A 57,671-nucleotide genomic window follows, 5' to 3' on the forward strand; every position below is an offset into this window, starting at 1 on the left:
TAGAAAAAATAGCGTTTTATAATGAATTTGAGCTTAGACAACACATTAAATTTAATCAGTCCTTTATTGTGAGTCGTAAATCAAATATAAATATTTGAACAGAACAATGTAAGCTATTTAGATGTACTTTTAGTACCTAAAATTATAAGAAGGAAACGTTTGTGTTCAATGTCATTGTGCAGTTGATGGGTGGAATCGGTTTATTTCTTTTAGGCATGTCTCTGATGACAGATAGCCTAAAAGCAATCGCGGGTGAAGCACTGCGACAATGGCTGGTCAAATTCACAAATTCGCCGATCAAAGCTGTACTATCGGGGATTGGTTTGACAGTTGTGGTCCAATCCTCGACAGCTACCACTTTGGCAACGATCGGCTTTGTCAGTGCAGGGATATTAAGTTTTAGTCATGCGATTGGTGTGATTATTGGTGCAAATATAGGCACCACAAGCACTGGTTGGATGGTTGCATTACTCGGTTTAAAGTTTTCTATTGCCAGTTTTGCCTTGCCCTTGATTGGTGTAGGCGCGGCGCTCAAATTATTTGGTAAAGAGAAAATTACTTTTATTGGACTCACTTTGGCAGGCTTTGGGCTGCTATTTTTAGGAATTCAATTTTTACAAGATGCCATGAGTGGTATGGCTCTATTGATTGATTTATCACGGTGGGCTGAACCAACTTTGATGATGAAGCTTATTTTGGTGTTCGTTGGTGTCCTCATGACGATCTTGTTGCAGTCCTCTAGTGCAGCCATTACAACAACATTAGCAGCATTGTCTACTTCAACAATTAATTTAGAACAAGCTTTAGCCTTAGTGATTGGTCAAAATGTCGGAACGGTTGCAACTGCTATTCTCGCGGCGATAGGGGCGACCACCAGCGCTAAACGAACAGCCGCAGTTCATGTCATGTTTAATATTGTGACTGCCATTTTTGCATTTATTTTATTATCTCCAGTATTTATATGGGCATATCATCATATTGAAAGTATTCATCAATTGGATTCTGTGATCTTAGTTGCGGGATTTCACACGACTTTTAGTTTATTGGGTGCATGTATTTTTATGCCTTTTTTGTCTCAATTTGAGCAATTGATTATTCGTTTATTGCCCGAAAAACAACCACTGATTACACGGTATTTAGACGAGTCACTTTATAGTGTTCCAGCTTTGGCGATTGCAGCAGCAGAACGTGCACTTTTGCAATCGATAGCTGATATGTATGGGATTTTTATACGTTGTATTCGTGGAGGCGTCGTTACCTCATTGGTTAAAACGGATGAGTTCGATCAAACGTTGCTTAAAGTTGAGCATTATTTAGATAAAATGACCGTTTCACAATCTTTAGAAGATCAACATCGTTTAATCATTTTATTGAGATTGGCGGTATATGTCCGTGTTCTTAAAAATGATTTAAGCAGCGTGGCGCATATTGAAAGCATTCAAAATCAAAGAAATATTCATGAATTGGCCAATCAGTTTGCAACGATTCTTGAGCAATTTATTCCGTATTTAATGCATGAACCATTTGCGCGAATTCCAAAAAAACTTGTAGATGAGTTAGCTGATTTCTCCGCAGAGATGCAAGCACATCAAGATTTGGTTCGGCAGAAAATTATTGAGGACTCTTCATCAAGAACTGTATCGGTCACTTATACTTTGGACCAACTCGCTGCACAACGTTGGTTAGAACATTTAGTAATTCATTGTAGTCGTGTGGCGATTTTACTGGGTGATACCGAGCAAGTATTATTGAATGAGGAATTGGGATCAACTCAATTACCATCATGACAGTGTGGTGTGATTGGGTTTTCAAATGATAAAAATATGAATCGCAGGTTTTATGGGCTTATGTTTGCTATGCAGTGATAAGTTGTAGGGTTGTCATGGTTTGTGCCTAAGGCGTAATGCATTTTTATTAAGAATCTTAGATCTCATACTCTAAAAATATTGTTTTTCATAAAAGCTAAAGTTTTCTACTTTTCTCATAGGCTGACATGCCTATAATGATTGGGAATCATTCCAAATCTAATAAGGAAATAACATGTCTACTGATCAACAATTTCCAACACCTGCCAATCTTGGTATCGCAGTTTATGAAAATAATGCAGAGGCAATTGGTAATACACCCTTAGTACGTATTAATCGTATTATCAAAACAGGTGCAACGGTACTGGCAAAAATCGAAAGCCGAAATCCTGCGTTTTCAGTAAAATGTCGTATTGGTGCAGCTTTGATTGCCGATGCGGAAAAACGTGGTGTACTCAAAGCAGGGATGCATATTGTTGAACCAACCAGTGGCAATACAGGTATTGCCTTGGCTTTCGTGGCAGCAGCAAAAGGTTATCCCATTACTTTAACCATGCCATCGAGTATGAGTTTAGAGCGTCGGAAAGTGCTTAAAGCTTTGGGTGCAAACTTAGTCTTGACTGATCCAGCCAAAGGTATGAAAGGTGCGGTAGATGAAGCGGTACGCTTGGCTACTGAAAATCCAGAACTGTATTTTTTACCACAACAATTTGAAAATCCAGCAAACCCGCAGATCCATGTTGAAACAACGGGTCCTGAGATTTGGCAGGCGACCAATGGTCAAGTGGATATTTTGGTTGCAGGTGTCGGTACAGGCGGTACCATTACAGGTATCTCACGTTATTTTGAGCAAATAAAAAATCAGTCTTTGTATTCTGTTGCAGTTGAACCTGCTGAATCGGCAATCATCACCCAAACGAAACGCGGTGAAAGCATTACACCTGCGCCACATAAGATTCAGGGCATTGGGGCGAACTTTATTCCGAAAAATTTAGATCTAGATTTGGTCGATGAGGTTGTACCAGTGAATAGTGCCGATGCAATTGAATGGGCGAGAAAATGTGCGATGCAAGAAGGAATTTTAGTCGGTATTTCTAGTGGTGCGGCATTAGCAGCGGCAGCTCAAATCGCAGAACGTCCTGAAAATTCAGGTAAAACTATTGTGGTTATTTTACCTGATAGTGGCGAGCGTTATTTATCTTCAGTATTGTTTGAAGGTTTATTTGATGAGGCTTAGTTATAAGTTTAGCAAAAAAAGCCATGCTTAAAGCATGGCTTTTTTATACTTGCTGCAATGATTTATAACGCAGCTTTCAGCATCTTTTTATGATGTTTAACCGACTTCGCATATTTCTTACCTTGGCGTTTCATTTTCCAATTGCGCTGATAACCCGTTGGTCCCACATTATAATAAGCCAGTGCTTTTTCCCAGCTACCCGCAGATTGATTATATTTTGCAAGAATATAAGTACCACAATTGACGTTGGTATATTCATCAAACAAGTTGCCGCCACAGGTACTTTGCCAATAACGTGGGATGATTTGTGTGAGTCCAACTGCACCGGCTGACGAGGTCACATAAGGTCTGTAGCTTGACTCTTGTCGAATCATCGCGGCAATAAGCAGTGGATCAACATCGTGTTGTTTAGCACTTTGAATGATCATCGGAGCAACACGATTGGCTGTATCTGGTTGTACTGAATAGGCTTTTTGAATCCCAACTGATAATTTCTGAGCGCGTGTTGCGCTTGAACCACTTAAATGGCTACAAGCCGTTAAGTAAACAGCAGCAAACATCATGCTGAGTTTAAAAAGTAATATCGCGATATTACTGATATGGCGTTTTGCACTGTTTTTTGGAGTGATCATCGTGAAAATAAAAACTTAATCGCATATTCGAAAGTAGGGTGATGGTATGAAGTTAAATTCATGCCGTCAAGTGTGGTTATTTTACTGAGTAAAAACAAAAAAGCCCCGACATCCTGTCGAGACTTCTTTATATTCAGTTTATTGCCGTTAACTCCTGTCAACGACCACGTCCTGTGCATCTTGTTATTCTGAATGAGACTTCCTGTCTCTCTATGATTTATATATTACGAAATAAACTTGTACGGGTATATTCGCCATTCACTGCAAGTGATGTAGGCTTTAACTTACAACGCTGTTATCGAAGATAAATATGCTTAGCGGTTTTTAAGAATGAGACCGACAAGTTTCTGAGCGATAGGTGCGCAGACCAGTACACTTGGAAAAGCAAACATCCATGCAATCATCCAAGCTGACATCCACATGGAAAAGAAATTTTCAACGAAGCCCAATGCTTTTAAAGTGGTGATTCCAGAAATTAGAAATGACATCATACAAGATAGAATTAATGGAAATAAAAGCGTAGCTGCCTTCATCGGTTAGCCTCTTGAGTGGTTCGGATAAAAAGGTATGGCCAATCGCTATCATACCGTGTTCGTTCGAAAAGGTGAAAAGTGAATTAGAGGAGCTTAAGGGATGAGGATAATCATTGTTGGGGAATATCAACAGATTAAACTCAAATATGTTACTGTGAAAATTTAAGTGAAAAGTCACCAATATTGTCATTGATTATTTTGGTGAAAACGCGCGTATACTGATCAGGCAAAAGGAGTGGTCATGTCTGAATCAGTTATACGCCCAAGCCATATTGAGTATGGTTCTAAATCGTTTACTTCAATTTTATGGTCATTGTTTTTTGCAGGTTTTGCTTCATTTTCATCGCTCTATTGTGTTCAGCCAATGATGCCGATTTTTGCAAAATTCTTTCAGGTTAGCCCGACGCATAGTAGTTTTCCTTTGTCTTTTTCCACCATTGCATTGGCAACTGGTCTGTTGTTTACAGGCTTTATTTCAGATCGGTTTGGACGTAAACCGATTATGGTCTTTGCCTTATTTCTGGTTTCGATTTTATTGTTGATTAGTGCCTCTTTCCCGATTTGGGAAGTGTTTTTAGGTACCCGTATTTTTATTGGTTTAGCGGTTAGTGGCGTGGCAGCCGTAGCCATGACCTACATCGGGGAAGAAATTGCACAAAAAGATATTGGTTTCGCGATGGGACTTTATATATCTGGAACCGCGATTGGGGGCATGGGTGGTCGCTTGATTGCAGGGGTGTTGGTCGATTTTATTTCTTGGCAATCTGCTACTTATATTATTGGATTTCTCAACCTTATAATCGCCTGTTTATTCTATCTGTTATTACCAAAATCTCAGCATTTCCAACCCTATCCGTTCCGTTTTTCTCGCTTTAAAGCTGCTTTTGAACAGAATCTCAAAGATCCGAAATTACGGATTTTATTTGCTCAAGGTTTTATCCTGATGGGGTGTTTGGTGACGGTGTTTAATTACATCAGTTATCACTTGTTAGAAGCGCCTTTTCATTTATCACAAACATGGATTGGGGTGATTTCGATTGCCTATTTGGCAGGAATTTATAGTTCACCTAAAGCGGCACAATGGGGCTTTAAATACGGACGGGATAAAGTTCTGCCATTTTTATTGTTGAGTATGATCATTGGATTATTGATTACCTTGATCCCATCGCTTTGGGCCATCTTAATTGGTTTAACTGTTTTTACCTTTTCATTTTTTGCTGCCCATTCAACCGCAAGTAGTTGGGTCTCGGTACAAGCCGTGCAATATCGAGCAGTGGCTTCATCACTGTATTTATTTTGCTATTACCTAGGATCTAGTGTGTTGGGGAGCAGCGGCGGTTTAATTTGGGAAAACTTTGGCTGGCTCGGCATTAATTTAAGTGTGGGTGTGGTCTTGGCAATCGGTTTCATGCTCACCTTTTATTTAGGTGACTCAAAAAAACAAGATAACCTCATAAAATAAAGCGACAGATATAGTCGCTGAGGGCTTGCTAAAAATCATTGGATTTTAGTAACTTAAGCAAGTGCTAATTTAAAGCATTATCATATTTTTTAGATTTTTTATCATGGGGAAATAACAATGGAATTACATAGTCGTGTTTATTATAAGCATCCAGATGCAAAAATAATGGGGCAATTAGAAGTCTTATTTAAGGAACATGAGGGAAATGCGGAACGGTTCTTACAAGCTGCTTTAGCCATCAATCCAGAAAGTGTGGAAGCCGCACAAGACTTGCTTGATCAAATTGATTCGCCTGAATATGATTTGGAACCAGAAAGTTTATATTATGAGGCAGGGTATGCCGTTTTAGATTTTGTTCATGGTTCTTCTGGCGATGAAAACATTGAAAATATCTTACTTTTTTTAAAAGCTTTGCTGCCAGAGATACATGCCCAAGCATGGGGATGTGGTGATGATGATCCTTGGGAGTTTTGGTTCAAATTTAATGGGGATGAGTTAATTCGAGAAGATGATGAGCCATTTAACGATCCTGAGGAAGATGAGAATATCAAAGCATCAATTTATGCGTGGTGGCATAAAGACTTACCAATAGAGATTAAGGAAGGTTTTTTAAACGAAGCCTAAACATTATCAGTTAGTTATCACCATATTTCCCCATTCTCTAAACGCTAAAGAATGGGGAATCTTTTTTGTATGTTTTTTAATCTATAAAAATGAATAGAATTCATGTTAAACTGATCAGCTTTCATTTTGGCATCAAAAATTCCGAGATGCCTCTCTCTTCCTTATTGCTAGCCGAGATTCGCAAGCTATGTCTACTGCCTATACCATGCAGACCGCGCCAAAAGCGTTGTTTGATTACGACAAATATTGGGCGTCGTGTTTTGAACCCGCACCATTTTTGCCGATGTCACGAGAAGAAATGGATCTCCTCGGCTGGGATGCATGTGACTTTATTTTAGTTTGTGGCGATGCATATATTGACCATCCTTCATTTGTATCAGGTGTGATTGGTCGTGTGCTTGAAGCACAAGGTTTTCGTGTTGGTATTATCGCGCAGCCTGACTGGACCAATGCTGAAAGTTTCCGTGTACTTGGTAAACCAACCATTGCGTGGGGCGTAACCGCAGGCAATATGGATTCAATGATCAACCGCTATACGGCAGATCGTAAAATCCGTTCGGATGATGCATATTCACCAAATAACGAAGCCAATAAGCGCCCTGATCGTGCGGCAACAGTCTATTGTCAGCGTTGTCGTGAGGCATTCCCTGATGTACCTGTGTTACTTGGTGGTATTGAAGGCAGTTTACGTCGTATTGCACATTATGATTATTGGTCAGACAAAGTTCGTCGTTCAATCTTGATGGACTCTAAGGCCGATTTATTGATGTACGGCAATGGTGAGCGCGCCATTATCGATGTGATGCATCGTTTAGCGAAAGGTGAAAAAGTCCACGAGATTACTGATGTTCGTGGTACTGCATTTATTATCAATAAGCATAATAAAAATTCAAAAGCAAAGTTCGTTGAAATCGCCAGTAATGATGTCGATAGCATCGGACGTGTGGATCAAATCATCAACCCTTATGTGATGACTGAAGATATTGATGGCTGTGAAGTTGAAAAAGAAAAGGGCAACTCACTGGCACAATATCAAGATTTTCAAAAAGAATTCGTAGCAAATCCAATTGTTCGTGAAGGGGATAATTTAGACCCTGACACACAGATCGTACAGCTCAAACCTGCACCATCAAAAGCAATTAAGCATAAACTGCCACCACGTGAACTTGCGGTGATCCGTTTACCTTCTTATGAGGAGGTCGCGAATGATCAAGTCCTTTATGCACATGCCAACCGTATTTTGCATCTTGAAACCAATCCCGGTAATGCGCGCGCCTTAGTTCAACGTCATGGCGAACGTGATGTTTGGATTAATCCGCCTCCGATTCCTCTAGCTACTGAGGAAATGGATTATGTCTTTGATTTACCTTATGCACGTTTACCGCACCCTGCTTATGGCAATGCGCGTTTCCCTGCCTTTGATATGATTAAATTCTCAGTCAATATCATGCGTGGTTGCTTTGGCGGTTGTACCTTCTGTTCGATTACTGAGCATGAGGGACGTATTATTCAAAACCGTTCCGAAGAGTCGATCTTACGGGAAATTGAAAAGATTCGTGATACCGCACCTCAGTTTACAGGCATTATTTCAGACCTAGGTGGTCCAACGGCAAACATGTATCGTTTGCACTGTAATGATCCTGAGATTGAAAAGAACTGTCGTAAGCCATCTTGTGTCTATCCGGGTGTTTGTCAAAACCTACATACTGATCATGCACCATTGGTTCAGCTTTATCGTAAAGCGCGTGAAATCAAAGGTGTGAAAAAGATTCTGATTGGTTCAGGTCTACGTTATGACTTGGCAGTATTGAATCCTGAATATGTCAAAGAGTTGGTACAGCACCATGTCGGTGGATATTTAAAAATTGCACCTGAGCATACCGAACAAGGTCCATTATCGAAGATGATGAAGCCGGGTATTGGCACTTATGATCGCTTTAAACAAATGTTTGAGCGTTTCAGTAAGGAAGCAGGCAAGGAACAGTATTTAATTCCTTACTTCATTGCTGCTCATCCGGGTACGACCGATTACGACATGATGAACTTGGCGATTTGGTTGAAGAAGAATGGTTTCCGTGCCGATCAGGTACAGACCTTCTATCCATCGCCAATGGCAACGGCAACCACGATGTATTACACAGGCAAAAATCCATTGTCTAAAGTGGCGCGTTATACGGAAAATGTCGATATTGTCAAAGGCGATAAGCGTCGTCGTTTGCATAAAGCATTCTTACGTTACCATGATCCAAATAACTGGCCATTGTTGCGTGAAGCGCTAAAAGAAATGGGTCGACCTGACTTGATTGGTAACTCAAAACAGCATTTGATTCCGACTTATCAGCCTCAAGGTACTGCTGAGAGTGAATATAAATCTGCGCGTAAGAAGAACTCGACCGTCGCGGGAGATTCAGCAAAACGCAATCAATCGCAACCACAATCGGGTCAAAAACGTCCGCAAAAAGGTCAAATACTGACCCAACACACGGGTTTGCCACCGCGTGAAACTGGTGAGAAAAGACCATTTTCAGGCAAGCCGAAAGCCAAAGCGAAAACACATCGCTAATTAGCATTAAAGAAGGCATGTAGACGCATGCCTTCTTTCTATATAAAAGTGATAAATGGTTCGCAGTCTAATTTCAAAACTATACTCTATGGAAACATATACTGACAATATCGACTTGAATATTTGCTATATGCTGATTATAAATAACAAGACAGCAAGCTTTTACGACTTTGGTAGGACCGATTAAGAACTTCAAGTTTGAACTGTTAAAATAACTTTACTATCGTTGTTATTGATTAAAAAATTGGCATAAAGCCAAAAATGATTATAAAAAATCTAAAGGGATTAGTTAGAAATGTATTATTTCATAACAATAGTTGGTTTGCTGTTGATTACAGCACTTGCACTTCGACATTTACATCAAAATCGGCGTCAAGATAGTCCATTAAAGCGACGTGGTATTTTAAATATTGCTGAGCAAATTACTTTAATGCGTTTACAAGCCGTTTTGCACCGTCATACGATATTGGCACATGTATCGTTTGATGCCTTGCTTACGACTAAGTTTAGCCATACACGACGTAAGTATCAGGGTTTGGTTGCTGATTTTGTAGTGCTTGATCAACAACATCAGGTGCTTGCGATTGTTGAGATTGCAGATGAATCTTATGTCAATCGTCTGAATCAAAAGCATTATCAAGACAGCCTACTTGAATTGGCTGGATATCGTGTTTTTCGTTACAGCAGTATTCCAACTGAACAAGAATTACGTGAAGACTTGATCCCTGATTTGTTTGATCCAATGAGCTCTGCTACATCAAAGATTTCAAGTCCGATGCCGCACACTGAACATATGATGAAATACAATGTGTTTGCGGCAAAGTCATTTTAGTCTGGGCGTACCGCAGTCACGGTCATTTCGACCAAGACCTCAGGTGCGTATAGTTTAGATTCTACACAGGTACGTGCTGGGGGATGACCCTCAGCAATCCATGCATCCCAAACGGCATTCATTGCTGCATAGTCTTTTTCGATATCTTTTAAGAAAATCAATACCGATAAAATATGGGTCTTATCGGTACCTGCTTCAGCAAGTAAACGATCAATATGGTCTAAGGTTTGCTGTGTCTGTGCGCTCACATCTACACTAGTATCATCTGCCAATTGACCCGCCAAATGAACAAGATTTCCTGAAATTGCGACTTCGCAAAAACGTGAAGTGACATGCAGTCGTTGCACAGACATAGAGGTGCTACCTAATTAAAAATTTATTTATAAGATTGTACTGGATGGATTTTAATTGCTGTGTAATTTTGTTTTAAATCAGCCGCTAAAAGTTTCAATTTTGATTAAATAACACTGCTGAAAAATAAAATGTTGTTGGGGGCAAACCATAATTTTCTAATTTTATAAAATGAGTTTAATTGAAGCGCTATAGAGAAAAGTAGGATGAGCGTTTTTTTATTTTTGGGCTAATAAGAAAAGGACACTTGAAGTGCCCTGTAATATTCGGATTTGATCGTCACGCCAACCACAGGAGCAGATGCTAAAAGCGAGGATTTCTTTAGCAAGAGCAAGCAACATGGATAATGCTACTGCGTTGCCTAGAGTACTGAAAACTGCATAAAAAGCAAACATAAATTTCAGGGTGAATGATATTTTTGTGTAAAAAAACGACATTACCATAAGGAAAGTTGGGATTCTTCTTGAATCGGTTGCAACTGATAGACCCCAGCACCAACTAAACGAAACTGAAAGTTAGGATCAATATGCATTTCATTCAGTAATTGCATAACCACTTGTAATAACTCTTGTGGAGACTGTAGCGGGTGTTTAAAGCTTTTACTGTGTTGTAAGACCTGAAAATTTTTGAGCTTTAGTTTGACATTCACGCCTCGTGCTGTGAGTTGTTTTTTATCTAAACTTTGCCAGATTTTTGTCGTCAATGGCTGCCATGTCGGAGCACATTGATCGAGGTTATAGTCGTCATCAAAGGTAATCTCTTTAGAAATTTGTTGACGTTCTCGTTCAGCTTTGACAGGGCGGTGGTCGATGCCCTGTGCATATAAGTAAAGCTGTTTGCCGTATTTTCCAAAATGATGGATAAGAACGTTTTCTTCGATTTTTTGTAGATCACCTAAGGTGTGCAAGTTCAGTTGATTTAATTTTTCATGGGTAACTTTTCCGACACCTGGAATTTTGCTCAATGCTAAGTCTTGAATAAATTGCATCACTTGATGGGGCTTAATCACAAATAAGCCATTCGGTTTATTCCAATCCGAAGCAATTTTTGCTAAAAACTTATTCGGTGCCACACCTGCAGAAGCCGTCAGTCCTGTCATTTTGAAAATATCCGAACGGATCTGTGTCGCAACTTCGGTGGCACTTGGGATATTTTTTAGATTTTCAGTGACATCTAAATAGGCTTCATCTAAAGACAGTGGTTCAATCAGCGTGGTGTATTGTTGAAAAATCTGATGGATTTGTGCTGAAACCTCACGATATTTTTCAAAATTTGGCTCAATCACAATCACTTGCGGGCACAGCTTTTTTGCTTGTCCCATCGACATCGCAGAACGTAAACCAAAGACTCGAGCAGGGTAAGATGCAGCCGCAACCACCGCACGAGGATGATGAGAGGAGATCACCACCGGCAAATCTTTGAGATCAGGACGCTCTCTGAGTTCGACTGAAGCAAAAAAGGCATCCATGTCGATATGGATGATTTTACGCAGTTCATTTGCCATCCTGAATGCCTTGTGCTTTTAAAAACATACGCCACTGCTGTGGTGATTCGGCATAGACATTTAAATCAACAGGCTTTGCAATACCGTCAATTTTACCTGTTTGACTATACTGCCAAAATAACCATTTTCGCCCATCTTTGAGTTCAGGTTTGCCGTCATAGTCTCTGACCCAAAGTGGTGTGTCGGTAAAACTTCCCATCAATACAATGTGATAAAAACTTTTAGAAATATAGAAAATTGGTTGTTTGCCATAATGTCGATGCAGTTGATCATGCATGAGCTGAATTTCTTTGAGTAACTGCTCTTTGGTATAGGTATTAATACAGTTACTGTCATATTCCAAATCAATCACAGGGGGAAGGGCATCTGATTTCTTTGGAACAGTCGCGATAAAATTTTCAGCTTGAACTTTGCCATCACGACACAGGCGATAGAAATGATAAGCACCGACATGCAACCCCTGTTCGCGAGCTTTGAGCCAGTTGTCCTGAAATTTTCGGTCTTTAAAATCGCCGCCTTCTGTGGCTTTGAGATAGACAAATTGATATTGGACAGGTGAAATTTGTTTCCAGTTAATCTCACCTTGATGATGAGATACATCAAAGCCACGAATGGCATAATCTTGTGCAGATGCTTTTTGCTGATAGAACACACCGAAATACGTCAAAACACCCATCAGACCCGCAAGCCCAATACTCACATAGGTATTATGGCGTAGGTATACGGGTTTCGGATTCGATTTTGGCATGTAATTTTACAGCGATTTTAAAATAATCATCATAACGTGATTTTGGAGTGGATGCTATTTCAGCTCATCCGTGGTCTCTTTTGGAATTTGCCAAAACACTATCGCGGTAATGATGTTTATACAACCCAGCGTAATCAATGAAGCATGGAATGCAGTGGTAATGGATGCTGAGGGATAATACTGACTAAACAGATTGATCAATGTTCCTGCCAAAGCCACTCCGATACTCATCGAGAGCATCATAATCATGGATAAGAAGCTATTGCCACTGCTGGCATCGTGCTGAGGTAAATCTTTTAAAGTCAGGGTATTCATTCCCACGAATTGGAGTGAGTTGAGTGTGCCAAAAATAAAGAGGTGCACAATTTTGAGCCAAAGCGGTGTTGCAGCAGTCATTAAAGCAAAACTGGCAATACACAAGCCGACTAAAATCGTATTGGTCAGCAGGAAGCGACGATAGCCAACGCGTTGAATGAGCGGGCGAACAATTGGCTTGGAAAATAATGAACCTAATACCATTGGGATCATCATTAAACCTGTAATAAAAGGTTCAAAGCCAAAAGCGACTTGTAGCATCAGCGGTAAAATAAAGGGAATAGCATTACTGCCTAAACGCGCAAAGAAATTGCCCAACACCCCGATGGAAAAAATTTTGTGTCGAAACAAACGTCCATGAAACAGTGCATTTTGGTGGCTATGTGCATGATAAGCATAACCTAACGTTGCAATACTTCCGATCACCAATAAGCTGATACTGACGATGCCTGAGTATTGTAGTGCGGCAATATTTTCAATTCCCAATGAAAGCCCGACCATAGCGATGATTAATAAGATGAAACCACTTAGGTCAAATGATTTTACGGTCGGCTCTTTGTGATTTGGCATGACTTTGAGTGCCATGATCACGCCGAGTACGCCCATGGGCAGGTTAATTAAAAAAATCCAGTGCCATGTTGCAACCTGAACCAACCAGCCCCCAAGGGTGGGGCCCATCAAAGGACCAATCAGACCTGCAAGGCTCATTAAACTCATGGCAGATAGAAATTGTGTACGTGGAATCAGCTTTAATAAAGCGAGTCGTCCGACAGGCATCAACAATGCGCCGCCCATGCCTTGAATCACACGACAGACGAGCAGTTGGTTTAGATTCTGAGATAAGCCACAACCAAGCGAAGCTAAACTAAAGATGACCATCGCGGCGAGATAGGTATTGCGGATACCGAAGCGATCTGCCAACCAGCCACTCAGTGGTATAAACGCAGCCACAGACAGTACGTAGGCCACAATCACGCCATGCATTTGTAGTGGATTTTCATTGAGTTGCAGCGCCATCATTGGAATCGCGGTATTGACGATGGTGGTATCCAATGCCTGCATAAAAAAGCCAATGGAAACCAATAACACCAGCAATCGGAATTCGGGATGTACAGCTTGATGTGTGGTTGTTGCCATGAGTCGCGATGAATAAAATAACCGTTTTAGTTTAATGCAATCGACATTGAAATAAAGACAAAAATTGTCAAAGAGTGGTCATTGAACTGACATGAAAGTGTCATCGAATTTGCATCTCAAAACACTAAATTGGCCATACAAAATAAAATGTATGGAATTTGATCATGAAATTTAAGGTTTCAGTATTACTGACTGCAATGCTATCAGTGGGGTTAGTGGGGTGTAATGATGATAATAAGCAAAACAAGACACCTAGCAAAGAAGTGATTGAGCCAACGCCAGAACGTATTCAGCTGAGCTTTTTAAGTCGTTACGAATCCGGTGTTTTTGGGAAAAGTGCTGCTGAAATCCCAGCCTATGATCCAGCAACGCAACGTATTTTTGTAGTGAATGCAGAAATTGGGGCATTGGACGTATTGGATCTTTCCGATCCTGCGAAACCCACTTATCTACAATCACTGACCGTGGATGATATCGCCGAAGGTGCAAAGGTGAATAGTGTCAGCATACAGAATGGCACTATTGCATTGGCAGTTGAATCAGCCAATAAAACTGATCATGGTTTTGTGGCGTTTTACCAAACCAGTGATCTAAAACGATTGAGCCATGTGCCAGTCGGTGCATTGCCTGATATGTTGACCTTTACACCTGATGGAAAAACAGTATTGGTGGCGAATGAAGGTGAGCCATCGGATGACTATCAAATTGATCCAGAAGGTTCGATCAGTGTGATTAATGTCAGTGATATCAGTAAACCAACAGTCAAGACGGCTGATTTTAAAGCCTTTAATAGCCAGAAAGAGGCATTGATTGCCAAAGGTGTGCGTATTTTTGGACCTAATGCCACGGTTGCTCAAGATCTAGAGCCTGAATATATTGCGGTTTCTGATGATGGCAAAACCGCTTGGGTGGCACTGCAAGAAAATAATGCCATTGCTGTTTTGGACATAGCTACGGCTACTGTGATCTCGATCGAGGCAATGGGTTATAAAGATCATGGCCTCAGCGATAGTGGCTTTAAGTCGATGCTTGATCCAACTAAAAACTCAAGTAATGGCTTGGATGTCAGTGACTTTGATGGCAAGAAAACCGTCCAAGATATTATGATCAAGACATGGAATGGGTTGAAAGGGATTTATCATCCTGATGCCATGGCTGCTTATACCGCCGCAGATAAAAAAACCTATTTAATCTCTGCCAATGAAGGCGATGCACGTGCATGGGGAGAAAATACAGTTGCATACTTTGGCTTAACTAAACTTAAAGACTTTGAAAAGAATAATTTGCAACGTTGTGACAATGATAATAGCAAGGGCTTTGTTGAAGAGTGGCGCGTCAAGCATCTGGTACACAAAGACGGTTTTGATCGCCGTTGTGCCGATGACCTACCTGCACAATTACGTGATTTAGCTGCTGGTGCACATTTGAATCCAACCGCTTTTAGTTATTGTGGTGCAAGCAAAGGTGATGCAGGCGATTGTCGTGATGATAAACAATTGGGGCGTTTAAAAATCACGTGGACACAAGGCTATCAAACTGAAAATGGCAAACCTGTGTATTACTCAAAAGCAGGCGATAAAATTGGAGTCAATGGTAATCCATTAACCGATTATTTAATGTATGACGAGTTATATCTGCTCGGCGCTCGCTCATTCTCGATTTGGGATACACAAAATCAGGTCAAAATCGCCTATGACTCAGGTGATTTTATTGAACAATACCTGAACAGTGATCAATGTAAATTAGGCAAGTCACGTAATCTTCCATGTAAAGACTGGTTTAACAGCAACCATGAAAAAGGCAATACATTGGGTGGTCGTAGTAGCAGCAAAGGTCCAGAGCCAGAAGGTCTCACCATCGGTAAGATTGGCAATAAACAATTCTTGTTCCTAGGGCTTGAGCGGATGGGTGGAGTGATGGCGTTTGATGTCAGTAATCCAAAACAGCCAATTTTCCAAGATTATTTAAATACTCGTGAAATATGGGATCAGGCTGATCCATCGACTACATTATCTGAACATGGAGATCTTGGACCAGAAGGTTTAATCTTTATTTCTGCCAAAGATTCTCCGAATGGAAAAGCATTGTTGGTGGTGGGGAATGAAGTGAGTGGCACAACCACCATTTACCAAGTCAACGCGCACTAAGTTAAACATGAAAAAAGCGGATCGAACCTGATCCGCTTTTTTTTATTGCATATTACATTGCCACATGTTCAGGTGAGTTGAGATTTTTAATCACATTTGAAATCTGCTCAGTATTTTCACAAATAATTACTTTGGCCCGATGTTGAGGGGGTAAGAAGCCTTCATCAACGGCGTGATCAAGTTGAGAAATTAAGGCATCATAAAAATGATTGACGTTGTAAACAATCATCGGCTTCTGATGTTGGTTGAGCTGTCCCCATGTGGCGATTTCTAGAATTTCTTCAAAAGTGCCGAGTCCACCTGGTAGCGCGATAAAGGCATTGGCACGTTCAGCCATCAATGCTTTACGCTCGTGCATACTAGTCACAACATGCAGTTCAGTGAGTTGGTTATGTGCAATTTCATAGTCCAACATAAACTCAGGAATAACGCCGACAACTTCGCCGCCGTGCTCAAGTACGGTATCTGCGACTTGTCCCATGAGGCCGATACTGGCACCGCCATAAACAATACCAAAATTTTGTGTAGCGAGATGTTGGGCAAGTTCAATTGCCTTTTCACGATAGATAGGATTGTTGCCGGGACGAGAACCACAATACAATGCAATTAGCGGGAGGGTTGTTTTTATGGGAGGAATGGTTTTTTTAACGGTCATTCTAAATACACTATTCATCTAATTTATTTTTACCTTATCATTTTCATTGTGCTTGTCTAGGCTAAATGAATTTTATGACAGTTTTATGCACATTTCCCATACAAAGTTCTTTCGTTATTGCTAGAACAGAATTAAAAAACACCCATATAAAAAATGATGAATTTTGTTGAAATCTTACCTATACTAAAAATCCTTTCATTAATAAATGTACCTCTATGAGTAGTGGTTGTTGTCGCTCTGCTTTGTTCTCTTTTTCTAAAAAAAATGTTTGGGCTGTTTATGCCGATCTATTCAATGATCAGTTTCAAGCTGATTATGTAGAGGAGTCAGCACTATGATTTTTGAATGGATGTCTGATCCTGCTGCATGGGTGGGTTTAGCGACACTGGTGGTGCTTGAAATTGTTCTGGGTATTGATAACCTTGTTTTTATTGCAATTTTAGCTGAAAAATTACCACCAGAACAACGTAATGCTGCGCGTAAAATTGGTTTAATTCTCGCATTGTTAATGCGTTTGGTGTTACTCGCGTCTATTGCTTGGGTGATTACCTTAACTGAACCATTGTTCCAGATTTTTGATCATGCATTTTCAGGTCGAGACTTAATTTTACTGTTTGGTGGGGCGTTCTTATTGTTTAAGGGAACGATGGAGCTGCATGAGCGGATAGAAAGCAAGCAAGTGCTCAAAGAAGAAAATCCAGTGCATGCGGTGTTCTGGATGGTGGTTGTTCAAATCGTTGTGCTTGATGCCGTGTTCTCACTGGATAGTGTGATTACCGCTGTGGGTATGGTGAAAGACTTATCTGTGATGATGATCGCGGTGACGATTGCGATCGGGATTATGCTGATAGCCTCTCGACCATTGATGGACTTTGTTAATAAACATCCAACCGTGGTGATCCTGTGTCTCGGTTTCTTGATGATGATTGGTTTCTCATTGATCGTTGAAGGTTTTGGTTTTCATATTCCAAAAGGCTATTTATACGCAGCAATTGGTTTCTCAGTTTTGGTTGAGGCCGTGAATCAGACTATGCGCCGTAACCAAGAGAAGCTGGTGACCACAACCGATTTACGTTACCGCACTGCATCCGCTGTATTGCGTATGTTAGGCAGTAAAGGCGCTGGTGAGCAGCACAAAGAAACAGAGGATGTACTCGCTACACAAGCCTATGCCAAAGAAGTCTTTGATGAAGACAATGGCGTTTATCATAGTGTCTTGGTACAGGGTGTTTTAGGGCTATCTGAGCGACCTGTGAAGTCGGTGATGACACCACGCCCTGAATTGGAATGGTTAGACTTAGATGATGATCCTACAGAATTAAAAGACCGCTTGATGGCAATGACGCATTCGCGTTTGATCATTGCACGGGGTGAGTTAGATAATATTGAAGGTGTCGTACTCACGCATAAAGTGTTGAATGAATACATTGAAACAGGTGCAATTGATTTTGCAAAACATTTACGCGAACCCGTGATTGTGCATGAGAACGCACAAGTTCTCATGGTCATGGAGCAATTACGCCAAGCACCATTACAAATGGCAATCGTATTGAATGAATATGGTTCGATTGAAGGGATTGCAACGCCGATTGATATATTGGAAGCGATCGCGGGTGAGTTCCCTGATGAAGATGAGCTTGAAGCAGCGGCAGAAACGCTCGATGACGGCTCTATGCTATTAGAAGGTTCAACCGATATTCGCCATGTGTCTTTATTATTGGGTAAAGATTTGGTGGATGAAAGTGAAGAGTACTCCACTTTATCAGGCTATATCTTATTTCATCTTGGTCGTTTACCTGAAAATGGTGAAATGGTCGAAGCAGATGGACATCGTTTTGAAGTTGTGACGATGGATGGACACAAGATTGAAAAAGTGCGCATTATTGCCAAAGATAAAACGAACGAAAAATGATTTCCTCACCAAACTGTCCATGTGGACAAGGGCAATATGCTGCGTGCTGTCAGCCCCTACATTTGAAACAACAATTTGCTGAAACTGCTGAACAACTCATGCGTTCACGCTATAGTGCTTTTGCCTTACAGCAAATTGATTACATTCTTGAAACAACGGCTCTAGGGCAGCAGGCTAGTTTAGATCGGGCTGCGATTGCCGATTGGAGTCAGTCTAATCAATGGCTCAAATTAGAAGTCATCCAACATCAACCTAAATTGGATAAAACCCATTCTTTGGTTGAGTTTAAAGCGCATTACCGCGATAAAAACAATGATGGGAAACAACCTCATATTCATCATGAAATTTCACATTTTGTGCGACATCTACAGCGTTGGTATTTCCTCGATCCGACTTTAGATATGCAGATCACGATGAAACAGTCATGCATTTGTGGTTCGGGGAAAAAATTTAAGCAATGTTGTGCACAATTCATCTAAGTTTGTCTTAAAATAGCGCACACTTTTCCGCCTTGTTTAAGGATGTCGGCAGATGTTACTTACCGTGATTTATATTATTGCCATTACTGCGGAAGCGATGACAGGTGCATTATCAGCGGGTCGACGCAGTATGGATTGGTTCGGTGTAACACTGATTGCCTGTGTAACTGCCCTCGGTGGTGGTTCAGTCCGAGATGTTTTGCTTGGACACTATCCCTTAACTTGGGTCAAACATCCTGAGTATTTGGTTTTGACTTGTTGCGCGGCTTTTGTGACGATTATTATTGCCAAATGGATGCGTCATCTACGTAATATCTTCTTAGTACTGGATGCTTTGGGTCTAATTGGCTTTACTATCATTGGTTGTCAAATCGCGTTATCTATGGGACATGGTTTCGTGGTGTCTGCGGTCGCAGGAGTCTTAACAGGCGTATCGGGTGGGATTCTGCGCGATATCTTATGTAATGATGTGCCTTTGGTGTTCCGTCGTGAGTTATATGCCAGTATTTCCTTTGTCGCGGTGATTTGTTATTGGGTCTGTTTAGAAGTTGGATTGCCACATGATTTAACGGTAATTTTCACTTTGGTATTTGGCTTTACCCTACGGTTGATCGCAATTTATTTTGGTTTGGAAATGCCGAAATTTATTTATCAAGAAGATGATGCAGAGTCTGCTTCGTCTACTGATGAGCATTGATAAGACATCATTTGACGTTTAAACAACAACTAGGGCTTGTCACAACGCTTGCATCCACATAGCATACAAAGCATTGACGATAACAATGATTTTGGATGACTTGCTGAAATGACCAGCCTTGCACATCATGCAACAGAAAACCGCTCCGTAGCCGAATTCACAGAACAAGCTTATCTCAACTATGCCATGTACGTGATTATGGATCGTGCATTGCCGCATATCAGTGATGGTTTGAAGCCTGTCCAACGGCGTATTGTCTTCGCCATGAGTGAGCTTGGCTTAAAGTCGACTGGAAAGCCAAAGAAATCGGCACGTACCGTCGGTGATGTTTTGGGTAAGTATCACCCGCATGGTGACTCGGCTTGTTATGAAGCAATGGTATTGATGGCGCAGCCCTTTAGCTATCGTTATCCGTTGGTTGAAGGTCAAGGTAACTGGGGTTCACCTGATGACCCTAAATCATTTGCGGCAATGCGTTATACCGAAGCCAAACTTTCAGCTTATAGTGAGCTATTGCTGAATGAATTGGGTCAAGGCACCAGCGAATGGCAAGATAACTTTGATGGTTCGATGAAAGAGCCGATTACTTTGCCTGCTCGTATTCCAAATATCCTGCTCAATGGTACAACGGGTATTGCAGTCGGGATGGCGACCGATATTCCGCCGCATAACTTGCGTGAAGTGGTGAAAGGGACGATTGCACTGATTCGTAATCCTGAAACCACCGATGAAAAATTGGCGGAGTATATTCCGGCACCAGATTTACCGACCAAAGCAGAAATCATTACCCCACCTGAAGAATTACTTAAAATTCAAACCACAGGTCGTGGTAGTTATCGTATGCGTGCAGTTTATACGATAGAAAAAAATGAAATTGTGATTACTGAATTGCCTTATCAGGTTTCAGGTTCAAAAGTGGTTACCCAAATCGCTGATCAAATGATTGCGAAGAAGTTGCCTTTGGTGGCTGATATTCGGGATGAATCCGATCACAGAAATCCAACGCGCTTGGTGATTGTACTGCGTTCCAATCGTGTTGATGCTGAAACGGTGATGAGCCATTTATTTGCAACCACTGATTTGGAATCAAGCTATCGTGTCAATCTGAATATGATTGGGGCAGATGGTCGTCCACAGGTAAAATCTATTCGTCGTATTTTGTTGGAATGGATCGAGATTCGTAAGCAAACTGTGACCCGCCGTTTGCAATATCATTTAACCAAGATTGAAAAGCGTTTACATATCTTGGCAGGTCTTTTGATCGCCTATCTAGATATCGATACGGTGATTCGTATTATTCGTGAAGAAGACAAACCGAAACCTGTGCTGATGCAGCATTTTGGTATTGATGAAATTCAAGCTGAAGCAATTTTAGAATTGAAACTTCGCCATTTGGCCAAGCTTGAAGAAATGGAAATTCGCCGTGAGCAAGAAGAGTTAGAAGCGAAAGCGGCAATTCTTCGCGAACAACTCGAAAATCCTGAATCACTGAAAAGTTTAATTATCAATGAACTGAAAGAAGATGCGAAAAAGTTTGGTGATGATCGCCGTTCACCACTCGTGGTACGAGCAGATGCGGTTCAAATTAAAGAGCAAGATTTGCTGCCGGCTGAAACGGTAACTGTTGTTTTATCGGAAGCGGGTTGGGTGCGTGCAGCCAAGGGCGGTGATGTAGATGCCGCAAATCTAAATTTCCGTGCAGGTGATCAATATTTAAGTCATGCAGTGGGTAAAACCAATCAACGGGTTTATTTCTTGGATAAAACAGGGCGGAGTTATGCTTTACCAATCAGCAGCTTGCCTTCAGCCAGAGGTTTAGGTGAGCCCCTGAGTTCAAAACTTGCGCCAGCAAGTGGGGTGTCCTTTCTCCAAGTTTTAGTTGAAGATGATAGCAAAGAGTTATTGGTTACCAGTTCAAATGGCTATGGTTTTAAAACCAAAGCAGGTCAATTAGATACCAATGCCAAAGCGGGGAAAACCTTTTTAACCGTTGGGGATAAAGCCACTGCATTACCGTTGCTCCCAATTCAACAGTCCACTCATGTTGCAATACTAAGTTCAGCAGGACGATTACTTATTATTGATTTGGCTGAACTCCCTATCCTAAATAAAGGTAAAGGTAACAAGTTGATACAACTTGAGGAGAAAGAACAAATTTTATCCATGACAACCTTGACGTTAGATGAAATAATCCAAGTCGCTGCAGGACAACAGCATTTAAAACTGAAAGGGGATGATCTCCAAAAATATATAGGAAAAAGAGCAACAAAGGGGCAACTTTTACCACGGGGATATCAAAAAGCAAATAGACTCCTCGTTCAGAGATAAGGCTGGTATTCTGTGATACAAATACGTTATATATGATGACGTATTCATATTATTTGGATAGGTCTACAGGGCAATTCAAGAACTTAATAAAAATGTTTTGCCATGGAAAGTAACGTTGTTACATTTTTAAGGATTACCACTCGGAGATAATGGCATTATGGAAAAGATTTGGTTTGCTGAATACCAAAAGACAGGAATCCCAGAAACAGTTGCACTGCCTGCTGAAAACACTTCACTTGTTGATATTTTTGAACGCAATTTCCAAAAATTCGGATCACGTGATGCCTTTATCTTTATGGATAAGGTTTTAACGTTTAATGAGTTAGAAGTTGCGAGTCGTAAATTTGCAGCTTATTTACAAAGTTTAGGTTTGGCAAAGGGAACACGTGTGGCGGTAATGATGCCGAACGTTTTCCAATACCCAGTGGTGGCATTAGGTGTATTCCGTGCTGGTTTGGTTCTTGTCAACGTAAACCCACTCTATACAGCACGTGAGTTAGAGCATCAACTCAATGACTCTGGTTCAGAAGTGTTGGTCATTATTGAAAACTTTGCCAGTGTATATCAAAGCATTATTGGTAAAACTCCTGTTAAGCACGTCGTTGTTGCGACTGTTGGGGATATGCTGGGAACGCTGAAAGGAACATTGGTCAACTTTGTTTTACGTAAAGTGCGTAAACAAATTCCAGCTTGGGATATTCCGGGTTATACCAAATTTAATACTGCATTAAACAAAGAAAATCCAAGTAACTATAAACGTCCAAGCTTAACTTTAAGTGATACAGCTGTCCTTCAGTATACGGGTGGTACGACAGGTGTTTCTAAAGGTGCTGAGCTGACGCATCGCAATTTAGTATCAAACCTTTTACAGTGTGATGCTATTTTCTCAAGTAAGTTTGGCGATGCTGACGGTGCAAAAGATGATCGTATCGTTTGTGCATTACCGCTTTACCATATCTTTGCATTTATGGTTTGTGCGATGTACGGCATGTACAAAGGTCAAGCGAATATTTTGATTCCTAATCCACGTGACTTACCTGCGGTGATTGGTGAATTACGTAAATACCAACCTTCATTCTTCCCTGCAGTAAACACCTTGTTTAATGCGCTAGTGAACAACGAAGAGTTTAAACAGCTCGATCATAGTAAACTTAAGATGGCGATGGGCGGTGGTATGGCTGTATTACCATCTACAGCTGAAGCTTGGAAGAAAGTAACAGGTACAATTATTATCGAAGGTTATGGTTTATCAGAAACCTCTCCAGTAGCAACAGCAAATCCACCAGCAACCACTGAATTTAGTGGCACGATTGGTGTCCCATTGCCATTAACTGAAGTTGCGATTTTGGATGATGACGGGAAAGAAGTTGCTCAAGGTGAGCAAGGTGAAATCTCAATCCGTGGCCCTCAAGTGATGAAAGGCTACTGGAATCGTCCAGATGAGACAGATAAAGTAATGACCGCTGATGGATTCTTCCGTACAGGTGATATCGGTATCATGGATACCCGTGGTTACTTCAAAATTGTTGATCGTAAGAAAGACATGATCTTGGTATCTGGCTTTAATGTTTACCCAAGTGAAATTGAAGAAGTCATTGCACAACATCCAAAAGTATTGGAAGTTGCTGCGATCGGTGTTCCTGATGAAAAATCAGGTGAAGTGCCTAAATTATTCATCGTGAAGAAAGATGCTTCATTAACGACTGAAGAAATCATTGCATATGCGAAAGAAAATTTAACAGGCTATAAATGCCCACGTTATGTTGAGTTTATCGATGAGTTGCCAAAATCTAACGTAGGTAAAATCTTACGTAAAGATTTACGTAAACCAGCTTAAAAGTTTTTTCTAGCCTCTTTTTTTAAAGAGAGCTACATAAAAAATGCCGCAAGTGCGGCATTTTTTATGACTATCGATTGTTGTTGTGCTGACTAGGCAGATTTTTTCATAAACCAGCGATCAATATAGCGTCGACTGATACCTGCAATCCCCACGAAAATGATCATGGTAATGAGTTGGAAACGTAAACGCGTTGGGTCGATGCCGTTAAAGCTAAAATAATTATCAGCAAAGACATATAGTGTAGTGATGATCAACCAGTGCCAGAGAGTGAAACGCTTAATCCCAACCGCATAAAAGGCAATGGTCAAAATAACAAAGGTTCCTAAGGTCGATTGCCAGTTTAAGTTGGCACAGATCACGCTAAGTAAAAAAGCAACAATCGGATATACAATTTTTAAAACCCGATCAACCTTAAGTTGGTTTTGGCGTTGTTGATCAAGGATATCAAACATTTCTTTTTGATCTTGCTGTTGCATAAATCGACCCTAAAACAATATAAAAACATAGCAAAGTCATTTGATCTAACTTTCTAGTGGCTCAAATGTACAAAAAGAAATGTAAGTTGAACAAGTACAAATGAAAGTTTCATAAATCATAAGTTATGATAGCATGATCAGAAGAACTTCAAATGATGGATGTCAGATGCACGGTATTAGCGGCATTATATTGATTATTATCGTCGCATGTTTATTGCCTTATGTTTTTACTTTGATTGCGAAATCAAAAGGTGGTTTTCAAGCAAAAGACAATCACAATCCTCGTGAATTTTTGGCTAGAACCACAGGATTGTCTGCACGAGCAAATGCTGTACAGCAGAATAGTTTCGAGAGTTTACCTTTATTTATTGCTGCAATTTTAATGGCGGAATATATGGTGATTCCTGAGCGATTTATCCTGACATTGGGCTGGGCATATATTGTTTTCCGCGTCATTTATGGAATTTGTTATTTAGCCAATCTTGCAACTTTACGCTCAATTATTTGGTTTTTTTCCTTACTTTGCCCAATCTTTTTGTTTGTGATCACCATTAAAATGACTTAAACCAAGTTGCTCATAAAAATTCATGACGCCTAATACTAATATACAGCATCATTTTGACTGTATTCACGTTATAATCTGACCGATTTTTTATATTTAATTTCACATACACGAGTGTTGATATGAGTTATAGCAATATTCCTGCGGGTAAAGACGCGCCAAATGACATCTATGTCATCATTGAAATTCCTGCAAATGCAGCGCCAATCAAATACGAAGTCGATAAAGATTCAGATGCGTTATTTGTAGACCGTTTCATGGGTACAGCAATGTTTTACCCTGCAAACTATGGTTATGTACCAAACACCCTATCTGAAGATGGCGATCCTTTAGACGTACTTGTTGTGACGCCTTATCCAGTTGCAGCGGGTTCAGTAATTCGTTGTCGTCCAGTGGGTAAATTAAATATGGAAGATGATGGTGGTATCGACGCGAAACTGATCGCAGTTCCACATGAAAAATTATCTCCATTGTACAAAGATGTTCAAGAATATACAGATCTTCCACAATTGTTGATCAGCCAAATTGAACATTTCTTCCTACACTACAAAGATTTAGAGCCTGGTAAGTGGGTGAAGTTGAATGGTTGGGAAAGTTCTGAAGTTGCTAAAGCAGAAATCATTAAATCAATCGAAGCTGCTCAAAAGTAAGTTTAAAGGATTAAATCAAATTTTCTAATTTTGAAAATTTGGTTTTAAAAAAAACCTCCATTCAGTTGAATGGAGGTTTTTTATAGCGAGTTAATAACTGTGAATCAGAAGAATTTCACAGGAATATCAAGCCAAAGACGCCATTCGTTGGTGTCGCCGATATAAGCATTGGTTTGATATTCATCACTTGCACGGTAATACGAGTGACGTACACGTAAGCTTGCATCTTTAGCAAAACCTGATTGAACGGTGTATTTTACTTGGTTAAAGAATTCACGTTCTTGAGCATTATCAGTTAGATTTTTAACTTTAATATCCCAACCATAAACAAATGCTGTTGTCCAAGATAAACCAGGAACACCGTAACCACCAAAGTCTACATTGTATTGTAATTGAGCTGATTTTTCGCTATTACCAATGAAGTCTGAAAGGTAAGAATTTGGTAAATAGATACTTTGAGCACCGTCAGCATTTTCACCATAGTCATAACCAGTATTACCATTGTTTTGTTGGTAAGCCAGCATCACGCTATGTGGACCTGTATTATAGGTCGTAGAAAGTGCCCAAATGGTGTTTTTACGATTAGATAAATCATTGGTCGTACTTGAATACGTACTTGCTTTTTCATCCCACTTGGTGTGATAAGCGCTTAAATCGTAAGTCAAGCCGCTATCTTGGTTTAATGGTTGCTTGTAGTTTGCATTAATATAATGGCGATCTAACTTATCTTTGCTATCTAAGCCGAAATACGAAGTCGTTAGATGATCATCGAATTTATATTTTGCACCCCAAACAACGGCACGATCAAGATGTCTGCCATCGCTATTGATCTGATCAGAGTATTGGTCTTTCGTGAATTTACCAGCTGTTAATTCTAGACCATCAATTTCACGACTTGTTGCTAATACACCTTCAAAATATTCAGGGACTAAACGTGCTGTATTACTCGCCAATACTGGAATATCTAAGATATGAGTACCATAAGAAACGGTCGTGTTTGAGTAGCGTGCTTTTACATAACCGCCACCACGTGCCCAATGGTCATATGCTGAACCGTCTGGGTGCTTAGGGATCATGCCATTACCCGCATTATTGTTCGAGCCTAATTTAAAAGACGCATCACCAATAATACCAGCACCGAAGCCTACAATACCTTGAGTAAAGCCAGAGTCTAGCTTAACCATCGCAGTTTGAGCGTAAGAGCTAGTGTCTTCGACACCATTTTTCTTATCACGATTTAAATAACCCGTGCGGAATAAAACATTTCCGTTTGCATCTTCAACAAATCCTTTTGCTTCGCTTTGTTCGCTTGCATATGTTGAAGTGATTAGTGCGGCATTAATCAATACCGCTAATGTAAGTTTCTGTGCCTTTGGCATAGCCTAGCCTCATAATAAAATTGGGAAAGAAACTGCAAATTTTGAACAATTGTATAAGTTATACATAAAAAAGATAGATTTTTATTAAAAATTTTTCATTAATTTTTCATAAAAAGTTTATACAATTTTATGATTTGTTTCTCGTTTAAAAATTAAACATAATAAATTTAAGTATATAATATATATGATTAAATATATTTATAAGGGTTGTAATTTTTTCTTGTTATTTCTATATAAGTTGTGTTTAAAAAGTGTGATTAAGACATATAAATTCTGTTTAAATTTAATGAGTTATTTATTGATTGGTTAAAAATATAGCAGTTTGGTTTGCAAAAAATTACATCCCGACGAATGGCAATCTGACAACGACGAAAAAGGAACACTTTATTCAGATTATTTTAAGGTACTTCAGATGCACTTTTATTGAGCACGAATTAAATTACATACGTATAACTGATGTTTCCAATGTTTAGACAATTTATATTGCTAAAAAATGCGTCTTTTTTGTGCAATAAATAAACTGGATATTTATTGTGCTTCTTAATAGATCAAAAAAATAAGTAAAAAATGGGCTGAGTTCCACTGAAACGCATCTAATGAATGCTAAAGGCACTTTTATGGAACAAGAGCACTTATTCTATAAGGATGTTTTAAAGTTGGCACAGCATTTGCTATCTATTCCGTGATGCAATTTAAAACATAAATCAGTCGAATATCCATCATGGGGGAGATCAATATGATGAAATTTGCATGTAAGGCACTTGCGCTTAGTATGATTGCTGGACTTTCAACAGTGAGTTTCGCTGCAGAAGATAATGCACTTGCGAAAAGTGGGTTAAGCTTTTCAGGAAGTGCTGCATTGACAACCGATTATCGTTTCCGTGGTATGACTCAAACGGAAAGTGATCCTGCGATTCAAGGTGGGTTTCAATTAGACCATGAGTCTGGTGTTTATGCTGGTGTGTGGGCTTCTAATGTTCATTTTGGTTCAGATGATCCAACGCATTTAGAGCTTGATCCATATATTGGTTATGCGACAGAGTTACCATTTGTTGGTAAACCAACTTTAGATGTAGGTTTATGGTATTACGGTTATCCAAGTTCATCTGACTTGAATTGGTTAGAAATCTACGCGAAGCTTGGTTTTGACAATGCAATTGTGACTGGCGATAACATCTTAGCTGCTATTAATTATAGCAACGATGTCGTTGGCTCAGATGAAGATGGTTGGTATCTAAACCTTGCTTATAGTGTTCCTTTTGCTGACACTGGTTTTGGCGGTGTGGCAAGTGTCGGCTATACCAAGGTTGATATTGATGATGCTTTCGGTGAGAAGGATACTAAAGATAACTACGTCGACTGGAAAGTTGGCGTGACTTATGATGTCAAGTCTATTGAAGGTTTTAGTGCGGAATTGGCTGCGATTGGTACTAATATTGATGCACAAACTCAACCATACAAACGTGGTGTGAAAACTGGTGCAGTCTTTACGCTAACCAAAAGCTTCTAAGCTATTGTTTCTCTAAAGCAGAGCATTTGCTCTGCTTTTTTTATACCTATATTTTCCCATGGAAAAACATTCTTTCTGATGAATATCATTTTTTATTTAACTGAGAAGCAACGTAAATGCATTATGAGCGAGATCATCACTGTATTTTTAAATAATGATTGAGTTGAATAAGGGGGGTAAAGTTACTTGCATTTTCATAGTTACTTTTTGAGTGCGCCATAACGATCAGGACTGCTTTGGTTTAGATGCACTATTTGCTTCTCCTTTAATTTAAAACTAGAAATAAAACCCAATCTTGATTTTGGTTTAATGTTAAATCATTGTTATTTATTGTATTTATTATATTTTCTTAAGTGCTCTAAGCTTGGCATAGCATTTGCAAATTACCCCGTGATGCAATTTAAAACTTAAATCAATTGAATATCTAAATCATGGGGGAGATCAATATGATGAAATTTGCATGCACAGCTGTTGCTTTAGGGGTAATTGCAACGGCATCAACTTTTACATTAGCGGAAGAATCGAAGCTTCCATTTCCGGGTGCAGTTTCAGGAAATATCAGTGTTGTATCCAGTTATAACTTACGCGGGATGACCAATTCACCTGAAAGTGATACACCTGCAATTCAGGGTGGACTTGATTATAGCCATGACAGTGGATTTTATTTGGGTTACTGGTTTTCAACCCTGACTGCTGCTTATGCAGATTTTAATACTTCACCCACCTATATTCCAAAAGAGAAAAAGTCATTCGAAAATGATTTCTATGCAGGATATAAAGGAAAAATCACCGATGACTTGGGTTATCAAATTGGAGGAACGATTTATTACTATTATCCGGGTTGGGAGTCTACGGGTTACGAAACGATTGTGGGCCTAAGTTATAAAGATTTCACAGTGACAGCTCAAACGCTTTTGAATAACGTGACTTTTGGTAATAAAGGTGACACCTACTTTTTGGCAACTTATGCACCCAAACTTGCAGGTGACTTTACAGGAAAAGTTCAAGTTGCAGCCTATTATTATGGCGATGATGATGAATATTTAGCCTACCAAGCTAAAGCTGGGGATGTCACCAAAACCGACTTTGCTTTCCGTCATGCAACTTTAGGTGTATCACATCCGCTGGGCGAAACAGGTGCAACTTGGAATTTAGATTATATTTTCGGTGGCTATACACGTGATGAAACTAAACAAAAGAATAAAGTAGTTCTGGGAGTGGGTTACGCTTTTTAATCATAACAACAATCAAAAGCGACCATAAGGTCGCTTTTTTTTAAGTTTGACTACCCCGATAAGACAGTGCTTCGGTGAGATGGGTACTGGAGATCATGTCGCTTTCAGCTAAATCAGCAATGGTGCGAGCAACACGTAATACCCGATGATAGGCTCGAGCGGAAAGATTGAGACGTTGTTGTGCCATTTCAATGATTCTTGCAGAGCTGTCATCTAAAAGCGCATATTGCTCTAATAACTTCGGAGAAAGCGCTTGATTTAAACACTGTTGTCGTTGAATCTGCTTTTGATACGCAGTGATGACGCGTTGGCGTACAATTTCAGAGTTTTCAGTGGGTGTTCGATCTTGCAATTCTTGTGCTTGTAATGGTGGTACATCGATATGTAGATCAATACGGTCTAATAACGGCCCTGAAATACGATTCTGATAACGTTGGATACTTTCAGGTGAACATTGACAACGACTGTCTTGATTAAAGGCATAACCACAAGGGCAGGGGTTCATTGCCGCGATAAATTGAAAGTTGGCTGGGAAGGTCATTTGTCTTGCCGCACGTGAAATTACAATTTCTTTAGACTCAAGTGGCTGGCGTAATACTTCCAATACTTTACGATCAAATTCGGGCAGTTCATCTAAAAATAATACGCCTAAATGCGCCAGTGTTATTTCACCGGGTTTTGGTTGTGAGCCACCACCGACCAATGCAATTGCGGATGCCGTGTGGTGTGGTGCTCGAAATGGACGTTGTCCAAAATGATGTTGGGCATTTGCAACCGAATAGATGCTCGCAACTTCCAAATTTTCTTGAGCATTGAGTGGCGGCAAGATCGAGGGCAACCTTGATGCAAGTAGAGTTTTCCCAGTGCCGGGTGGACCTTTAAACAGTAAAGAATGTCCGCCTGCCGCAGCGATTTCGAGCGCCCGACGTGGGCGTAACTGACCTTTAACATCTGCCAGATCAAATTGATAGCCCGATAAAGCTGCATTCGCTTGTTTAGGTGCTGCTGTTATCTGTGAATTGCCCGAAAAGTGTGCACAAACTTCTTGTAAATGATTGGCTGCATACACATCAAAATTTGGAAGTTGATTGGCTTCATCTAGATTTGCAGTGGGAAGCAACAAGCGGTGTTGGCTCTGTTGGCAGGCCATTGCGATGGTCAATGCTCCTGAGATTGGACGCAAATGTCCATCCAGTGCTAGTTCTCCAATAAATTCAAAGCCTTCAGTGCAATTTTCAGGAAGTTGACCAGAAGCGATCAGAATTCCTAGAGCAATGGGTAAGTCCAAACGTGAACCATTTTTAGGAAGATCCGCAGGTGCAAGGTTAATGGTTAAGCGTTTGGTTGGAAACAAAAATCCACTGTTAATAATTGCAGAGCGAACCCGATCTTTACTTTCTCTCACTGCGGCTTCAGGCAAGCCGACAATGGTTAAAGAGGGTAGGCCAGAACTAATGTGGACTTCAACTTCGATTTGAGGGGCGTGTAGCCCCAATAAACCCCTTGTGTAAATTTTTGCGAAAGACATTTTCTTGTTGTTCCATTGTGGTGCTTTATTTTTAGTCATTTTACGGTGCTATCTGCACCGTGTTGGTGCTTATTTTTTGTTCTGTACGATTTCTTCAAGTGATTTCATCTGTTGTTGTAGCTCAGTGAGGCGTTGGTTGGCTAGATTCAAGGCTGTTCTTTGACGGTCTAACTCTTGCTTCGAAACAAGGTCTAATTTTTCGATACTTTCATTGAGTAAAGCGCGTAAATTTTTTTCTAAGTCTTTTTTGGGTTGATCGACTTGCTGCAAAATAGCCTGTAAAAGAGTTTCAATCATAAAGTGCTCAATCGTTTATGTGTATTTGTTGCTCAGTGTATCACTGCTTGCAGCAATCCTCTAGCACTGTGCGGAACAGCTTGATCGGTGACTGCAAAATTCAGTTAAATCCGAGCAAATACAACTTATTTTCAATTGAGGATCTACATCTCTAAGCTTAAATAGGTTATAAAGAAAACTGATGTCCAGTATTTGAAACCCCCTAACCTTTCAATATTGGCATGAAAATTGAACATAAAACCTTACTGGTGAAAATAAGCCGAAGGAAAACACACATGAAGCTTGTAACTGCAATTGTAAAACCATTCAAATTAGATGATGTTCGTGAAGCACTCTCTGATATTGGTGTTCAAGGGATTACCGTAACTGAAGTCAAAGGTTTCGGGCGTCAAAAGGGACATACTGAACTGTACCGCGGTGCAGAGTATGTCGTTGATTTCTTACCAAAAGTAAAAATCGAAATTGCGATTAGCGATGAAATGGTAGATGCAGTGATTGAATCTATTACGCGTGTCGCAAGCACAGGAAAAATCGGTGACGGAAAAATCTTTGTCACGAATCTAGAACAAGTCATCCGTATTCGTACTGGTGAGACTGGACCAGATGCTGTCTAAATTGGCATAAAGTTTGCTGAGTTAGAAATTAAGAGACACAGCTCACAAAATGAGGTTGGGGGACACGAATGAAAAAAATGCTTATGGCGCTCAGTCTATCTGGCGCACTCTTAGGTGGTTCAGCTGTTGTTTGGGCAGAAGAAGCTACATCCGTACCAGTTACTGAACAAGTCGCAATAACTGAAACCGATACTGCAACGGTATCAACAACTGCTGCAGCAGAACTGCCAGCAGTGGCGGAAGTTGAGCCTGAAGCAGAAGCAACACTCGATACCGGTGATACAGCTTGGATTCTTGTTTCAACAGCATTGGTTCTGTTGATGACGATTCCTGGTTTGGCTCTATTCTACGGTGGTATGGTCCGCAAGAAAAACGTACTCAGTACCATGGCACATAGTTTTGTTGCTGCAGCAGTGGTGAGTATTGCTTGGGTTGCGATCGGTTATAGTTTGGCTTTTGGTGAAGGAAATGCCTTTATCGGTGGACTTGATAAGCTGATGCTATCAGGTATTGGTACTGATACCTTAAGTGGCTCGATTCCTGAAATTCTATTTGTCATATTCCAAATGACTTTTGCGATTATTACGGTTGCGATTATTAGTGGTTCTATCGCAGAGCGTATGAAATTCGGTGCTTTTGTTGCCTTTGTTGCGATTTGGGTTGTTGTCGTTTACGCACCAATTACTCACTGGGTATGGGGCGGCGGCTGGTTAGGTAATGACGGTGCGCTAGACTTTGCTGGTGGTACAGTTGTTCATATTAACTCAGGTGTTGCAGGTTTGGTTGCAGCTTATATGCTCGGCAAACGTATGGGACTTGGTCGTGAATCAATGGCACCGCATAACCTTGCTTTAACTGTTGTTGGTGCAAGTTTACTTTGGGTGGGCTGGTTCGGTTTCAACGGTGGTTCTGCGTTGGGTGCCAACGGTTCTGCATCGTATGCAATCATGGTTACCCAAGTTGCAGCGGCAGCAGCGGCATTGTCTTGGTTAGTGGTTGAGAAAGTTGTCCGTGGTAAAGCATCTGTTCTTGGTGGTGCATCGGGTGCGGTTGCTGGTTTAGTGGTGATTACGCCTGCGGCTGGTTTCGTAACTGTTGGTGGCGCATTAATCATGGGTCTCATCGGTGGCGTTGTATGTTTCTGGGGTATTACTGCACTTAAGCGTTTACTCAAAGCAGATGACTCTTTAGACGCATTTGGTTTACATGGTGTTGGTGGTATCGTTGGTGCGATCTTAACAGCAGTCTTTGCAAGTGAATTCATTATGGGTGATGATGTACCTGCAAATATGATGACGCAGTTATGGGTACAAGTAGAAGGTGTACTTGCAACGATTGCTTATAGTGCTGTGATGACCTTCATTATCCTTAAAGTAATTGATCTCGCGATTGGTATTCGTGTCAGCAATGATGACGAACGTATGGGTCTCGATCTGAGTCAACATGGCGAACGTGTTGAATAATCGGATGTAAAACGCAATTCGATAAAACCAAACAGCCTTGTGCATCTGCACAAGGCTGTTTTTTTATGTATGGTGATGGCTAGTTCAGCAAATGACGAAACTTTGCTACACTTAGACAAAGTGAGTAAATAATCGCACAACTATGCATTGTCCATTTTGTAACGCTGCTGATAGTAAAGTCATCGACTCCCGTTTGGCTGCCGAAGGGTGCCAAATTCGCCGACGTCGTGAGTGTGCCATTTGTGGTGAACGCTTTACCACCTTTGAAAGTTATGAAGTGGTGATGCCACGCGTGATTAAATCCGATGGCAAAAGTGAACCGTTTGATGAGGCGAAATTACGCCGCTCACTCATGCATGCTTTGCAGAAGCGTCCTGTGACGCAAGAGCAAATCGAAACGGTGCTCAGTGATATTCAGTTGCAGATTCGTCGTTTAGGCGAACGTGATGTCAAATCAAGAATGATTGGTGAAATCGTGATGCAGGCATTATTTGCATTGGATCATGTCGCTTATGTTCGATTTGCCTCGGTTTATCAAGATTTCCAAGATGTAGAAGCCTTTCGTCATCAGATTGAGCAAATGCAACAACGTGAAAATGAAGCCTAAGTTAGAGAAATCATGTCTGAGCTAAACCAAGATCAAGCTTTTCAGGATCAGTATTGGATACAACGAGCAATTGATTTAGCTCGACTTGGACAATATTCCACCAAACCAAATCCGAATGTCGGCTGTGTCATTGTAAAAAATGGTCAATTGATTGGAGAGGGCTATCATCCCAAAGCAGGACAACCCCATGCCGAGGTTTTCGCCTTAGCGCAAGCAGGTGAACAAGCCAAAGATGCAATCGCTTATGTGACTTTAGAACCTTGTGCACACTACGGTAGAACTCCGCCTTGCGCTGAAGCACTGGTCAAGGCACAAGTCAAAAAAGTTGTGGTGGCATGCTCTGATCCAAACCCACTGGTGGCAGGTAAAGGGGTGAAAATCCTACAAGATGCGGGCATTGAAGTTGAAACAGGGATCTGTACCGAAGTTGCGAAAACTTTAAATTTGGGTTTTCTAAAAGCAATGTCAACAGGTTTACCTTATGTCCGTTTGAAAATTGCCTCAAGTCTCGATGGGCGTACTGCAATGGCTTCGGGTGAGTCGAAGTGGATTACCGGAACAGCCGCACGACAGGATGTACAGCATTGGCGTGCGATTTCAGGCGCTGTGATTACTGGGATTCAAACGGTTTTGGCAGATGATTGTGAACTGAATGTTCGTGCATTAGCAGGCGTTGACCTTACAACGGTTGTTCAACCGAAACGAATTGTGCTCGATCGACAAGGACAGTTACCTCTAAGCGCCAAGATGTTACAGAATCCTGAAACAGTGATGGTAATGACCCCATTTCGTCAAGAACTTGCTGATTTAGGCGTGATACAATTGGCGCCGCAACCTTTAAATCAGTTATTGCAAACCTTATCTCAACAGTATCAAATTTATGATGTATTGGTTGAGGCAGGTGCGACTTTATCGACTGCCTTTTTACAACAAGGTTTGGTTGATGAAATGATTAGTTATGTTGCACCAACTTTACTTGGTCAATCTGCTCGATCAATGTTCAATGCTGAATTGAGCGAAATGGCAGAGCAGCTTCGTTTTGAATTGGTCGATGTAACCCAACTTGGGCAAGATATTCGCCTAAGATTGCTCCCTACTCAAGAGATGATATGAATCCTGAAGCATCGGTTTATCACAAACGTCGCCATGCGGCGCGTACCACTGACGAATATCTTTTTCATCAGCTCGTACCTTATCTGGGGAATAAGCGCCGACTCCTTCATCTGATTTTAGAAGCGCTTGAGATTACGGGAACACTGAATAGTAAAAAAAAGAATCCACCAATTTTTGCTGATTTCTTTGCGGGCAGTGGTGTGGTCTCTCGTTTGGCTCGCCAAAATGGTTATCGTGTGATTGCCAACGATTGGGAACCTTATAGCCATGCCTTAAATCACGCGATTTTGGCATGTACCGACGCACCCGCATTTAAAGAATTAGGTGGCTATCAAAAAGCGATTGATATTTTAAATCGATTGCCTGAGGTAAAGGGTTGGGTGACACATAATTTGTGTCCTCGCAATGATGATGTCTATGATCCCGCACGTGATCGACTGTTCTTTAAGCGTCGTAACGGGATGAAGATTGATGCGATTCGTCAGCAAATTGCAACGTGGCAAGCGCAAGGTGCGATTAATGATGTAGAAATGAGTGCTTTACTTGCACCATTACTATATTCAGCCAGCTTTGTCAGTAACACCAGTGGCGTATTTAAAAGTTTCCATCAAGGCTGGGGTGGTAAAACGCAGACGGCATTGGAACGGATTGAGTCTTTATTGTGGTTAACACCAAGCCGTTTTTGTGAAATTGGTGAGAGTAAACGACCTGCTGCAGAAATGTGGTGTGTCGATGCACAGCATTTAGCCAATCAAATGAGCGGCTTTGAAGTGGATGTAGCCTATCTTGATCCACCGTATAATCAACATGCCTACAGCAGTAATTATCATGTTTTAAATGCCTTAACCTTGTGGGATCAGAACGACTTACCCTCACCTGATACTAAAGGTTTTAAAAGCGGTATTGATCGAGCATGGCGTAAAGAACGTCCGAGCTCGTATAACTCGTCTAAACATGCTCAAAATGCCTATGAAAAGTTATTGGAAACCATCAATGCGCGTTATATTTTGACCAGTTATTCGACTGATGGAAATATTGAGCCTAAAGATTTATTGACCGCCAATTTAAAGCGCGGAAAAGTCACATTGCTGACACAAGACGTACCTCGCTATCGTGTTAGTAAGCAGCGACAATCTGAACGGGCAAGGGTGCTTGAATTTATTGTGATCACCGATACCCATGCAAAATCAGGTCCGCCATTGCGACAGTTACTGGGTCAGCTCTACCACTTTGCTGAATTGGGTGGTGTGGATACCTCCGGGAACAGCACTCAACTTGCACTTTGGTAAGGCCAAACAAACACCACTTTATAAACAAAGTGGTGTTTTTGCATGTAGATGTGCTGTGGTATCGGTAAATAAGATCAACTAAATCGTATTTTTAGATAAGTGACTGTTTTTGTGATTATTATCTTATGTTTTTTGAGCTGTATTTTGACGGCGCAGAATTTTCATCAGAATTGCTTTATTTCGGTTTTTATTTGAAATAACGATAAAATACATAGACCTATGAGAGAATGGCTTCAACTCTTAAACCCGATACATTGCATTTTAAAAATTAAATAAATTTTACTATTCGGTTAAAAAAACATTGACCCAATATCAAAATAAATATAATTTTCCGAGCTCATTTAGGGTCTTATCGATGAGAAGCGATAGCCAAGAGAGGTTGTTATGAGTCGCTCGGAACCCACTTTGTTGGGACAATGTATCGCTGAGTTTTTTGCCACTGCGGTTTTTTTATCATTTGGTATCGGTGTGGTTGCTGCGCTTAAGCTGACAGGTGCAGGGTTTGGTCAGTGGGAAATTAGTGTGGTCTGGGGTTTGGCAGTTGCATTAGCAGTCTATCTTTCAGCAGGCATTTCTGGTGCACATCTCAATCCAGCAGTCACCATTGCATTGGCATTATTTGCGGGCTTTGATAAAAGGAAAGTGCCTTTCTATATCATTGCGCAAGTTGCAGGTGCTGCGGTTGGGGCATTACTGGTCTACGGACTTTACAGTAATTTATTTATCGACTATGAACAAAGCCATAACATGGTCCGAGGTAGTGTTGAAAGTTTAGAATTGGCGGGAATTTTCTCGACTTATCCGCATCATTTACTTTCAATGGGGCAAGCGTTCTTGGTCGAGATGTTTATTACCATGCTGCTATTGTGGTTGATTATGGCAATAGGTGATGATCAAAATGGCTTGCCGCGCGGTGCTTTGGCGCCATTATTAGTAGGTTTATTGGTTGCAGTGATTGGAGCTTCTTTTGGTCCGTTAACAGGTTTTGCTATGAATCCTGCCCGTGACTTTGGCCCTAAAATCATTGCTTATTTCTCAGGTTGGGGACCTGTTGCCTTTACTGGCGGTCGTGATATTGCATACTTTATCGTTCCGATGACCGCGCCGATTGTTGGGGCTTGCTTAGGTGTACTTGGCTATAAATTATTCTTTAGCCATTTTTTAGTGAGTCATCAAGTCGAAGTGCCAAGCACTGCTGAAAAGCAAATCTCGGATATGTAGTGGTGATCAAAATAAGAAAAGGGTGATCAGAGGATCACTCTTTTTGATTTGGCGGCATTTGCGTCAGCGTTGCTTGTTATCTCAAGTTCTTTGCATTAAGGTATCTTGATTCGCTGAGACTCGTACTTGAATGAAGGTAGGTTAAAAGTCACATGTTTACAGGCATTATTGAAAGTTTAGGCAAAGTTGAAAGTCTACAAAGTGTAGGTGGTGATGTTCGTCTACGAATTCAAACTGATTTGGATATGTCGGATGTGCATTTAGGAGATTCTATTGCCACTAACGGTATCTGTTTGACGGTGATCGAGTGGGGCGAAAATTGGTATGCAGCCGATGTTTCCCGTGAAAGCTTAAATCGTACCACCTTAGGTCAATGGAAAGTAGGACAAGCGGTCAACGTGGAAAAAGCCATGTTACCCACCACCCGCTTTGGTGGGCATATCGTCAGTGGGCATGTCGATGGCTTGGGTGAAATTACGGTCTTTCGTCAGGATGCGCGCTCATTGTATTTCGAAGTGACAGCACCAGTTGAGTTGGCCAAATATCTGGCAGAAAAAGGCTCGGTGACGGTAGATGGCATTAGTCTGACCATTAACCATTTACGTGGCAATATTCTTAGCTTGAATTTGATTCCACATACCGTTGAACGTACCAATATCGGTTCTTGGCAAGTCGGTACTAAAGTGAATTTGGAAGTGGACGTATTGGCGCGTTATATCGAGCGTTTATTGTTAGGAGATAAAGCTGCCGAGCAAAAACCTGAATCTAAACTCAGTATGTCTTTTCTAGCTGAAAATGGTTTTTTGAAATAAGATTTTAAGCAATAAAAAGCCCAGATTGACTGGGCTTTTTTTGTTTTTATTTTTCCTTAGAAAATTCACTATTTTTCAGTATGTATTCAATTTCATCTTGAGCAAGTGAATGCAGTTTGGCTCGGAATACGGTCACGGCTTGTTCGATTAGGCTTTCTGCTTCTAATTCAAGGCGAACTCGAACGCTTTCGAGTTCAGATAAAATCTGATGATCTTCAATGACGAGCTGTTGTCCCGAAGCATAGTCAATGCTCGGTTGCTCAGGATTACTTTGATAACGCTCAGTTTGTTGTGCAATCTCTTGATCAATATGATTGCGCAACGCAACGAGATTCTCAGTTTGTTGAGCAAATTGCTGTGCTTCATCTGCTTGCAACTGTGCTGCATACGCAGCTTCAGCAGCGCGTTTTTCGGCGAGGGCCTTTTCTAGTGCTTGTTGCTTACGAATGCGGGCTTGTTCGATCAACTCGGCTTTGAGGTCAGCATAGGCCTTTTCGATGCGTTGCTGAGAATGTTGTGCCGCATGCTCCTCATGTTGTGTCCAAGTTTGAATCTGGGTTTGTGGCAACAGTAGATCACAGATACGTGCTAAATCTTCCTGATAGGTCTGACGGACAGTTTCAGGGGTGTTTAACCAACGTTTCTTAAAGTCCTGACCAACATTTAATGCCACAAGACACTCCTCAAATGATGTTATTGCATGCAGATTTATAATTTAAACGTTCGGGCTTCAATACCTAAACGCCGATACTGTTTAAATTTTTCTCGCCCAATCTGTTTCGCGGTTTCATTATTTTCAATAATCTCAATAATGTGGCGAAAATCCTGAGTGAGTTCAAGTGCATGATTGTTAAAATTAAACACGATCCAATCATTGGATGGCGGTAATTGTTCTGAAATACAGACCGCGTTATTCGGTTGATGAATGCCGTGAGGAATAAAGCTAAGCGAATCAAAGGTCCACAGCTTTTCATCTAGCTCAGTTTGGAGCGCTAAATCAGGACAATACCACCATATATGCGGATGCTGATTTAGAATCTTTCGACATAAACGGCAAGCACTTTCGACTTGCCGTTCTGCACTTTTTTCAAAGAGGTAAAAGCTGATTTGGGTCATGTTTTTAGTTATTCGTTTCAACACGATTTGCTAAGAACTGCATCAATAATGGCACTGGACGACCAGTTGCACCCTTGGCTGTACCTGATAGCCATGCTGTTCCAGCAACATCAAGGTGTGCCCAGCGATATTCACGTGTAAATCGCTCTAGGAAACATGCCGCGGTAATTGCACCACCATACGGTCCACCGATATTCGCGATGTCTGCAAAAGGTGAGTCGAGCAACTCCTGATATTCTTCCATCACAGGCATACGCCATACGCGGTCAAGCGACTGTTCGCCTGCCTGAAGTAAATCTTGTGCAAGCTCATCATCTGGCGTGAATAAGCCACTGACCACTTTACCCAGTGCAACGACACAAGCACCTGTTAATGTCGCGATATCAATCACGAGTGCAGGATTGAAACGTTTAATATAGGTCAATGTATCGCAAAGAACCAAACGGCCTTCTGCATCGGTGTTTAAGATTTCAATTGTTTGACCACTCATGCTAGTGACGATATCACCAGGACGTGTTGCACGACCTGAAGGCATGTTCTCAGCGGCTGCGATCGCACCGACTACATGAACTGGTAGTCGTGCTTCACATAGTGCCTGCATCGTACCCAAAACGGAGGCTGCACCGCACATATCAAATTTCATTTCGTCCATGCCTAAGCCTGGCTTGAGTGAAATACCACCTGTATCAAAAGTCACCCCTTTACCGACTAAAACGACAGGTGCTTGTTCGAGTTGGGTGTTGTATTCAAGAGTAATGATTCGTCCTTCACGATCAGAACCTTTGCTGACGGCTAAAAAGGCATTCATGCCTAAGTCTGCCATGTGTTGTTCGTTCAGCACATTCACGGTGAGCAGATCAGGATATTGTGCAGCGAGGGCCAGTGCTTGATCTGCGAGATACTCAGGGAAACAGATGTTGCCAGGACGGTTGCCTAAATCACGCGCATAGTTTTGTCCAGATTGAACTGCATGAATCAAATTCAATTGTTGGTCATTCAATGGCGTCTGATCGACCATAAGTTGGATGCTTTCTAAAATAAATTCATTTTTCTTGGACTTGAATTCATCGTAAGCATAAGCCGCTTGGGTTAAGTTTAGAGCGAACAATTGATGTAAATCAGTAGGTAGCGCCGACAAATCTACAGTGATTTGTTTAAATTTATTTTGTGTTGATTTGATAATCGTTTGTGCGATTTTTGCTAATTTTATCGCTTTTAACTCAGAACTTTTGCCAAGACCTAACAACTGGGTGTTGCTTTGAACTGGGACTTGTGCAATTAAAGGCAGGTTTTCATTAAAACCAGCTTTGAACTGTGTGACGGTAAGTATGTCTTCTAGTTGATTGATTTTATAGCTGTTTAGGTTTTTTTGTAAGTCTTCAGAATCAACCAAAATCCATAAAGATTCACTTGATGTTTGCGTTGGTAATGCGCGATGAAGGGTAAATTTCATTGTTTGTATAAAACCTAATGGACAAAAAAGAAAGTTAATCCCATTAAACACTTTCAGATATGAGGTTGCAATCCGCAACAAGCGATAGGTTTTATATTTTTAACATTCGGGTAAACTAGCATTACCCCTCGATTGGTCTATTTTTGGAAGCATTACTTTGATTATTCGGCGTTACCTCGTCAAACAAGTGGTGTCCACTTCACTGGTTGTGACTGCCTTACTTACTTTAATTATTATGGGCGGTCAGCTCATCAAGATATTTGGACGAGCTGCACAAGGACGTTTGGATGCTGGCGTTTTGCTCAGCATTATTGCATATCGTTTGCCTGAATTCTTAACTTTGATTTTGCCATTGGGTTTTTTTATTGGTTTGATGTTGGTCTTTGGTCGTCTCTATGTCGATCATGAAATGGCCGTGTTAAACGGGAGTGGTGTTAGTCGTAATCAATTGACGCGACTATTGTTGCCGATGACCTTTGTCTTTGTGATCGTACAAGCGATATTGATGTGCTGGGGAGCATCTGCAGGAATCAGTGGTTATCAAAATCTCATGCAGACACAAGCAGTACGTGCAGGTTTTGATTTGGTCAGGCCGCGAGAGTTTATTTCCTCTGGGTCTTATACGATTTATGCAGGTTCGCTTTCAGAAGATCGTAAAAATCTAAAAGATATTTTTTATTATTATAAGTCTGATCGTGACGATAAGCCTGATCAAATGATTCTCGCCAAAGAAGCCACTCGGGTAGAAATGGAAAATGATACCGCTAGTGTTGTTGATTTGGTGCAAGGGCGACGTTATGAAATTTATCCTAACCAACCTCGATATACCCAAGCTGAGTTTCAATCTTATCGTTTACGCTTAGAAAATGATAAGGATGTGAAATTTGAAAGCGAGGATGTTGAAGCCTTATCGATGGCAAAATTATGGCAGAAACGTGATGATTTCGTGGTCAGAAGTGAATTAGGCTGGCGAATTTCAGGTCCATTTGTGATGCTTGTAGCCTTGTTACTTGCGGTGGCTTTATCTGAGGTGAACCCACGTCAAGGACGATATTATCGCCTGATTCCTGCGATTTTTATTTTCGCCAGTTTGATTGTGTTGATGATTGCGATTAAAACTCGGATCAGTAAAGAAGAATTAGACGTTTGGGCGTATCCAGTTGTATTGCTTATTTATGCAATGGTCGCGGCAATTTTTGCACGGAAACAGAAACTGGCACCAAAAATTAAGAAAAGTATTCAGCGAGTGGGGTTGTAATGTTAGCACGTCGAATAGTCGCCAAACATGTGACAAAAACTACAGTCCTCGCCATGCTTGGTACAACCTTGGTGTTGTCTTTTTTGCAGGTGTTATTCACATATCTCGGTGAGTTAGGTGCGCTTAAAGATAATTATAATGCATGGCAAGCGTTCCTCTATGTGATGTGGGGTGCACCTCGTTATCTCTATGAAATTTTACCTGTCGCTGCATTGATTGGTTCTGTTTTGGGATTGGGAGCCTTGGCTTCAAATAGTGAACTCATCGTCATGCGTTCAGCTGGGATTAGCCTTTGGCGAATAGTGGGCTGGGTGATGCGTTCGGCGTTGTTGTTGATCGTCTTATCTTTTGTTCTGAGTGAATGGGTGGTTCCATATACCAATGAACAAGCCCAAAGCATCAAGAAACAGCGAAGTGTTGCCGCTTTAGGTGAAGTCAAAGGTTATTGGTCGCGTGAAGGACAGCGTTTCGTTTATATCGACTACGCCAACGCACAAGGGCAGCTTCGTAATATTCAGTCGATTGATTTTGATGAAAACTATCGTTTACAGTCTTTTGTAACGGCTGAACATGGCAACTTTGTCAAAGATGGGCAATGGACCTTGGAACAAGCGCATCAAGTTGATTTATTACCGCAAGGCAATGCCATCAAAACAGATCATGCACAACAGGCGTTGGCTTTGGCACTTCAACCGAAATATGTACACATGGTGACCTTAGACCCAGAAGATCTTTCTCCGAGTCAGCTGATTAGTTTTATGCGCTATATGGAGGAATACAGCCAAGTGCCAAAAACCTATGAATTGGCGTTTTGGCAGAAAGTCGCATCGCCGTTTGCTTTGATTGCGTTAGTGCTGATTGCATGTTCTTTTATTTTTGGTCCATTGCGTCAACAATCAATGGGTTTTCGTTTGGTGATAGCCTTATTTACAGGTCTAGGCTTTTTCTACCTACAAGACTTTATGGGATACGCTAGCTTGGTCTATGCACCTTCACCTGCTTGGTTTGTATTATTACCGGTGGTGTTGATGTTTAGCATCGGTAGTTATTTATTGTATCGAGCAAGATAAACAATACTTTATTGATCCATTATCTCCCTGCTGTAGATGGGTGAAAGCCAGCAGCAAGGTCATAGAGAATTTGCTTAAATTTCGGTAAACTATGCCGATCAAATGATAGACACACAGAGAGCCCATTATGACGGATGCAAATGCTGGTAAAATTCCTCACGTTCTTGTAATTATGGATGGTGTAGGACATCGCGAAGCAGTCGAAGATAATGCGTATTTAGCCGCTAAAACGCCAAACCTTACAGCGATGAAAGCCAAGCATCCGAACAGTTTGATTTCTGGTTCAGGTGAAGATGTTGGTCTACCTGATGGTCAAATGGGCAACTCAGAAGTTGGGCATATGAATCTTGGTGCTGGACGTGTGTTGTATCAAGATTTTACTCGGATTACCAAAGATATTCGTACGGGTGCTTTTTTTGAGCATGCTGTACTGATCGATGCCGTTGAAAAAGCCAAAGCTGCCAACGGTGCAGTGCATGTGATGGGACTGCTGTCTGAAGGTGGGGTGCATTCACATGAAGATCATATCGTTGCGATGTGTGAACTCGCTTTGAAGCGTGGTGCAACTGTTTATTTACATGCTTTTTTAGATGGTCGTGATACGCCACCACGCAGTGCCAAACCGTCATTAGAAAAATTAGATGCCTTATTCGCTCAATATCCAGATCAAGGTCGTATCGTTTCGATGATTGGTCGTTATTTTGCGATGGATCGTGATAACCGTTGGGATCGTGTTGAACAAGCTTATCGTTTAATGACTGAAGGTGAGTCAACTCGAGTTGCAGCTACTGCCGTTGAAGGTTTGGAACAAGCGTATGCGGCAGAAGAAAATGATGAATTTGTCAAAGCAACTCGTATTGGTGAAGTCGTAAAAGTACAAGATGGCGATAGTCTCGTCTTTATGAATTTCCGAGCTGATCGTGCGCGTGAAATTACCCGTGCTTTTGTTGAAAAAGATTTTGCTGGTTTTACACGTAAAGTTATTCCTCAATTGTCAAAATTCGTCATGTTGACACGTTACCAAGCCAGTATTGATGCACCGATTGCTTATATGCCTGAAGGGTTAAAAAACTCGATTGGTGAATACCTGTCGAGTTTAGGTAAAACTCAATTACGGATTGCTGAAACTGAAAAATATGCACATGTAACCTTTTTCTTCAGCGGTGGCCGTGAGGATGAGTATGAGGGTGAAAAACGTATTCTTATTCCATCGCCAAACGTTGCAACCTATGACTTAAAACCAGAAATGAGTGCCTATGAAGTCACTGATGCGTTGGTCAATGCAATTAATTCGGGTGAATTTGATCTGCTGGTCGTGAACTATGCCAATGGTGATATGGTTGGACATACTGGGATATTTGACGCTGCGATCAAAGCCGTGGAAACCGTGGATACCTGCTTAGGCCGTGTTTATGATGCGGTGATGGCAAACAAAGGGCATATGCTAATTACTGCTGACCATGGTAATGTAGAGCAAATGCAAGACTATGTCAGTGGACAAGTTCATACCCAGCATACCACTGAGTCAGTTCCATTTATCTATGTAGGTCCTACCCAAGCAACCATTGCTGAAGGTGGAATTTTGGCTGACGTTGCGCCAACGTTACTTAATTTGATGCAGATTCCTGTACCTCCAGAAATGCAAGGTAAGAACTTAATTACTTTACAGTGATCCCCCCCTTAATCGCGCTTTATAAAGCGCGATTCTTTAGAAGGTGAATTTATGACTCAACACACCAACATTTACCGAGCACTATGGGCAAGTTTGTTGATGTGTTGGGGTCTTGCACTTCATGCTGGCCCTCCATCTGGATGGGGGGAAGACCCCTCACGCAGTGCTGAGGTGCCAATTGAATCTATTCAACAGTTTGTACAGATTTATGGCATTGTGCGAGATAATTATGTTGATAAAAAATCAGATGATGCTTTGTTTCAGCAGTCGATTAAAGGTTTGGTGAGTGGCTTAGATAATTATTCTCGGTATTTATCTGCTGAAGAGTACCGTCAACTGATTCAATATACTGAAGGCGATTTGGCCTCGGTCGATTTTAATTTAAATTATGATACGTATACAAAATTGTGGCAGATTCAGGGTTTAAAAACGGGCTCTGATTCTAATAAGTTGGGTTTGCGTAATGGGCAGGCGATTCTCAAAATTGATCATCAAGAGTTAAAAAACTTAAATCAAGATCAAGTTCAAGGTCTATTGTACGGTTCGATTGGCAGTACCATACAAATTTTGCCAGAAAATAATATAAGTACGCTGATCTTGGTCAGAAATAAAAAAGTCGAAACAGATATAGAACCCGTTTTATTACATAATCAAGTTTTAATCCTTAAAATTAGGGTGTTTCAACAAGACACCGCCAATGAAATTAAACGACTCATCGAAGAGTTTGGTTCACAAAAATTAAGGGCTGTGGTGTTAGATCTACGCAACAATCCTGGTGGTTTACTTTCAGCCGCAGTTGAATCGGCAGATTTATTTTTGGACAACGGTTTAATCGTCACAACCAAGAGCCGTTCTGAAGGTGATCAGCAATTTCAGGCGCTACCGTCTAATGAGTTTCAAAAGCTTAAATTGGGAATATTAATTAATCGACGTTCAGCATCAGCAGCCGAAGTATTTACCGCCGCATTAAAAGATCACAAACGTGCGTGGGTGGTTGGAGAAAATAGCTACGGTAAAGGCGTCGTACAAAAACTGTTTCCATTGCCGAGTGGTGCAGCGCTAAAAATGACCGTGTCGCATTATTACACGCCGAAAGATCAAATGATCGAAGGACAAGGCATTCAGCCGAATCAAAGCTATGCGTTGCAGCCTGAAATGAAAGAAGATTATTATTTAGAGCATATCAGTGATTTAGTGCTGAAAAGTAAGCCTTAATGCAATGAAGCCCCTGATTATGAGGGGCTTCATTTTTTAAGGATTATTCATCCTCTTCGGTATCTAAGCCGAATTTCTTTAAACGATAGCGTAAAGAGCGGAAGGTCATCCCTAATTTCTTAGCAGCTAAGGTTCGATTCCAGTGGGTTAAGTTCAGTGCGTTGAGAAGGACTTCTTTCTCAATATTTTCTAAATAACGTTCTAAGCCTTCAGGTGGAAGCTTTTTGGAACTGGTGCTTGGGCTGGTTGAATATTGTGCTGGTTCAACATCTTCTTGAGTATAGAATGATGCCGTCGGCATCGAGATCGGACTACGTAAAGGTGCGGTTTGTAAGTGTGCGAGGTCAATGCTGTTATCATCGCTGAGTGTCATTGCACGTTCAATGATATTACGCAATTCACGGACATTGCCAGGGAAGTATTGCTGTAGGAGGAACTGCTCAGCACGCGCAGTTAACGATTTGGCAGATAAATCCCATTCCTGACTGATTCTCTGGATAAAGTGATTTGCCAACAATAAGATATCTTGTCCGCGTTCACGTAAGGGTGGAAGTACAATATCCATCACATGAATACGGAAAAATAAATCTTGCCTAAATCGACCTTGTTGCACCAACAGTTCGAGATCTTGGTGGCTAGCACTAATCACTCGAAAATCAACATCAATTTCCTGATCTGAACCGACAGGGCGAATTCTCTTTTCCTGCACTGCACGCAGTAATTTCACTTGCATATTCAATGGCAGTTCAGCAATTTCATCTAAGAATAAACTACCGCCGTGTGCAGAAAGAATTAAGCCTTGTTTGTCTTGTGTCGCACCTGTGAAGCTGCCTTTTTTATGCCCAAATAACTCGCTCTCCATCAATTCGGTTGGAATCGCGCCACAGTTAATCGCGATAAACGGCCCCTCACTACGATTGCTTAAACGATGAACGAGATTTGCAACAACCTCTTTGCCAGTTCCTGATTCACCAGTAATAAATACAGGCGCTTGAGAACGTGCAATTTTCTTTAAAGCAATCCGTAACTGTTGAATTGGCGGTGAGCGACCGATTAACAGTTTATTTTCTAACGCTGTTTCGGCTGCCTCTTGTTCAGGTTGCGGTCGATTTAGAGCTTTTTGAATCAATTGATCCAAATGCTTTTGATTGACTGGTTTACTGACAAAATCAAATGCGCCCGCTTTTAAGGCGGCAATCGCAATGTCCATGTTGCCGTAAGCTGTGAGTACAGCGATGGGTGTGTTGGGATGATTTTGAGTGACGTGTTTGACTAAATCTAAACCATTGCCATCTGGGAGGTTCAAATCTGTTAGACAAGCATCATACTGAAACTCAGTGAAAAACTTTTTTGCTTGCTCAATCCGATAAGCGAGATGTGTCTTGATGCCCATTCGTGCAAGTGTCATTTGCATTAAGAGACACAAGTCCTCTTCATCGTCTACAAGCAAGACGAGTGGTTGTTTAGTTGTCATTCCCCGAAAAACCTAATTTAATCAATTAATTATTGAGCACTCAATCCTGAAGCATGCTCCTTGTTGTCGCTCTACATAGGTGAGCTTTGCATGATTTGCCTCACAAAATGTATGAGACAAATACAATCCTAAACCAGTTCCTTTAATTTCGGTACTAAAAAATGGTTTAAACAGCTGAGAAAGGTCACGTTTTGCAACGCCAGCACCAAAATCAATGACATCAATGCGCGTTCGTCCTTCATTTGAGTGAACATCAACCTCAATGTAAGGGGCATCTGAGGCATTATGTCGCAATGCATTTCGAATTAAATTAATCAGCACTTGGCGTAATTGTTTGTCATCAAATAGAACCTTGACGTCTTCAGGAATATTGAGCTGAATCATGTGTTTGACGTCAACTAAGTCCTCATTGCATAAACTCTCAAAGAATGTGGTCAGATCAATTGTTTGAGGCTCTGTCGGTTTGTTTCGTGCCATCGCTAAAGTGTCTTGCACTATGCTGTCAATCCGCTTGGCTTGTTTGCTAATCATGCGAGAGAGCATTTCTTGTTGATGTGCATCACTAGCTTTAAATAATTCATTAGCTTGTACAATCGCCGCCAAAGGATTACGAATCTCATGGGCAATGCTGGCCGAGAGTTGTCCAAGCGCAGCTAATTTTAATTGTTGTACTTGTTGTGTGAGTTTCTGCGCATCTTTTAAAACCAATAACACCAATGCTTGTTCTGGAACGATCAAATGTTTCACACGAACATTGACGGTATACAGACTCTGTTGTGACTCAAAAGTAAATTCTTCGCCATCTTCTAAATCACTAAATTTAATCAGTTCAAATAGATCGGGCTGCCACTTCATCAGGGGTGTTTTTTCGGCTGAGACAGGCACATGAATGCCCAATAAAGCATTGGCGGCTGGATTGGTCAATACGATATGGTTGCTTTCATCGAGCACCATATAACCATCTTCAATTTGTTCAAGAATATAGCGATTTATATTTTGAAGCTGATGAATTTCAATGGATTGATGAAAAGTCAAAGCTTCTAAAATATTAAACCGTTGTACCGCAATACGCCCAATTGCAAACACTACGAAAAATAGAAAGGCCAGCAGAAGACTATTACTCAAATGATTTAAGTTGTTGTAATCAAAAAAGTTACCAATGAAACGTTGGTAGATCACCATGATCACAGCAAAAAGGGTAATAATCAGTGAAAGCCGAGCATCAAGTAAGATCGCAGATGAAAAAATAATAATGACGTAGAGTAAGCTGAGTTGCAGGTTGGGTCCACCCGCTGAAAAAGTGATAATACTTAAGCAGATCACATCAATGATGAAGATCAATATCAATTGTTTGTTAATCTGCGATGGAACCAATCTTAGAAATAAAAGCTGACCGATATTAAAGGTGACATAAGCAATTAGCGTATAAAAATATAAAAATGGGTGAAGGTAATTGTGGGAAAGTTGCTCAGCGGTTAACAGGTAGATTAACAACAAACTAACGGAAATAATCAGACGATATCCGCTATACCAAGTGCCTAGCTGATAGATGGTTTGTGACACTGAGGATGCAATTTTTCCCAACATAGGCGATTCACAAGTGTTTTAAGGTTTAATCAGTCCATAACGAATCGCAAGATGGGTGAGCTTGACATCACTATCAATTGCCAGCTTTTCAAAAATACGATAGCGGTACGTATTTACGGTCTTCACACTGACAAATAACTTGTCAGCAATCTCTTGGGCACTAATACAGTTGACCACCATCATCGCCACTTGCATTTCACGTTCAGACAGCGCATCAAAAGGGGATTGCTGCGTATCAGAAAGATAAGAACTGGCCAGTTGTTCAGCGATGTCTGCACTGAAATATTTACCACCCAACATCACTTTGTTAATCGCACGAACCATTTCTGCAATCGGTGCACCTTTGGTGATATATCCTTTGGCGCCTGCTTTGAGTAAAAGGGAAGGGTAAGGTTCTTCCGCTAGACCACTTACGGCGATAACTTTGGTATCCGGGGCACTTTGTAACAAGCGTCGTGTGGTTTCTACACCACCAATCCCCGGCATGTTTACATCCAGAAGCACAACCTGAGGGTGTTTTTGGCGAACAATAGCGATCGCGTCTTCTCCAGATTCGGCCTGTCCAATGACCTCGACTTCTGGGTGGTCTTCTAACATACGACAAATACCTGTACGTACGAGTTCATGATCATCAACAACGAGAACAGTGATCAAGAAGACCTCCTTTATCAAAAAATTGGTTTTTTGTTACATAAAGCAAAATTAGCTTGCAATGAAATGACAAAATTAGCAATGCTATTCTTCATTTTAAGAGAATAGTTGTACACAATTGTGTCTATAAAAGCTTTACCCAATATGCTCAAATGTAAGGCATAATGATAGTAAGCGCAAATGTGCAGCATCCTGAGTTGAGTATTGTGTCGTGAAAAATGCTAAAAAATCTGTCATGCATGTCTTAGGCATGTCTATCTTGTTGGCTTGGAGTTCAACAAGTTTTGCTGAGTTGGTTGTCAATAACAATTCAGCGTCTTCGATTGACAATGGTTCAGCATCATTGAGCTGGTCGGCCAGTGATGTCAATCAGTTGATGAATGATGATGAGTCATTGGATCTTGCCCCGCAAGGCTCTACTTCTGTAACGACAACGTTACGTGGGGGTGGTACCGCTACGATTAGTTCATCGGCAACGCCTCAACAAAGTGTTCAAATCCGCGATACTTTTGGCTCGAGTCGTCAGCCCTCAGTTAATGCACGTGCTGCGTTGGTGATGGATGCACAAACAGGTGAAGTGCTGTATAGCAAAAATACCAACTCGGCTTTGCCAATTGCGTCAATCACCAAAGTCATGACAGCCGTAGTTACGGCTGATGCTCGATTGAACATGTCTGAAGAAATCACTTTGCAGAGCATTGATTTTGCTGGAGCGGGCGGGAAAAACTCGAGTTCAACACTACGCGCAGGCGATAGTATGAATCGAGCAGAATTATTGTTATTCGCTTTGATGAAATCAGAAAATCCTGCTGCTGCTGCTTTAGCGCGGACTTATCCAGGTGGGCGTACCGCTTTCTATGCGGCGATGAACAACAAAGCGAAACAATTGGGGATGACAGCGACCCATTATGTCGAGTCAACAGGTCTACATCCTGGCAATGTTTCATCGGCACGTGACTTAGGGATTTTGGTGAGTACTGCATCGCAGTATGGTTTGATTCGTCAGTTTTCAACGACACCGACCTATGATTTTAATTTAGGTTATCGTGTACTGAAGTCAAATAATACCAATGCTTTAGTACGTAATGGTGGTTGGAATATTAATTTGTCTAAAACTGGATATATTAATGAAGCAGGACGCTGTGTGGTCATGCACACCACTGTGAATTCACGTCCAGCGGTTGTGGTGTTATTGGGTGCACCAAGCACGCAAGCACGTAACAGCGATGCAACCAACTTACTGACATGGTTAAATACTTTGCCAAAACGTGTTTAATTATTATTGAACAAATAAAAAACCAGTTGCATGCAACTGGTTTTTTTATGTCATAAGACGCGATGGGTTACATATTAGAAAGAATCGAATCTTTTACTTGATCCATCGTAGCATCAATCGACAACATCACAGCATCAGCGCATTGCTTGATCGCTGTATCAGGATCTTTTAATCCATTCCCTGTAACAGTACAGACAATCACAGAGCCTTCAGCAATTTTACCTGCTTTAAGATCACGGATTGCACCACCGATCGATGCTGCTGATGCAGGCTCGACAAAAACACCTTCATACATTGAAAGTAAGCGTTGTGCTTCTAGGATTTCAGCATCCGTTAGTTCATCGAACCAACCTTTAGAATCACGTACTACTGCTTTAGCATGGTTCCAGCTTTGTGGATTACCAATGCGAATCGCAGTTGCAACAGTTTCAGGATGCTCTACAGGTGCGCCACGTAAGAACGGTGCAGCACCAGCAGCCTGATAACCGACCATAGTTGGTAAGCCTTCTGGCTTAGGTCCTGTGAACTGATCTGTAGCCGCATCATAAATCACTTGTTCAAACTGATCAGCAGGTTGATTTGCAACAGCTTCAGTATAACCCATCCAGTGTGCAGTGATATTACCTGCATTGCCGACAGGCAAGCAGTGATAGTCAGGTGCACGACCCAAAGCTTCTACGATTTCATAAGCAATGGTTTTTTGACCTTGCAAACGATAAGGATTAATGGAATTCACAATGGTAACAGGTGCTTGATCTGCAACTTCTTTGACGAGGCGCATACCATCATCAAAGTTCCCACGGATTTGCATGGTAATCGCACCGTACATCATCGCCTGAGCCATTTTACCCATTGCAATCTTGCCTTCTGGGATCAAGACAAATGCTTTGATACCTGCACGTGCTGCATAAGCTGCTGCTGCTGCTGAGGTATTCCCTGTAGACGCACAGATGATCGCTTTAGAGCCTTCTTCAACTGCTTTGGTTACTGCCATCGTCATACCACGGTCTTTAAACGAACCTGTTGGATTCAGACCTTCGTATTTCACGTAGATTTCAACGTTTTTACCAATAATACGTGGAATATTCTCGAGTTTAATTAGCGGTGTATTACCTTCACCTAAAGAAATTGCACGCGTAGTTGCAGTTACAGGTAAACGGTCACGATAACGATCTACAAGACCAGTATAACGATTGGCATTCGACATGATGGTGTTCCAATATATAGATATTTTAAATCTTTGTTTTCAAAAGGGACTTGGGGTTGTGCAAGCCCCCCTTTGAAAAGGGGGATTTAGGGGGATTTAAAAACCTGATTAACTATCGAGCGATTCTAAACGAATTCTGATGATTTCGCCATGAATTGCAGGTAAAGCTTGAATTTGTGCAAGGGCCTCATCCATTTTCGATTCAACAATTGGATCGGTTAAAATCACAATTGGAATCAAATCTTTTAGACGAGATTGTTGCATGATGGCATCAATACTAATGCCTGTACGACTTAAAATCGCGGTGACATCAGCCAATACGCCTGTCTGATCTTCAGCATTTAGACGGATGTAGTATCCTGTCGTCATTTCTTCACGGCTTAAAATTGGCATATCCGTTAAGGCTTCAAATGCCAACTGCGGAATCGTTCCTGCACCATCTTCGGTATACGAGATATCACGAACGATATCAATCACATCCGCCACGACAGCCGAAGCCGTTGGGCCAGCACCAGCACCAGCGCCGTAATACAATGTTGGACCCACGGCATGCGCTTGTACCAAGACTGCATTTTTAACGCCGTTTACATTGGCAATCAGCTGTTCAGCAGGAATCAGCGTTGGATGTACACGGAGTTCAATACCATTGGCTGCGCGACGAGCAATACCTAAATGTTTGATGCGGAAACCAAGTTCTTCAGCATATTTCACATCTTGCGCGGTGATTTTGCTAATCCCTTCGGTATATACCTTGTTAAATTGCAATGGAATACCAAAAGCACAAGAAGCTAAAATTGTAAGCTTATGTGCAGCATCAATCCCTTCAACATCGAAAGTTGGATCTGCTTCAGCATACCCAAGTTGTTGTGCTTCAGCCAAAACATCTGCAAATGCACGACCTTTCTCACGCATTTCGGTGAGGATAAAGTTACCTGTTCCGTTAATAATCCCTGCCAGCCATTCAATATGATTGGCAGCAAGACCTTCACGAATCACTTTAATAATCGGGATACCGCCAGCCACTGCAGCCTCATAGGCGATTTGGACCGCATTATCTTCAGCAGCTTTAAACAGTTCATTGCCATGTTCAGCAAGTAAAGCTTTGTTTGCCGTTACGACTTGCTTGCCATGTTTAATGGCTTCCATAATCAGTTCATAAGCAGGATGAATCCCACCCATAACCTCCACCACGACATCAACATCAGGTTGACGCACAATTTCCATGAGATCAGCGCTTTGCTGAATTCCTGCGAGTTGTAAATCTGGACGTGGACGGCGTGTGCCTACGTGTGTAATTTGAATTTCTCGACCAGTACGGCGTTTAATTTCAGCAGCATTTTCTTGTAGTAATTTAAGGGCTCCACCACCAACAGTACCAAGACCGAGTATCGCCAGACGAACTGGTTTCACGTCACACTCCATTTTATTCAATCATTTTAATGAAGCTTGATCATAGCTAAAAAAATGCAGCGACACTAGGGCTAAGATCATCTTTAATCTGTCGCCCAAGTCGTTCTTTTTTGGAGTTAGAGAAAAGGCTTATTTGTTTAAGCGTTGAGCGATTTCATCCGCAGTCATATAGCCACCTAAATACTCGCCGTCGACGTTATAAATTGCAGGCGTACCATTTACACCCATATTTAAACCGAGTTGGTATTGCTCACTGACAGGATTCTTACATTCTGCTGCTGAAACAGGCAAGCCTTGAATGGCTTGGTCAAATGCAGCTTTACGATCCTTACTACACCAAATGGCTTGCATGGTCGGCATAAATTGATCACCACGCGGCCAAGCGATATAACGAACCTCAATGCCTTTTTCATTTATGGCTGGAATATTCTCATGGAGTCGGTGGCAGTATGGGCAGCTCGAATCGGTAAATACATAAATGATATGTTTGGCTTTGCCGCCTTTGGCTGGATAAACAATCAGGTCTTCATTCTTTAATGAGGCCAAGTGTTTTTTATTCTCAGTGGCTTGCAATGCTTCGCTGACATTATGTAGTTGTTTGTCTCCTAAGCGAATCACATCACCTTGAATAATATATTGACCATCACTGGTTGCATAAACAGAGCCCATACCTTCAAGATTGATCCAAAATAAGTTGGGAACTTCAGTTTTTTGTATTGAAACGATTTTAGCGTTGATGTTGGCTGCTTTAAAATTCTTTTCTAAGGTCGAGATCAAGCGTTGTTGTGCATTGCGCTCATTTAACGTGGATGCTTCACCTGTCGCAGGTGTACTTGCTGTGAGCGTATCTTGTTTTTGTGCTGAATTTTCTTTTGAGCAAGCACTGACCAATAATGTTGAGGCTAATGTACAAGCAAGTACAAGCTGAGATCGAGTAAAAACCATAAAGAACCTTTTTTGTACGTTTTCATTTCTATAAGCGGCTAAGCATACCAAAAAAATCAACTGACTTCGTTAAATCTTGCTGACTCTCTGTGAACGAGAATATATTGCTGCTGATTCTTTGATAAATGGTGATTTCAGCCACGTGGATGATGTTTGGTATGTAATTGTTGCATACGATGTTGTGCGACATGCGTATAGATTTGAGTTGTAGAAAGATCACTGTGTCCGAGTAGCGTTTGTACTACACGTAAATCAGCACCATGATTCAAAAGGTGGGTTGCAAAAGCGTGACGTAAGGTATGGGGCGATAATTCGGTTTGAATATTGGCTTGTAGGGCATAGCGTTTAATTGCATACCAAAAATTTTGACGACTCATGATTCCACCATGCTGGGTCAAAAATAGATAATCGGTACTACTTTTATACAATTGTGGTCGTGATTCCGCTAAATATTTTTCAATCCATTCGCAAGCATGTTGTCCAAGGGGCACTAGACGTTCTTTGTTACCTTTACCCGTAATACGCAAGAATCCCTGTTTGAGGTTGATCAGTTCTAAACGCAGATTGAGTAACTCCGAAACACGTAAACCGCAGGCATATAAAACCTCGAGCATGGCGCGATCACGTAGACCTAAGGCATGGCTAATATCTGGTGCATGAATCAACGCTTCCACATCTTGTTCGGACAAGTCTTTGGGGAGTGCTCGACCAATCTTCGGAGATTGATGGGTAGCAACAGGATTGTCATCTCTGAGTTTTTGTTCTCTTAGAAATTTATAAAATTGACGTAAAGCGGATAAGCACCTTGCGATAGATCGGGGGCTTTTACCTGCTTTGGTCAATGCAATCAATACATCTGCAATATCATCACTCGTCCATTGCGGTAATAAGCCATTTTTGTGCAATTCACTACATTGAATGAGGTCAGATAAATAAGCATTACGGGTATGCGGGCTTACGGTTTGTGCCACTAAATAATCACGAAAACCCTGTAAAAAACTTAAATGTTCTGGAATGGTCACGGCGACAGGGATGCGTGGTTTTTTATTTAACATGAAAGTTCAGATATACATTGTTTGTTGGCACTGTAAAAGAAAATTAATGGCTTGTCGATTGAAGGATTATTGTAAATGCCATTGAGATTGCTTTTGGTAATTATTCTCATTTGCCTGTATACTTGACCAAAAGGTTTTATGGTGAAAAGTGGTGCGTTTATCAGCATTAAAAGTCAAGCAAACAGCGATGATTACCAAAGTTAATCGCTCAGTCGATGAAACGGAGCATGCAGATCTTGTGGCAGTTCGTTTAGAGAGTCTAGGCTTTGTGCCAGGTACACAAGTACAAGTGGTGACCAAGGGTATTTTTGGTGGTGACCCCATTCTCATCCAAATTGGTTTTACGCGTTTTGCATTGCGTAAGGCCGAAGCCGATAAAATCGAGATTCAATTACAAGGAGTACCTGCATGAGTGATACGTTACGTGTTGCCCTTGTGGGAAATCCAAACTGCGGTAAGACATCTTTATTTAACCATTTAACTGGAACACGTCAGAAAGTTGCCAACTATGCAGGAGTAACGGTTGAGCGCAAGGTTGGACACTTCCAATTGCCTTCTGGTAAAAGTGTGCGTGTGCTTGATTTACCAGGCACCTATAGCTTGCAAGCAACCAGTCCAGATGAAGAAATTACCCGAGATGTTTGCCAAGGCAAAATTGCAGAAGAAGGGCAGCAAGATGCCTTTTTATGTGTCGTGGATGCAACCAACTTAAAATTGCATTTGGGTTTGGTCTTGGAAATGATCGAGCTTGGGCGTCCGATACTGGTTGTATTGAACATGATGGATGAGGCACGTCGCCGTGGTATCCAGATTAATACACAGAAGTTATCACAACGTTTAGGCGTACCGGTGGTTGAAACTGTCGCTGTACGCAACGCAGGCATCGAAAATTTACGTCATGCTTTGGATCAAGAAAAGTATTCGATCCCGCAAACGGAGTTAAGTGGTTTAACAGGTGAGCATCATCAGAAAATTGAAGTGATTTTCAAAGATGTGGTGAGCTTTGTTGATCAGGAAGATAAACGTACTGATTTTCTCGATAAAATATTTTTACATCCAGTCTTAGGTCTACTTAGTCTTGCCGTCATGATGTTCGTGGTGTTCCAAGCTGTTTTTGCTTGGGCTGCGCCTTTTATGGATGGTATCGAGGAGTTTTTTGCTTGGCTTGGTGGGCTATTAGGCGAATCGATTGCGAATCCGTTGCTGAATAGTTTGGTGGTTGATGGGATTATTGCTGGTGCAGGCAGTGTGGTGGTATTTTTGCCACAAATTTTAATTTTATTCTTCTTTATTTTGGTTTTGGAAGAATCGGGTTATTTACCTCGCGCGGCATTTTTACTTGATAAGCTAATGTTTAAAGCGGGTTTGAGTGGACGTGCGTTTATCCCGTTATTGTCTAGCTTTGCTTGTGCTGTTCCTGGAATTATGGCGACGCGCAGTATTAGTGACCATCGAGATCGTTTTACCACGATTATGGTTGCGCCGTTGATGACCTGTTCTGCGCGCTTACCTGTTTATGCGCTCTTAATTGCTGCATTTATTCCAAGTCAAACTGTGTGGGGAATTTTCAATCTGCAAGGTTTGGTGCTGTTCGGTTTATATATGGCTGGTATTGTTAGTGCATTATGTGTTGCCTTTGTGACTAAGTTTTTACAAAAGGACAAATCACAACATGCACTGTTACTTGAGTTGCCAAGTTACCGTATTCCCGATATCAGAAGTGTG

Annotated in this window: 51 protein-coding genes (1 of these 51 running past the window's edge); 30 read left to right on the forward strand and 21 right to left on the reverse strand. The window is 41.2% G+C overall.

Annotation, left to right across the window (positions count from 1 at the left end; all coding sequences use genetic code 11):
* The first annotated feature begins 161 nt into the window (after positions 1 to 161).
* Both EXE30_RS13590 and cysK read left to right on the forward strand, forming a co-directional pair.
* Positions 162 to 1,787, forward strand: a complete 1,626-nt coding sequence (locus EXE30_RS13590) for a Na/Pi cotransporter family protein (protein WP_130162865.1) — start codon at positions 162 to 164, stop codon at positions 1,785 to 1,787.
* Between the two features lie 253 nt (positions 1,788 to 2,040).
* Positions 2,041 to 3,042, forward strand: a complete 1,002-nt coding sequence (gene cysK / locus EXE30_RS13595) for a cysteine synthase A (RefSeq protein ID WP_130162866.1) — start codon at positions 2,041 to 2,043, stop codon at positions 3,040 to 3,042.
* Between the two features lie 62 nt (positions 3,043 to 3,104).
* Here cysK and EXE30_RS13600 read toward each other — a convergent pair whose 3' ends face one another.
* Positions 3,105 to 3,605: a lytic transglycosylase domain-containing protein gene (locus EXE30_RS13600; RefSeq protein ID WP_034594865.1), complete on the reverse strand. Its 501-nt coding sequence runs from the start codon at positions 3,603 to 3,605 to the stop codon at positions 3,105 to 3,107.
* Positions 3,606 to 3,988: 383 nt separating this feature from the next.
* A complete protein-coding gene (locus tag EXE30_RS13605) occupies positions 3,989 to 4,207 on the reverse strand; it encodes a DUF2798 domain-containing protein (protein ID WP_121930576.1) in 219 nt (72 codons plus the stop codon).
* 241 nt (positions 4,208 to 4,448) lie between these two features.
* Here EXE30_RS13605 and EXE30_RS13610 point away from each other — a divergent pair, with 241 nt between their 5' ends.
* From EXE30_RS13610 to EXE30_RS13625, 4 genes are all read left to right on the forward strand, one after another.
* Positions 4,449 to 5,669: an MFS transporter gene (locus tag EXE30_RS13610; protein WP_130162867.1), complete on the forward strand. Its 1,221-nt coding sequence runs from the start codon at positions 4,449 to 4,451 to the stop codon at positions 5,667 to 5,669.
* A gap of 117 nt (positions 5,670 to 5,786) precedes the next feature.
* Entirely contained in the window at positions 5,787 to 6,293 is a 507-nt protein-coding gene (locus EXE30_RS13615) for a hypothetical protein (RefSeq protein ID WP_130162868.1), read from the forward strand.
* A 187-nt stretch (positions 6,294 to 6,480) separates the two neighbouring features.
* Positions 6,481 to 8,856, forward strand: coding sequence for a YgiQ family radical SAM protein (locus EXE30_RS13620; RefSeq protein ID WP_130162869.1), 2,376 nt, complete (start codon positions 6,481 to 6,483; stop codon positions 8,854 to 8,856).
* 295 nt (positions 8,857 to 9,151) lie between these two features.
* Positions 9,152 to 9,688: a DUF2726 domain-containing protein gene (locus tag EXE30_RS13625; protein WP_130162870.1), complete on the forward strand. Its 537-nt coding sequence runs from the start codon at positions 9,152 to 9,154 to the stop codon at positions 9,686 to 9,688.
* Here EXE30_RS13625 and EXE30_RS13630 read toward each other — a convergent pair.
* From EXE30_RS13630 to mdtD, 4 genes are all read right to left on the reverse strand, one after another.
* Complete coding sequence (locus EXE30_RS13630) at positions 9,685 to 10,041, reverse strand: RidA family protein (RefSeq protein ID WP_121930581.1); 357 nt, start codon at positions 10,039 to 10,041, stop codon at positions 9,685 to 9,687. The genes EXE30_RS13625 and EXE30_RS13630 overlap by 4 nt on opposite strands.
* Before the next feature lie 434 nt (positions 10,042 to 10,475).
* Positions 10,476 to 11,531, reverse strand: a complete 1,056-nt coding sequence (gene dinB, locus EXE30_RS13635; protein WP_171457381.1) for a DNA polymerase IV — start codon at positions 11,529 to 11,531, stop codon at positions 10,476 to 10,478.
* A 1-nt stretch (position 11,532) separates the two neighbouring features.
* The gene (locus tag EXE30_RS13640) at positions 11,533 to 12,291 is read right to left on the reverse strand and encodes a glycoside hydrolase family 25 protein (protein ID WP_130162872.1); all 759 of its coding nucleotides are present in this window, start codon (positions 12,289 to 12,291) and stop codon (positions 11,533 to 11,535) included.
* Positions 12,292 to 12,345: 54 nt separating this feature from the next.
* Entirely contained in the window at positions 12,346 to 13,743 is a 1,398-nt protein-coding gene (gene mdtD / locus EXE30_RS13645; RefSeq protein WP_130162873.1) for a multidrug transporter subunit MdtD, read from the reverse strand.
* 164 nt (positions 13,744 to 13,907) lie between these two features.
* Between mdtD and EXE30_RS13650 the strand changes: the two genes are divergently transcribed.
* Positions 13,908 to 15,890 (forward strand): choice-of-anchor I family protein, encoded by a 1,983-nt coding sequence (locus EXE30_RS13650; RefSeq protein WP_130162874.1) that lies wholly within the window; start codon positions 13,908 to 13,910, stop codon positions 15,888 to 15,890.
* A gap of 52 nt (positions 15,891 to 15,942) precedes the next feature.
* Here EXE30_RS13650 and EXE30_RS13655 read toward each other — a convergent pair whose 3' ends face one another.
* Positions 15,943 to 16,563, reverse strand: a complete 621-nt coding sequence (locus EXE30_RS13655) for an LOG family protein (RefSeq protein ID WP_130162875.1) — start codon at positions 16,561 to 16,563, stop codon at positions 15,943 to 15,945.
* Between the two features lie 316 nt (positions 16,564 to 16,879).
* On the opposite strand from EXE30_RS13655, the gene EXE30_RS13665 reads away from it, so the two are divergent.
* The 5 genes from EXE30_RS13665 (at position 16,880) to EXE30_RS13685 (ending at position 23,798) form a co-directional block, all read left to right on the forward strand.
* A complete protein-coding gene (locus EXE30_RS13665) occupies positions 16,880 to 18,457 on the forward strand; it encodes a TerC family protein (RefSeq protein ID WP_130162876.1) in 1,578 nt (525 codons plus the stop codon).
* Positions 18,454 to 18,936: a YchJ family protein gene (locus EXE30_RS13670; protein ID WP_130162877.1), complete on the forward strand. Its 483-nt coding sequence runs from the start codon at positions 18,454 to 18,456 to the stop codon at positions 18,934 to 18,936. The genes EXE30_RS13665 and EXE30_RS13670 overlap by 4 nt, the downstream gene beginning before the upstream one ends.
* Before the next feature lie 52 nt (positions 18,937 to 18,988).
* Entirely contained in the window at positions 18,989 to 19,633 is a 645-nt protein-coding gene (locus EXE30_RS13675) for a trimeric intracellular cation channel family protein (RefSeq protein WP_004668163.1), read from the forward strand.
* Between the two features lie 108 nt (positions 19,634 to 19,741).
* Positions 19,742 to 21,961 carry a DNA topoisomerase IV subunit A gene (gene parC, locus EXE30_RS13680; protein WP_130162878.1) on the forward strand — a complete coding sequence of 740 codons (2,220 nt, stop codon included), beginning with the start codon at positions 19,742 to 19,744 and terminating at the stop codon, positions 21,959 to 21,961.
* Between the two features lie 157 nt (positions 21,962 to 22,118).
* Entirely contained in the window at positions 22,119 to 23,798 is a 1,680-nt protein-coding gene (locus EXE30_RS13685; protein ID WP_130162879.1) for an AMP-binding protein, read from the forward strand.
* A 92-nt stretch (positions 23,799 to 23,890) separates the two neighbouring features.
* Here EXE30_RS13685 and EXE30_RS13690 read toward each other — a convergent pair whose 3' ends face one another.
* Positions 23,891 to 24,277 carry a hypothetical protein gene (locus EXE30_RS13690; protein WP_130162880.1) on the reverse strand — a complete coding sequence of 129 codons (387 nt, stop codon included), beginning with the start codon at positions 24,275 to 24,277 and terminating at the stop codon, positions 23,891 to 23,893.
* 166 nt (positions 24,278 to 24,443) lie between these two features.
* Here EXE30_RS13690 and EXE30_RS13695 point away from each other — a divergent pair, with 166 nt between their 5' ends.
* Positions 24,444 to 24,842 carry an MAPEG family protein gene (locus EXE30_RS13695; protein WP_130162881.1) on the forward strand — a complete coding sequence of 133 codons (399 nt, stop codon included), beginning with the start codon at positions 24,444 to 24,446 and terminating at the stop codon, positions 24,840 to 24,842.
* Positions 24,843 to 24,961: 119 nt separating this feature from the next.
* Positions 24,962 to 25,489, forward strand: a complete 528-nt coding sequence (gene ppa, locus EXE30_RS13700; protein WP_121930598.1) for an inorganic diphosphatase — start codon at positions 24,962 to 24,964, stop codon at positions 25,487 to 25,489.
* 104 nt (positions 25,490 to 25,593) lie between these two features.
* Here ppa and EXE30_RS13705 read toward each other — a convergent pair whose 3' ends face one another.
* Positions 25,594 to 26,868 carry an OprD family outer membrane porin gene (locus EXE30_RS13705; RefSeq protein ID WP_130162882.1) on the reverse strand — a complete coding sequence of 425 codons (1,275 nt, stop codon included), beginning with the start codon at positions 26,866 to 26,868 and terminating at the stop codon, positions 25,594 to 25,596.
* A 736-nt stretch (positions 26,869 to 27,604) separates the two neighbouring features.
* Here EXE30_RS13705 and EXE30_RS13710 point away from each other — a divergent pair.
* A complete protein-coding gene (locus tag EXE30_RS13710) occupies positions 27,605 to 28,378 on the forward strand; it encodes a TorF family putative porin (RefSeq protein WP_130162883.1) in 774 nt (257 codons plus the stop codon).
* Positions 28,379 to 28,824: 446 nt separating this feature from the next.
* Positions 28,825 to 29,613, forward strand: coding sequence for a TorF family putative porin (locus EXE30_RS13715; protein ID WP_130162884.1), 789 nt, complete (start codon positions 28,825 to 28,827; stop codon positions 29,611 to 29,613).
* Between the two features lie 40 nt (positions 29,614 to 29,653).
* Here the strand turns inward: EXE30_RS13715 and EXE30_RS13720 are convergent, their stop codons facing one another.
* Entirely contained in the window at positions 29,654 to 31,141 is a 1,488-nt protein-coding gene (locus EXE30_RS13720; protein WP_130162926.1) for a YifB family Mg chelatase-like AAA ATPase, read from the reverse strand.
* A gap of 69 nt (positions 31,142 to 31,210) precedes the next feature.
* Complete coding sequence (locus EXE30_RS13725; protein WP_130162885.1) at positions 31,211 to 31,438, reverse strand: accessory factor UbiK family protein; 228 nt, start codon at positions 31,436 to 31,438, stop codon at positions 31,211 to 31,213.
* A gap of 275 nt (positions 31,439 to 31,713) precedes the next feature.
* Here EXE30_RS13725 and glnK point away from each other — a divergent pair, with 275 nt between their 5' ends.
* The 7 genes from glnK to EXE30_RS13760 all read left to right on the forward strand — a co-directional run bounded on the left by glnK (position 31,714) and on the right by EXE30_RS13760 (position 38,557).
* Positions 31,714 to 32,052 (forward strand): P-II family nitrogen regulator, encoded by a 339-nt coding sequence (glnK, locus tag EXE30_RS13730; protein ID WP_000780326.1) that lies wholly within the window; start codon positions 31,714 to 31,716, stop codon positions 32,050 to 32,052.
* A gap of 68 nt (positions 32,053 to 32,120) precedes the next feature.
* Positions 32,121 to 33,515, forward strand: a complete 1,395-nt coding sequence (locus EXE30_RS13735; RefSeq protein ID WP_130162886.1) for an ammonium transporter — start codon at positions 32,121 to 32,123, stop codon at positions 33,513 to 33,515.
* A gap of 142 nt (positions 33,516 to 33,657) precedes the next feature.
* Positions 33,658 to 34,122, forward strand: a complete 465-nt coding sequence (nrdR, locus tag EXE30_RS13740) for a transcriptional regulator NrdR (protein WP_130162887.1) — start codon at positions 33,658 to 33,660, stop codon at positions 34,120 to 34,122.
* 12 nt (positions 34,123 to 34,134) lie between these two features.
* Positions 34,135 to 35,235 carry a bifunctional diaminohydroxyphosphoribosylaminopyrimidine deaminase/5-amino-6-(5-phosphoribosylamino)uracil reductase RibD gene (ribD, locus tag EXE30_RS13745; RefSeq protein WP_130162888.1) on the forward strand — a complete coding sequence of 367 codons (1,101 nt, stop codon included), beginning with the start codon at positions 34,135 to 34,137 and terminating at the stop codon, positions 35,233 to 35,235.
* Positions 35,232 to 36,524 (forward strand): DNA adenine methylase, encoded by a 1,293-nt coding sequence (locus tag EXE30_RS13750; RefSeq protein ID WP_130162889.1) that lies wholly within the window; start codon positions 35,232 to 35,234, stop codon positions 36,522 to 36,524. The genes ribD and EXE30_RS13750 overlap by 4 nt, the downstream gene beginning before the upstream one ends.
* A 384-nt stretch (positions 36,525 to 36,908) precedes the next feature.
* The gene (locus EXE30_RS13755; RefSeq protein WP_121930606.1) at positions 36,909 to 37,745 is read left to right on the forward strand and encodes an MIP/aquaporin family protein; all 837 of its coding nucleotides are present in this window, start codon (positions 36,909 to 36,911) and stop codon (positions 37,743 to 37,745) included.
* Positions 37,746 to 37,897: 152 nt separating this feature from the next.
* Positions 37,898 to 38,557 carry a riboflavin synthase gene (locus tag EXE30_RS13760; protein ID WP_121930607.1) on the forward strand — a complete coding sequence of 220 codons (660 nt, stop codon included), beginning with the start codon at positions 37,898 to 37,900 and terminating at the stop codon, positions 38,555 to 38,557.
* A gap of 46 nt (positions 38,558 to 38,603) precedes the next feature.
* Here EXE30_RS13760 and blhA read toward each other — a convergent pair whose 3' ends face one another.
* The 3 genes from blhA to EXE30_RS13775 are packed head-to-tail and all read right to left on the reverse strand — an operon-like array spanning position 38,604 to position 41,126.
* Positions 38,604 to 39,230 carry a cell division protein BlhA gene (blhA, locus tag EXE30_RS13765; protein ID WP_130162890.1) on the reverse strand — a complete coding sequence of 209 codons (627 nt, stop codon included), beginning with the start codon at positions 39,228 to 39,230 and terminating at the stop codon, positions 38,604 to 38,606.
* Positions 39,231 to 39,265: 35 nt separating this feature from the next.
* Complete coding sequence (locus EXE30_RS13770) at positions 39,266 to 39,673, reverse strand: DNA polymerase III subunit chi (RefSeq protein WP_130162891.1); 408 nt, start codon at positions 39,671 to 39,673, stop codon at positions 39,266 to 39,268.
* A gap of 4 nt (positions 39,674 to 39,677) precedes the next feature.
* Entirely contained in the window at positions 39,678 to 41,126 is a 1,449-nt protein-coding gene (locus EXE30_RS13775; RefSeq protein WP_130162892.1) for a leucyl aminopeptidase, read from the reverse strand.
* A gap of 157 nt (positions 41,127 to 41,283) precedes the next feature.
* Here EXE30_RS13775 and lptF point away from each other — a divergent pair, with 157 nt between their 5' ends.
* The 4 genes from lptF to EXE30_RS13795 all read left to right on the forward strand — a co-directional run bounded on the left by lptF (position 41,284) and on the right by EXE30_RS13795 (position 46,341).
* Complete coding sequence (lptF, locus tag EXE30_RS13780; protein WP_130162893.1) at positions 41,284 to 42,384, forward strand: LPS export ABC transporter permease LptF; 1,101 nt, start codon at positions 41,284 to 41,286, stop codon at positions 42,382 to 42,384.
* The gene (lptG, locus tag EXE30_RS13785) at positions 42,384 to 43,454 is read left to right on the forward strand and encodes an LPS export ABC transporter permease LptG (protein WP_130162894.1); all 1,071 of its coding nucleotides are present in this window, start codon (positions 42,384 to 42,386) and stop codon (positions 43,452 to 43,454) included. The genes lptF and lptG overlap by 1 nt, the downstream gene beginning before the upstream one ends.
* A gap of 127 nt (positions 43,455 to 43,581) precedes the next feature.
* On the forward strand, positions 43,582 to 45,126 hold the full coding sequence (gpmI, locus tag EXE30_RS13790) for a 2,3-bisphosphoglycerate-independent phosphoglycerate mutase (RefSeq protein WP_130162895.1): 1,545 nt from the start codon (positions 43,582 to 43,584) through the stop codon (positions 45,124 to 45,126).
* A 99-nt stretch (positions 45,127 to 45,225) separates the two neighbouring features.
* Positions 45,226 to 46,341: a S41 family peptidase gene (locus tag EXE30_RS13795; protein ID WP_407641644.1), complete on the forward strand. Its 1,116-nt coding sequence runs from the start codon at positions 45,226 to 45,228 to the stop codon at positions 46,339 to 46,341.
* Between the two features lie 43 nt (positions 46,342 to 46,384).
* Here the strand turns inward: EXE30_RS13795 and EXE30_RS13800 are convergent, their stop codons facing one another.
* Genes EXE30_RS13800 through gacA form a run of 3 tightly spaced genes read right to left on the reverse strand, consistent with a single transcriptional unit; the run spans position 46,385 to position 50,056 of the window.
* Entirely contained in the window at positions 46,385 to 47,815 is a 1,431-nt protein-coding gene (locus EXE30_RS13800; protein ID WP_130162897.1) for a sigma-54-dependent transcriptional regulator, read from the reverse strand.
* 21 nt (positions 47,816 to 47,836) lie between these two features.
* Positions 47,837 to 49,402 carry a sensor histidine kinase gene (locus EXE30_RS13805; RefSeq protein WP_130162898.1) on the reverse strand — a complete coding sequence of 522 codons (1,566 nt, stop codon included), beginning with the start codon at positions 49,400 to 49,402 and terminating at the stop codon, positions 47,837 to 47,839.
* 18 nt (positions 49,403 to 49,420) lie between these two features.
* Positions 49,421 to 50,056 (reverse strand): response regulator transcription factor GacA, encoded by a 636-nt coding sequence (gene gacA / locus EXE30_RS13810; RefSeq protein WP_004668213.1) that lies wholly within the window; start codon positions 50,054 to 50,056, stop codon positions 49,421 to 49,423.
* A 208-nt stretch (positions 50,057 to 50,264) separates the two neighbouring features.
* Between gacA and pbpG the strand changes: the two genes are divergently transcribed.
* Complete coding sequence (gene pbpG, locus EXE30_RS13815) at positions 50,265 to 51,329, forward strand: D-alanyl-D-alanine endopeptidase PBP7/8 (RefSeq protein ID WP_130162899.1); 1,065 nt, start codon at positions 50,265 to 50,267, stop codon at positions 51,327 to 51,329.
* A 67-nt stretch (positions 51,330 to 51,396) separates the two neighbouring features.
* Here the strand turns inward: pbpG and thrC are convergent, their stop codons facing one another.
* From thrC to xerD, 4 genes are all read right to left on the reverse strand, one after another.
* Complete coding sequence (gene thrC / locus EXE30_RS13820) at positions 51,397 to 52,536, reverse strand: threonine synthase (RefSeq protein ID WP_130162900.1); 1,140 nt, start codon at positions 52,534 to 52,536, stop codon at positions 51,397 to 51,399.
* Between the two features lie 108 nt (positions 52,537 to 52,644).
* Positions 52,645 to 53,946, reverse strand: coding sequence for a homoserine dehydrogenase (locus EXE30_RS13825; RefSeq protein ID WP_130162901.1), 1,302 nt, complete (start codon positions 53,944 to 53,946; stop codon positions 52,645 to 52,647).
* A 129-nt stretch (positions 53,947 to 54,075) separates the two neighbouring features.
* Entirely contained in the window at positions 54,076 to 54,891 is an 816-nt protein-coding gene (locus EXE30_RS13830; RefSeq protein WP_130162902.1) for a DsbC family protein, read from the reverse strand.
* A 134-nt stretch (positions 54,892 to 55,025) separates the two neighbouring features.
* Positions 55,026 to 55,946 carry a site-specific tyrosine recombinase XerD gene (gene xerD, locus EXE30_RS13835; RefSeq protein WP_130162903.1) on the reverse strand — a complete coding sequence of 307 codons (921 nt, stop codon included), beginning with the start codon at positions 55,944 to 55,946 and terminating at the stop codon, positions 55,026 to 55,028.
* Positions 55,947 to 56,097: 151 nt separating this feature from the next.
* Here xerD and EXE30_RS13840 point away from each other — a divergent pair, with 151 nt between their 5' ends.
* A complete protein-coding gene (locus EXE30_RS13840; protein WP_130162904.1) occupies positions 56,098 to 56,358 on the forward strand; it encodes a FeoA family protein in 261 nt (86 codons plus the stop codon).
* Positions 56,355 to 57,671: the 5' portion of a ferrous iron transporter B gene (feoB, locus tag EXE30_RS13845; protein WP_130162905.1), read on the forward strand. It continues 537 nt past the right edge of the window; only the first 1,317 of its 1,854 coding nucleotides appear in the window; the start codon lies at positions 56,355 to 56,357; the stop codon falls past the right edge of the window. Before EXE30_RS13840 ends, feoB begins: the two co-directional genes overlap by 4 nt.

The organism is Acinetobacter halotolerans (assembly GCF_004208515.1).
GTDB classification, from domain to species: domain Bacteria; phylum Pseudomonadota; class Gammaproteobacteria; order Pseudomonadales; family Moraxellaceae; genus Acinetobacter; species Acinetobacter halotolerans.

Excerpts from the sequence above, each read along its gene's own strand:
- cysK (WP_130162866.1), top strand. The coding sequence starts at position 2,041 with ATGTCTACTGATCAACAATTTCCAACACCTGCCAATCTTGGTATCGCA.
- EXE30_RS13600 (WP_034594865.1), bottom strand. The coding sequence starts at position 3,605 with ATGATGTTTGCTGCTGTTTACTTAACGGCTTGTAGCCATTTAAGTGGT.
- EXE30_RS13605 (WP_121930576.1), bottom strand. The coding sequence starts at position 4,207 with ATGAAGGCAGCTACGCTTTTATTTCCATTAATTCTATCTTGTATGATG.
- EXE30_RS13610 (WP_130162867.1), top strand. The coding sequence starts at position 4,449 with ATGTCTGAATCAGTTATACGCCCAAGCCATATTGAGTATGGTTCTAAA.
- EXE30_RS13615 (WP_130162868.1), top strand. The coding sequence starts at position 5,787 with ATGGAATTACATAGTCGTGTTTATTATAAGCATCCAGATGCAAAAATA.
- EXE30_RS13620 (WP_130162869.1), top strand. The coding sequence starts at position 6,481 with ATGTCTACTGCCTATACCATGCAGACCGCGCCAAAAGCGTTGTTTGAT.
- EXE30_RS13625 (WP_130162870.1), top strand. The coding sequence starts at position 9,152 with ATGTATTATTTCATAACAATAGTTGGTTTGCTGTTGATTACAGCACTT.
- EXE30_RS13630 (WP_121930581.1), bottom strand. The coding sequence starts at position 10,041 with ATGTCTGTGCAACGACTGCATGTCACTTCACGTTTTTGCGAAGTCGCA.
- EXE30_RS13640 (WP_130162872.1), bottom strand. The coding sequence starts at position 12,291 with ATGCCAAAATCGAATCCGAAACCCGTATACCTACGCCATAATACCTAT.
- mdtD (WP_130162873.1), bottom strand. The coding sequence starts at position 13,743 with ATGGCAACAACCACACATCAAGCTGTACATCCCGAATTCCGATTGCTG.
- EXE30_RS13650 (WP_130162874.1), top strand. The coding sequence starts at position 13,908 with ATGAAATTTAAGGTTTCAGTATTACTGACTGCAATGCTATCAGTGGGG.
- EXE30_RS13655 (WP_130162875.1), bottom strand. The coding sequence starts at position 16,563 with ATGAATAGTGTATTTAGAATGACCGTTAAAAAAACCATTCCTCCCATA.
- EXE30_RS13665 (WP_130162876.1), top strand. The coding sequence starts at position 16,880 with ATGATTTTTGAATGGATGTCTGATCCTGCTGCATGGGTGGGTTTAGCG.
- EXE30_RS13670 (WP_130162877.1), top strand. The coding sequence starts at position 18,454 with ATGATTTCCTCACCAAACTGTCCATGTGGACAAGGGCAATATGCTGCG.
- EXE30_RS13675 (WP_004668163.1), top strand. The coding sequence starts at position 18,989 with ATGTTACTTACCGTGATTTATATTATTGCCATTACTGCGGAAGCGATG.
- parC (WP_130162878.1), top strand. The coding sequence starts at position 19,742 with ATGACCAGCCTTGCACATCATGCAACAGAAAACCGCTCCGTAGCCGAA.
- EXE30_RS13685 (WP_130162879.1), top strand. The coding sequence starts at position 22,119 with ATGGAAAAGATTTGGTTTGCTGAATACCAAAAGACAGGAATCCCAGAA.
- EXE30_RS13690 (WP_130162880.1), bottom strand. The coding sequence starts at position 24,277 with ATGCAACAGCAAGATCAAAAAGAAATGTTTGATATCCTTGATCAACAA.
- EXE30_RS13695 (WP_130162881.1), top strand. The coding sequence starts at position 24,444 with ATGCACGGTATTAGCGGCATTATATTGATTATTATCGTCGCATGTTTA.
- ppa (WP_121930598.1), top strand. The coding sequence starts at position 24,962 with ATGAGTTATAGCAATATTCCTGCGGGTAAAGACGCGCCAAATGACATC.
- EXE30_RS13705 (WP_130162882.1), bottom strand. The coding sequence starts at position 26,868 with ATGCCAAAGGCACAGAAACTTACATTAGCGGTATTGATTAATGCCGCA.
- EXE30_RS13710 (WP_130162883.1), top strand. The coding sequence starts at position 27,605 with ATGATGAAATTTGCATGTAAGGCACTTGCGCTTAGTATGATTGCTGGA.
- EXE30_RS13715 (WP_130162884.1), top strand. The coding sequence starts at position 28,825 with ATGATGAAATTTGCATGCACAGCTGTTGCTTTAGGGGTAATTGCAACG.
- EXE30_RS13720 (WP_130162926.1), bottom strand. The coding sequence starts at position 31,141 with ATGTCTTTCGCAAAAATTTACACAAGGGGTTTATTGGGGCTACACGCC.
- EXE30_RS13725 (WP_130162885.1), bottom strand. The coding sequence starts at position 31,438 with ATGATTGAAACTCTTTTACAGGCTATTTTGCAGCAAGTCGATCAACCC.
- glnK (WP_000780326.1), top strand. The coding sequence starts at position 31,714 with ATGAAGCTTGTAACTGCAATTGTAAAACCATTCAAATTAGATGATGTT.
- EXE30_RS13735 (WP_130162886.1), top strand. The coding sequence starts at position 32,121 with ATGAAAAAAATGCTTATGGCGCTCAGTCTATCTGGCGCACTCTTAGGT.
- nrdR (WP_130162887.1), top strand. The coding sequence starts at position 33,658 with ATGCATTGTCCATTTTGTAACGCTGCTGATAGTAAAGTCATCGACTCC.
- ribD (WP_130162888.1), top strand. The coding sequence starts at position 34,135 with ATGTCTGAGCTAAACCAAGATCAAGCTTTTCAGGATCAGTATTGGATA.
- EXE30_RS13750 (WP_130162889.1), top strand. The coding sequence starts at position 35,232 with ATGAATCCTGAAGCATCGGTTTATCACAAACGTCGCCATGCGGCGCGT.
- EXE30_RS13755 (WP_121930606.1), top strand. The coding sequence starts at position 36,909 with ATGAGTCGCTCGGAACCCACTTTGTTGGGACAATGTATCGCTGAGTTT.
- EXE30_RS13760 (WP_121930607.1), top strand. The coding sequence starts at position 37,898 with ATGTTTACAGGCATTATTGAAAGTTTAGGCAAAGTTGAAAGTCTACAA.
- EXE30_RS13770 (WP_130162891.1), bottom strand. The coding sequence starts at position 39,673 with ATGACCCAAATCAGCTTTTACCTCTTTGAAAAAAGTGCAGAACGGCAA.
- EXE30_RS13775 (WP_130162892.1), bottom strand. The coding sequence starts at position 41,126 with ATGAAATTTACCCTTCATCGCGCATTACCAACGCAAACATCAAGTGAA.
- lptG (WP_130162894.1), top strand. The coding sequence starts at position 42,384 with ATGTTAGCACGTCGAATAGTCGCCAAACATGTGACAAAAACTACAGTC.
- gpmI (WP_130162895.1), top strand. The coding sequence starts at position 43,582 with ATGACGGATGCAAATGCTGGTAAAATTCCTCACGTTCTTGTAATTATG.
- EXE30_RS13795 (WP_407641644.1), top strand. The coding sequence starts at position 45,226 with ATGTGTTGGGGTCTTGCACTTCATGCTGGCCCTCCATCTGGATGGGGG.
- EXE30_RS13800 (WP_130162897.1), bottom strand. The coding sequence starts at position 47,815 with ATGACAACTAAACAACCACTCGTCTTGCTTGTAGACGATGAAGAGGAC.
- EXE30_RS13805 (WP_130162898.1), bottom strand. The coding sequence starts at position 49,402 with ATGTTGGGAAAAATTGCATCCTCAGTGTCACAAACCATCTATCAGCTA.
- thrC (WP_130162900.1), bottom strand. The coding sequence starts at position 52,536 with ATGTCGAATGCCAATCGTTATACTGGTCTTGTAGATCGTTATCGTGAC.
- EXE30_RS13830 (WP_130162902.1), bottom strand. The coding sequence starts at position 54,891 with ATGGTTTTTACTCGATCTCAGCTTGTACTTGCTTGTACATTAGCCTCA.
- xerD (WP_130162903.1), bottom strand. The coding sequence starts at position 55,946 with ATGTTAAATAAAAAACCACGCATCCCTGTCGCCGTGACCATTCCAGAA.